General features: G+C 40.1%; 54 protein-coding genes and 1 tRNA gene (2 of these 55 cut by a window edge). 16 read left to right on the top strand and 39 right to left on the bottom strand.

Annotation, left to right across the window (positions count from 1 at the left end):
* Together recA and CWB62_RS01690 are read right to left on the bottom strand one after the other, a co-directional pair.
* A protein-coding gene (recA, locus tag CWB62_RS01685) for a recombinase RecA (protein ID WP_058403019.1) crosses the window boundary here: on the bottom strand, positions 1–108 show its start. The gene continues 936 nt to the left of window position 1, outside the view; only the first 108 of its 1,044 coding nucleotides appear in the window; the start codon lies at positions 106–108; its stop codon lies beyond the left edge, outside the window.
* A 65-nt stretch (positions 109–173) separates the two neighbouring features.
* Positions 174–665, bottom strand: coding sequence for a CinA family protein (locus tag CWB62_RS01690; RefSeq protein ID WP_138528861.1), 492 nt, complete (start codon positions 663–665; stop codon positions 174–176).
* 21 nt (positions 666–686) lie between these two features.
* On the opposite strand from CWB62_RS01690, the gene mutS reads away from it, so the two are divergent.
* On the top strand, positions 687–3,269 hold the full coding sequence (gene mutS / locus CWB62_RS01695; protein ID WP_138528863.1) for a DNA mismatch repair protein MutS: 2,583 nt from the start codon (positions 687–689) through the stop codon (positions 3,267–3,269).
* A gap of 85 nt (positions 3,270–3,354) precedes the next feature.
* Here the strand turns inward: mutS and rpoS are convergent, their stop codons facing one another.
* The 11 genes from rpoS to CWB62_RS01750 form a co-directional block, all read right to left on the bottom strand.
* The gene (gene rpoS, locus CWB62_RS01700; protein ID WP_058403022.1) at positions 3,355–4,329 is read right to left on the bottom strand and encodes an RNA polymerase sigma factor RpoS; all 975 of its coding nucleotides are present in this window, start codon (positions 4,327–4,329) and stop codon (positions 3,355–3,357) included.
* Between the two features lie 35 nt (positions 4,330–4,364).
* On the bottom strand, positions 4,365–5,189 hold the full coding sequence (locus CWB62_RS01705; protein ID WP_138528865.1) for a peptidoglycan DD-metalloendopeptidase family protein: 825 nt from the start codon (positions 5,187–5,189) through the stop codon (positions 4,365–4,367).
* A 41-nt stretch (positions 5,190–5,230) separates the two neighbouring features.
* Positions 5,231–5,809 carry a YqaA family protein gene (locus tag CWB62_RS01710; protein WP_058403024.1) on the bottom strand — a complete coding sequence of 193 codons (579 nt, stop codon included), beginning with the start codon at positions 5,807–5,809 and terminating at the stop codon, positions 5,231–5,233.
* Between the two features lie 9 nt (positions 5,810–5,818).
* Positions 5,819–6,457 (bottom strand): protein-L-isoaspartate(D-aspartate) O-methyltransferase, encoded by a 639-nt coding sequence (locus tag CWB62_RS01715; RefSeq protein ID WP_058403025.1) that lies wholly within the window; start codon positions 6,455–6,457, stop codon positions 5,819–5,821.
* The gene (surE, locus tag CWB62_RS01720) at positions 6,447–7,211 is read right to left on the bottom strand and encodes a 5'/3'-nucleotidase SurE (RefSeq protein WP_138528867.1); all 765 of its coding nucleotides are present in this window, start codon (positions 7,209–7,211) and stop codon (positions 6,447–6,449) included. The genes CWB62_RS01715 and surE overlap by 11 nt, the downstream gene beginning before the upstream one ends.
* Positions 7,192–8,244: a tRNA pseudouridine(13) synthase TruD gene (gene truD / locus CWB62_RS01725; RefSeq protein ID WP_138528869.1), complete on the bottom strand. Its 1,053-nt coding sequence runs from the start codon at positions 8,242–8,244 to the stop codon at positions 7,192–7,194. Before truD ends, surE begins: the two co-directional genes overlap by 20 nt.
* Positions 8,241–8,738, bottom strand: a complete 498-nt coding sequence (gene ispF / locus CWB62_RS01730; protein WP_138528871.1) for a 2-C-methyl-D-erythritol 2,4-cyclodiphosphate synthase — start codon at positions 8,736–8,738, stop codon at positions 8,241–8,243. Before ispF ends, truD begins: the two co-directional genes overlap by 4 nt.
* A complete protein-coding gene (ispD, locus tag CWB62_RS01735) occupies positions 8,735–9,436 on the bottom strand; it encodes a 2-C-methyl-D-erythritol 4-phosphate cytidylyltransferase (RefSeq protein WP_058403029.1) in 702 nt (233 codons plus the stop codon). Before ispD ends, ispF begins: the two co-directional genes overlap by 4 nt.
* Positions 9,426–9,713 (bottom strand): cell division protein FtsB, encoded by a 288-nt coding sequence (gene ftsB, locus CWB62_RS01740; protein WP_006791955.1) that lies wholly within the window; start codon positions 9,711–9,713, stop codon positions 9,426–9,428. The genes ispD and ftsB overlap by 11 nt, the downstream gene beginning before the upstream one ends.
* An 80-nt stretch (positions 9,714–9,793) precedes the next feature.
* On the bottom strand, positions 9,794–10,426 hold the full coding sequence (locus CWB62_RS01745) for a hypothetical protein (RefSeq protein ID WP_138528873.1): 633 nt from the start codon (positions 10,424–10,426) through the stop codon (positions 9,794–9,796).
* Positions 10,427–10,500: 74 nt separating this feature from the next.
* Positions 10,501–10,980 carry a DUF2947 domain-containing protein gene (locus tag CWB62_RS01750; protein WP_058550875.1) on the bottom strand — a complete coding sequence of 160 codons (480 nt, stop codon included), beginning with the start codon at positions 10,978–10,980 and terminating at the stop codon, positions 10,501–10,503.
* Positions 10,981–11,040: 60 nt separating this feature from the next.
* Between CWB62_RS01750 and CWB62_RS01755 the strand changes: the two genes are divergently transcribed.
* Genes CWB62_RS01755 through CWB62_RS01765 form a run of 3 tightly spaced genes read left to right on the top strand, consistent with a single transcriptional unit; the run spans position 11,041 to position 13,370 of the window.
* On the top strand, positions 11,041–11,280 hold the full coding sequence (locus CWB62_RS01755; RefSeq protein ID WP_138528875.1) for a DUF1653 domain-containing protein: 240 nt from the start codon (positions 11,041–11,043) through the stop codon (positions 11,278–11,280).
* Positions 11,281–11,332: 52 nt separating this feature from the next.
* Positions 11,333–12,181, top strand: a complete 849-nt coding sequence (locus CWB62_RS01760) for an AAA family ATPase (protein ID WP_138528877.1) — start codon at positions 11,333–11,335, stop codon at positions 12,179–12,181.
* A 1-nt stretch (position 12,182) separates the two neighbouring features.
* A complete protein-coding gene (locus tag CWB62_RS01765) occupies positions 12,183–13,370 on the top strand; it encodes a vWA domain-containing protein (protein WP_138528879.1) in 1,188 nt (395 codons plus the stop codon).
* Between the two features lie 217 nt (positions 13,371–13,587).
* On the opposite strand, the gene CWB62_RS01770 is transcribed toward CWB62_RS01765, so the two are convergent.
* The 6 genes from CWB62_RS01770 to tkt all read right to left on the bottom strand — a co-directional run bounded on the left by CWB62_RS01770 (position 13,588) and on the right by tkt (position 19,816).
* The gene (locus CWB62_RS01770) at positions 13,588–14,514 is read right to left on the bottom strand and encodes a hypothetical protein (RefSeq protein WP_138528881.1); all 927 of its coding nucleotides are present in this window, start codon (positions 14,512–14,514) and stop codon (positions 13,588–13,590) included.
* A gap of 358 nt (positions 14,515–14,872) precedes the next feature.
* A complete protein-coding gene (locus CWB62_RS01775; protein WP_249310717.1) occupies positions 14,873–15,346 on the bottom strand; it encodes a GNAT family N-acetyltransferase in 474 nt (157 codons plus the stop codon).
* Between the two features lie 77 nt (positions 15,347–15,423).
* Positions 15,424–16,659, bottom strand: coding sequence for an NRAMP family divalent metal transporter (locus tag CWB62_RS01780; RefSeq protein WP_138528883.1), 1,236 nt, complete (start codon positions 16,657–16,659; stop codon positions 15,424–15,426).
* A gap of 139 nt (positions 16,660–16,798) precedes the next feature.
* Positions 16,799–17,155, bottom strand: a complete 357-nt coding sequence (hpf, locus tag CWB62_RS01785) for a ribosome hibernation-promoting factor, HPF/YfiA family (protein WP_058403037.1) — start codon at positions 17,153–17,155, stop codon at positions 16,799–16,801.
* Between the two features lie 171 nt (positions 17,156–17,326).
* On the bottom strand, positions 17,327–17,641 hold the full coding sequence (gene ppnP / locus CWB62_RS01790) for a pyrimidine/purine nucleoside phosphorylase (RefSeq protein ID WP_058403038.1): 315 nt from the start codon (positions 17,639–17,641) through the stop codon (positions 17,327–17,329).
* Positions 17,642–17,824: 183 nt separating this feature from the next.
* Complete coding sequence (gene tkt / locus CWB62_RS01795) at positions 17,825–19,816, bottom strand: transketolase (RefSeq protein WP_138528885.1); 1,992 nt, start codon at positions 19,814–19,816, stop codon at positions 17,825–17,827.
* A 305-nt stretch (positions 19,817–20,121) separates the two neighbouring features.
* Here tkt and metK point away from each other — a divergent pair, with 305 nt between their 5' ends.
* The 5 genes from metK (at position 20,122) to serA (ending at position 24,552) form a co-directional block, all read left to right on the top strand.
* Positions 20,122–21,273, top strand: a complete 1,152-nt coding sequence (gene metK / locus CWB62_RS01800) for a methionine adenosyltransferase (protein WP_058403040.1) — start codon at positions 20,122–20,124, stop codon at positions 21,271–21,273.
* Between the two features lie 167 nt (positions 21,274–21,440).
* Positions 21,441–21,989 (top strand): hypothetical protein, encoded by a 549-nt coding sequence (locus CWB62_RS01805; RefSeq protein ID WP_138528887.1) that lies wholly within the window; start codon positions 21,441–21,443, stop codon positions 21,987–21,989.
* Positions 21,990–22,009: 20 nt separating this feature from the next.
* Entirely contained in the window at positions 22,010–22,606 is a 597-nt protein-coding gene (locus CWB62_RS01810; protein ID WP_138528889.1) for a 5-formyltetrahydrofolate cyclo-ligase, read from the top strand.
* Positions 22,607–22,659: 53 nt separating this feature from the next.
* Complete coding sequence (rpiA, locus tag CWB62_RS01815; protein WP_058403043.1) at positions 22,660–23,313, top strand: ribose-5-phosphate isomerase RpiA; 654 nt, start codon at positions 22,660–22,662, stop codon at positions 23,311–23,313.
* Between the two features lie 9 nt (positions 23,314–23,322).
* Complete coding sequence (gene serA, locus CWB62_RS01820; RefSeq protein WP_058403044.1) at positions 23,323–24,552, top strand: phosphoglycerate dehydrogenase; 1,230 nt, start codon at positions 23,323–23,325, stop codon at positions 24,550–24,552.
* A gap of 76 nt (positions 24,553–24,628) precedes the next feature.
* Here the strand turns inward: serA and CWB62_RS01825 are convergent, their stop codons facing one another.
* Both CWB62_RS01825 and radA read right to left on the bottom strand, forming a co-directional pair.
* Positions 24,629–25,561: an aq_1923 C-terminal domain gene (locus tag CWB62_RS01825; RefSeq protein ID WP_138528891.1), complete on the bottom strand. Its 933-nt coding sequence runs from the start codon at positions 25,559–25,561 to the stop codon at positions 24,629–24,631.
* 75 nt (positions 25,562–25,636) lie between these two features.
* Positions 25,637–27,022 carry a DNA repair protein RadA gene (gene radA / locus CWB62_RS01830; RefSeq protein WP_058403046.1) on the bottom strand — a complete coding sequence of 462 codons (1,386 nt, stop codon included), beginning with the start codon at positions 27,020–27,022 and terminating at the stop codon, positions 25,637–25,639.
* A 358-nt stretch (positions 27,023–27,380) separates the two neighbouring features.
* On the opposite strand from radA, the gene CWB62_RS01835 reads away from it, so the two are divergent.
* On the top strand, positions 27,381–29,858 hold the full coding sequence (locus CWB62_RS01835; RefSeq protein ID WP_138528893.1) for a PilZ domain-containing protein: 2,478 nt from the start codon (positions 27,381–27,383) through the stop codon (positions 29,856–29,858).
* Between the two features lie 18 nt (positions 29,859–29,876).
* On the opposite strand, the gene serB is transcribed toward CWB62_RS01835, so the two are convergent.
* Entirely contained in the window at positions 29,877–30,896 is a 1,020-nt protein-coding gene (gene serB / locus CWB62_RS01840; RefSeq protein WP_138528895.1) for a phosphoserine phosphatase SerB, read from the bottom strand.
* A 142-nt stretch (positions 30,897–31,038) separates the two neighbouring features.
* Between serB and CWB62_RS01845 the strand changes: the two genes are divergently transcribed.
* Positions 31,039–31,659, top strand: coding sequence for an AhpA/YtjB family protein (locus tag CWB62_RS01845; protein ID WP_058403049.1), 621 nt, complete (start codon positions 31,039–31,041; stop codon positions 31,657–31,659).
* Here the strand turns inward: CWB62_RS01845 and CWB62_RS01850 are convergent.
* From CWB62_RS01850 to prfC, 4 genes are all read right to left on the bottom strand, one after another.
* Positions 31,626–32,393, bottom strand: a complete 768-nt coding sequence (locus CWB62_RS01850; protein WP_138528897.1) for a TatD family hydrolase — start codon at positions 32,391–32,393, stop codon at positions 31,626–31,628. The genes CWB62_RS01845 and CWB62_RS01850 overlap by 34 nt on opposite strands.
* Positions 32,394–32,405: 12 nt before the next feature.
* Positions 32,406–33,044, bottom strand: a complete 639-nt coding sequence (pdxH, locus tag CWB62_RS01855; RefSeq protein ID WP_138528899.1) for a pyridoxamine 5'-phosphate oxidase — start codon at positions 33,042–33,044, stop codon at positions 32,406–32,408.
* 399 nt (positions 33,045–33,443) lie between these two features.
* Positions 33,444–35,186 (bottom strand): arginine--tRNA ligase, encoded by a 1,743-nt coding sequence (argS, locus tag CWB62_RS01860; RefSeq protein WP_138531051.1) that lies wholly within the window; start codon positions 35,184–35,186, stop codon positions 33,444–33,446.
* A gap of 62 nt (positions 35,187–35,248) precedes the next feature.
* Positions 35,249–36,838, bottom strand: coding sequence for a peptide chain release factor 3 (gene prfC / locus CWB62_RS01865; protein ID WP_058403052.1), 1,590 nt, complete (start codon positions 36,836–36,838; stop codon positions 35,249–35,251).
* A gap of 424 nt (positions 36,839–37,262) precedes the next feature.
* Between prfC and CWB62_RS01870 the strand changes: the two genes are divergently transcribed.
* Positions 37,263–39,923: an ATP-binding protein gene (locus CWB62_RS01870; protein ID WP_138531049.1), complete on the top strand. Its 2,661-nt coding sequence runs from the start codon at positions 37,263–37,265 to the stop codon at positions 39,921–39,923.
* A 26-nt stretch (positions 39,924–39,949) separates the two neighbouring features.
* Here the strand turns inward: CWB62_RS01870 and rimI are convergent, their stop codons facing one another.
* From rimI to guaB, 5 genes are all read right to left on the bottom strand, one after another.
* Entirely contained in the window at positions 39,950–40,417 is a 468-nt protein-coding gene (gene rimI / locus CWB62_RS01875) for a ribosomal protein S18-alanine N-acetyltransferase (RefSeq protein WP_058403054.1), read from the bottom strand.
* Positions 40,404–40,721 carry a hypothetical protein gene (locus CWB62_RS01880; RefSeq protein WP_058403055.1) on the bottom strand — a complete coding sequence of 106 codons (318 nt, stop codon included), beginning with the start codon at positions 40,719–40,721 and terminating at the stop codon, positions 40,404–40,406. The genes rimI and CWB62_RS01880 overlap by 14 nt, the downstream gene beginning before the upstream one ends.
* 65 nt (positions 40,722–40,786) lie before the next feature.
* Positions 40,787–40,863, bottom strand: a tRNA-Trp gene (locus CWB62_RS01885).
* A 154-nt stretch (positions 40,864–41,017) separates the two neighbouring features.
* Positions 41,018–42,595 carry a glutamine-hydrolyzing GMP synthase gene (gene guaA, locus CWB62_RS01890; protein WP_058403056.1) on the bottom strand — a complete coding sequence of 526 codons (1,578 nt, stop codon included), beginning with the start codon at positions 42,593–42,595 and terminating at the stop codon, positions 41,018–41,020.
* Positions 42,596–42,862: 267 nt separating this feature from the next.
* A complete protein-coding gene (gene guaB / locus CWB62_RS01895) occupies positions 42,863–44,332 on the bottom strand; it encodes an IMP dehydrogenase (protein WP_058550849.1) in 1,470 nt (489 codons plus the stop codon).
* A gap of 135 nt (positions 44,333–44,467) precedes the next feature.
* Between guaB and xseA the strand changes: the two genes are divergently transcribed.
* Positions 44,468–45,799, top strand: coding sequence for an exodeoxyribonuclease VII large subunit (gene xseA / locus CWB62_RS01900; RefSeq protein WP_058403057.1), 1,332 nt, complete (start codon positions 44,468–44,470; stop codon positions 45,797–45,799).
* Positions 45,800–45,812: 13 nt separating this feature from the next.
* On the opposite strand, the gene CWB62_RS01905 is transcribed toward xseA, so the two are convergent.
* The 3 genes from CWB62_RS01905 to CWB62_RS01915 all read right to left on the bottom strand — a co-directional run bounded on the left by CWB62_RS01905 (position 45,813) and on the right by CWB62_RS01915 (position 48,422).
* Positions 45,813–46,499: a hypothetical protein gene (locus CWB62_RS01905; protein ID WP_138527734.1), complete on the bottom strand. Its 687-nt coding sequence runs from the start codon at positions 46,497–46,499 to the stop codon at positions 45,813–45,815.
* Between the two features lie 33 nt (positions 46,500–46,532).
* Complete coding sequence (cysE, locus tag CWB62_RS01910) at positions 46,533–47,351, bottom strand: serine O-acetyltransferase (protein WP_138527736.1); 819 nt, start codon at positions 47,349–47,351, stop codon at positions 46,533–46,535.
* 141 nt (positions 47,352–47,492) lie between these two features.
* Positions 47,493–48,422, bottom strand: coding sequence for a sensor domain-containing diguanylate cyclase (locus CWB62_RS01915; RefSeq protein WP_138527738.1), 930 nt, complete (start codon positions 48,420–48,422; stop codon positions 47,493–47,495).
* 302 nt (positions 48,423–48,724) lie between these two features.
* On the opposite strand from CWB62_RS01915, the gene CWB62_RS01920 reads away from it, so the two are divergent.
* Both CWB62_RS01920 and CWB62_RS01925 read left to right on the top strand, forming a co-directional pair.
* On the top strand, positions 48,725–49,132 hold the full coding sequence (locus CWB62_RS01920) for a hypothetical protein (RefSeq protein ID WP_138527740.1): 408 nt from the start codon (positions 48,725–48,727) through the stop codon (positions 49,130–49,132).
* A 1-nt stretch (position 49,133) separates the two neighbouring features.
* A complete protein-coding gene (locus tag CWB62_RS01925; RefSeq protein WP_138527742.1) occupies positions 49,134–49,454 on the top strand; it encodes a helix-turn-helix transcriptional regulator in 321 nt (106 codons plus the stop codon).
* Positions 49,455–49,626: 172 nt separating this feature from the next.
* On the opposite strand, the gene CWB62_RS01930 is transcribed toward CWB62_RS01925, so the two are convergent.
* Entirely contained in the window at positions 49,627–52,506 is a 2,880-nt protein-coding gene (locus CWB62_RS01930) for a M16 family metallopeptidase (RefSeq protein ID WP_138527744.1), read from the bottom strand.
* A 257-nt stretch (positions 52,507–52,763) separates the two neighbouring features.
* Here CWB62_RS01930 and CWB62_RS01935 point away from each other — a divergent pair, with 257 nt between their 5' ends.
* Complete coding sequence (locus tag CWB62_RS01935) at positions 52,764–53,720, top strand: methylenetetrahydrofolate reductase (protein WP_138527746.1); 957 nt, start codon at positions 52,764–52,766, stop codon at positions 53,718–53,720.
* Positions 53,721–53,809: 89 nt separating this feature from the next.
* Here CWB62_RS01935 and CWB62_RS01940 read toward each other — a convergent pair whose 3' ends face one another.
* The 4 genes from CWB62_RS01940 to CWB62_RS01955 form a co-directional block, all read right to left on the bottom strand.
* The gene (locus CWB62_RS01940; protein ID WP_138527748.1) at positions 53,810–55,543 is read right to left on the bottom strand and encodes a response regulator; all 1,734 of its coding nucleotides are present in this window, start codon (positions 55,541–55,543) and stop codon (positions 53,810–53,812) included.
* A 103-nt stretch (positions 55,544–55,646) separates the two neighbouring features.
* The gene (locus CWB62_RS01945) at positions 55,647–56,084 is read right to left on the bottom strand and encodes a heme NO-binding domain-containing protein (RefSeq protein ID WP_249310662.1); all 438 of its coding nucleotides are present in this window, start codon (positions 56,082–56,084) and stop codon (positions 55,647–55,649) included.
* A gap of 242 nt (positions 56,085–56,326) precedes the next feature.
* Positions 56,327–57,574 (bottom strand): DEAD/DEAH box helicase, encoded by a 1,248-nt coding sequence (locus tag CWB62_RS01950; protein ID WP_058403064.1) that lies wholly within the window; start codon positions 57,572–57,574, stop codon positions 56,327–56,329.
* Positions 57,575–57,667: 93 nt separating this feature from the next.
* Positions 57,668–57,671, bottom strand: partial view of a DUF3581 domain-containing protein gene (locus tag CWB62_RS01955; protein WP_058403065.1) — the end only. 698 nt of this gene lie beyond the right edge of the window; only the last 4 of its 702 coding nucleotides appear in the window; its start codon lies off the right edge, out of view — the gene reads right to left on this strand; its stop codon occupies positions 57,668–57,670.

The following is a 57,671-nucleotide window of genomic DNA, read 5'->3' on the forward strand; positions in this document are numbered from 1 at the left end:
AATATTTAGGGCTTTGTTGTCACCCAACTTCATGATTGATCCTTTACCAAATTGACGCTCAATTTGTGATAGGGCTGCATCTAACGCTTTTTGTTTATTATCGTTCATTTTGTTCTCCAAATCCGGCTAATGCGAACAAGTATACTGTATGAAATCACAGTATCAAGCAAAATTTATAACTTTATCTTTTCAATCGCAATTTTTAATGAAAATTCAATAGCTTGAGCTCTTACACTTGCCCTGTCGCCACTAAATATATGCTTAAATGTAAATTGTTTATCTGCAATTTGTAGGCAAAACCATACAAAACCTACAGGTTTATCTTGTGTTGCTCCACCCGGCCCAGCTATACCCGATATAGCAATAGCAACGTCAGCATTAGCGATATTTTTTGCACCCAGCGCCATTTCTTTTACTGTTTTCTCGCTCACAGCACCATATTGCTCTAACGTATTCGTCGCTACATTGAGTAATTCGTGCTTCGCTTCATTACTATATGTGACAAATGCGCGCCCTAAATATCCAGAGCTACCGGGGGTATCTGTGAGGGCATAACTGACCCCTCCCCCCGTACATGATTCAGCAGTAGTGATCCATAAGCATTTATCCGTTAAAATAGCACCTAATTGCGCAGCAAGTGTTTTAATCTCTTGATGTAATTCCATATTCAGCCTTTGGGTAAATACATGTCGTTTGATCTTTTTGCACCACACACTATAAAACAACAAACCCCTATGATGCAGCAGTATCTAAAAATAAAATCAGAGCATCGCGATATTTTATTGTTTTACCGTATGGGTGATTTTTATGAGCTTTTCTTTGACGACGCAAAACGTGCAGCGCAATTACTCGATATTTCGCAAACCCAGCGCGGCAAAGCCGGTGGCGACCCAATTCCTATGGCAGGTGTGCCTTATCATGCCGTAGAAAACTACCTAGCTCGTTTAGTACAAATGGGCGAATCTGTTGCTATTTGTGAACAAGTTGGCGACCCCGCAACCAGTAAAGGTCCTGTTGAGCGAAAAGTAGTGCGTATTGTAACACCGGGCACCATTTCGGATGAAGCGCTGCTACAAGAGCGACAAGACAATCTACTGACCAGTGTTTGGCAAAATAAAAAGGGCCAATACGGAATCGCTTACCTTGATATAAATTCTGGTCGTTTTAACATTGTAGAGGTAAGTACCGATGAGGCATTTTGTTCAACTCTACAGCGTTTGTCACCAGCAGAACTTTTATATAGCGAAAGCTTTGAAAACACCCATTTGATTGAGCATATCAAAGGCGCTCGTCGCCGCCCTGAATGGGAGTTCGACTTAGATACGGCCCAGCACTTATTATGCGATCAATTTGGTACAAAAGATTTAGTCGGCTTTGGTGTAGATAAAGCACATACTGCACTCGTAGCCGCCGGCTGTTTAATGCAATACGTAAAAGATACACAACGAATTGCTTTACCTCACATTCGCGCCATTACGCTTGAACATAACGAGCATGCTGTTATTTTAGATGCCGCAACCCGTAAAAACTTAGAGCTTACTGTTAACCTATCTGGCGGGTTTGAAAATACGCTTGCCCAAGTACTTGATAAAACCGCTACAGCAATGGGATCGCGCTTATTAAAACGCCGAATCCATACGCCAGTTCGTAATAAAAATGAGCTTAATTCTCGCTTAAATGCCATTAGCGCAATTTTAGACGTACAGCTTTGCGGCGAATTACATGAATCATTAAAAGATATTGGTGATATAGAGCGTGTAATAGCGCGTTTAGCACTATGCACTGCACGCCCAAGAGATTTAACACGCTTGCGCAGTGCACTACAGGCACTTGCACCACTACATAACTTATTAAATGATGCGAGCGACCCGCGCATAGCGAGTATTATCAAACACTCGCCAGAACTACCTGAATTACAAGCATTACTAGAGCGTGCTGTTATTGATAATCCACCAGTACTTATTCGTGATGGGGGCGTAATTGCACCTGGTTATAATAGTGAATTAGATGAGTGGCGTAACCTGAGTAAAGGTGCCGCAGATGTACTTGAGCAGCTTGAACAACGCGAGCGTGAACGCACAGGTATTAGCACATTAAAAATTGGCTATAACCGAGTGCACGGTTTTTTTATAGAAGTAAGCCGTGCTAATTCTCATTTAGTACCAGCTGATTACATTCGTCGCCAGACGCTTAAAAATAATGAGCGCTATATTATTCCTGAGCTTAAAGAGCATGAAGACAAAGTACTTGGCAGCCAATCAAAAGCACTCGCGCTTGAAAAACAACTATACGAAGAGTTATTTGAATTTATAGCCCCTCACATTGAACAGCTGCAAATAATGGCCGCATCGCTTGCTGACTTAGATGTGCTAAACAACTTAGCAGAGCGCGCCTTTGCGCTTAATTATGCTAAACCAGAGTTATGCGACAACGACAACATTAGCATTAAACAAGGCCGTCACCCCGTTGTAGAGCAAGTAATGAAAGAACCCTTCATTGCAAATCCTGTAGAGCTTAATAGCCAGCGCAAAATGTTGATTATTACAGGTCCAAATATGGGTGGTAAATCAACCTATATGCGCCAAACAGCGCTTATTGTACTCATGGCACACATTGGCAGTTATGTGCCTGCAGATAGCGCGAAAATAGGTAATATAGACCGTATATTTACGCGTATTGGTGCAAGTGATGATTTAGCCTCTGGCCGCTCAACCTTCATGGTTGAAATGACCGAAACCGCCACTATTTTAAATAATGCGACAGCGCAGTCGTTAGTGTTAATGGATGAAATTGGGCGAGGAACAAGCACCTACGACGGGCTTTCGCTTGCGTATGCCACGGCCGATCATTTAGCATCAAAAATTTCAGCTAAAACACTATTTGCAACACACTACTTTGAACTTACAGAGCTTGCAGAGCAAACTCAAGGCCTTGTAAACGTTCACCTAGATGCAATAGAGCATAATGACACAATCGCATTTATGCATACCGTGCTAGACGGTGCAGCAAGCAAAAGCTTTGGTCTACAAGTCGCCGCTCTTGCAGGCGTACCTAAAGCTGTAATTGCGCAAGCTAAACAAAAACTTAAGCTACTCGAAAACCATCAAAGTGTAACGGCGCCTAATACAGAACAACAAACATTTTCATTTAATAACGAAGCGATTATTGAGCCTTCACAAGTGGAAGAACAGTTAAAGTCAATTGATCCAGATAACTTAACACCCAGACAAGCTCACGAATTGCTTTATAAATTAAAAACATTGCTTTAAGTTTGCCTTGTAAAAAACATAAAAAAGCCGAAGATTAATTTCTTCGGCTTTTTTATTCCAGCCCAGTAAGGCCTTACATTTACTATTAAGAAAATTGGTTAAATAAGCTATCAGTGCTTAACCCTTCTTGTTGCAAAATATCTTTTAAACGACGTAGTGCTTCGACTTGTATTTGTCTTACTCGCTCTCGTGTTAGGCCTATTTCCCGGCCTACATCTTCAAGTGTAGATGGCTCGTAGCCGAGTAACCCAAACCTGCGAGCGAGCACTTCACGTTGCTTGAGGTTTAACTCTCCTAACCAATCAACAATGTGCTTATTAATTTCGTTGTCTTGTACTTCACCTTCTGGACCATTGCCTTTTTCGTCAGGTAAAATATCTAGCAGAACGCTATCGTTTTCGCCACCAATAGGCATATCAACCGAGGCTATTTTTTCGTTTAAACGTAGCATTTTGGTTACGTCTTCAACTGGCTTATCTAAGCACTCAGCTATTTCTTCAGCAGTTGGTTCATGGTCGAGCTTTTGGGTTAGCTCTCGTGCTGTACGTAAGTAAACATTAAGCTCTTTCACTACATGGATAGGCAAACGAATGGTGCGTGTTTGGTTCATAATGGCACGTTCAATTGTTTGACGTATCCACCATGTTGCATAAGTTGAAAATCTAAAGCCGCGCTCAGGGTCAAACTTTTCAACAGCGCGAATTAACCCTAAGTTACCTTCTTCAATTAAATCGAGTAGTGCAAGTCCACGGTTATTGTATCTACGGGCAATTTTAACAACTAAACGTAAATTGCTTTCAATCATGCGTTTACGAGAGGCTTCGCAGCCTTTTAAAGATTTGCGAGCAAAAAATACTTCTTCTTCTGCGCTTAATAATGGAGAGAAACCTATTTCACCTAAGTAAAGTTGTGTGGCATCAAGGTTTTTAGTAACTTCTTCTTTTGCAAATATGTCTTCGTCATCTACTTTTTCAAGTAACGGTGTTGCTTCTTCAACGGTGTTTTCATCAAACTTGTCGTCATTGCTAATATTTTTTTCAATTTTTGCTGCATTAGCCATAAGCCTTCTCCAGAGCAATTATCAATACCTAAAATCTAAGGAAGGTATTTAGCAGGGTTGACAGCTTTCCCCCGGTAACGAATTTCAAAGCGAAGCGCGGTAACCGAAGACTCTGAATTTCCAATTTCTGCTATTTTTTGTCCTGCCTTAACTTTTTGCTTTTCTTTTACAAGTAATTTCGAGTTATGTGCATAAGCACTTAGATAATCATCATTATGTTTCAAAATGATTAAATTACCGTACCCTCGAAGCGCGTTACCCGCATACACCACCGTTCCTTGTGCAGCGGCTAAAACTGAAGCCCCCATTTTATTAGTAATTTGTAAGCCTTTATAGCCGTTTTCCTTATTAGAAAAGCGTTTGGTAATTTTGCCCTTTGCTGGCCAAAACCACGCTAATTTACCGCTCGATAACTGCTTTTGGTTACTAACTTTATTACTGGCTTGTTTTTGAACATACTCTCGTTTTTTTGGCTGATCAAGTCCTTTCTTTAATTTTTTGTTATTATTTTGTGTGTTTTTTCTAGACTTTTTACTCAAATTCGTATATTTTTTTGAGCCTTTTGTTTTTTTGCTCGTGGATATCAGGGATATTGACTGGCCGGGGTATATAACATAAGGGCTTGAAATTAAATTATTTTCAGCAATTTCTCTAAAATCCTTCCCTGCGCTAAACGCGATAGAATAAAGCGTATCGCCTTTTTGTACTGTGTATTTGCCACCCGCAATGTTAATTAAATGATTTGAGAAATTAACATTATTATTTAAACTACTAACAGGAGCCGGAACGTGGCGAGATGAACAACCAAAGAGAAAAACACTAATGAACAAAGCAACATAAAGTATAAATTGTTTATTCATCGTACTTTTCTCCATGTTTAAATAACGCTATTTTATGTAGCTTAACGCAATAAAAAGTACGCAACAGCAATTAATACCACTAATGCCCAGCCAAGCACTTCAATATATTGACGTAATTTTTTCTCCATTTGCGCTCCACCCCATTTCATAAGCGCTGCAACCAGAAAAAATCGGGCGCCGCGCCCAATTGCTGAAGCGATTAAAAAGGGGAAAAATGCCATCTGTAAAACGCCAGCACCAATTGTAAATACTTTATAAGGTATGGGTGAAAAGCCAGCTAAAAATACCACCCAAACGCCATACTCTTTAAACCAATTTAACGCTACATCAAACTTTTCTTGCCAATGCATTTGTGCAATTAGCGGCTCTACAACAGGTTCAAAAAGCCAAAACCCAAGTAAATAACCAATTACACCGCCCAAGACAGAAGCAATGGTAGTAAAGCTTGCAAAACGCCACGCCTTGCTAGGTTGTGCCAGCGACATTGGCGCTAACATTACATCTGGTGGGATTGGAAAAAAAACAGACTCAGCAAAACTCATTCCTGCTAAATAACGCTCCGCATGACGGTGCTTTGCCCATACAAGGGCCATATCGTACAACTTAGTAAACAACTTCAAAGTGAATTCCTATTCAATATCACCAGGTACCAAAGGTACAAATCTTACTGGTGCAATAACATGTTCTGTAAAGCTTTCGCCCTTTCGAATAACCATTGTTAACTTTTGCTCAACTTCACCAATCGGCGCTAATAATACACCGCCATCGGCTAATTGACTTAACAAGTCTTGAGGTAAGGTAGCAGCCGCAGCCGTAACAATAATACCGTTAAATGGTGCTTGAGATTGCCAACCTTGCCAGCCATCTCCATGTTTCATTGTTACATTGTATAAATCAAGCTGCTGCAAGCGACGTTTTGCTTGCCATTGCAGTGCTTTAATACGCTCTACCGAGTAAACCTTAGTAAAGGTTTTAGCAAGCACCGCTGTTTGATAGCCAGAGCCCGTGCCAATTTCTAATACTTTATCGCGCACACCCGCAAGTCTTAGTAGCTCAGTCATACGGGCAACAATATAGGGCTGTGAAATAGTTTGTCCTTGACCTATAGGTAGTGCAGTATTTTCATAAGCTTTATGTTGCAACACATCATCAATAAATAAATGACGCGGTATATTTGCAATAGCATCAAGTACACCTTGATCCTCAACGCCTTCACGTTTAAGTAAATCTGATAATACTTTCGCGCTGCGTGTGTAATTAGCGAGCACGGTTTATTTCCAAATCAGATAACCAGTTTCCAAGGGCATTTATGCTGTCGTGCGCTGTCATATCTACACTTAAAGGTGTTACAGATGCAAAGCCATTATTAATTGCATAAAAGTCTGTTCCTTCGCCTGCATCACTCTCTGTGCCAAGCGAGCCATACCAATAGATACTTCGTCCCCATGGATCGGTTTGCTTGGTCATGGTTTCGGCTTTATGCCGAGCACCTAAACGCGTAACCTGCACACCTTTTAACTCGCTTAGCGGAACATCGGGCACGTTAATATTAATGATTTGATCTTTTGGTAATGGGTGCGATGCAAGCTCTTTAATAATATTGACGGTGACGGCTGCAGCTGTTTCGAAGTGCTCGCCATGGTGTGAGCAAAGTGAAACCGCAATTGCAGGCAACCCTAAATGACGCCCCTCAGTAGCAGCGGCAACGGTGCCAGAGTAAAGCGTATCGTCACCTAAGTTAGCACCATGGTTAATACCTGCCACTACTAAGTCTGGTTTTTCTGAAACCAATTGATTAACACCTAAATGCACACAATCAGTAGGTGTACCATTGACCGATATAAATCCGTTTTCTAGCGGTGTTGCCCGCAATGGGTTCATTAATGTTAGCGAGTTACTCGCACCACTGCAATTACGGTCTGGAGCCACCAAAGTGACGTCTGCAATTTGCGTAAGTGCGTTATATAAAACCGCTATGCCTTTAGCATTAACGCCATCATCATTACTTAACAGTATTTTCATTTATGCCATCATCCTTTTCTTTTCGCTCTTTGGGACTTGCATCTTTATAGTCCACCAGCTCACGTAATAACGCGGTGGCAAAACACCCTTTGGGTAAACCAAAACTGAGCTTAAGAGTCGTGTCATCTAGCGTTTCTACAGATAAACTATCAGGAATTAAACGCAACATTCTGCGCTCATTTTTAAGCCCTAACTCACCTAAGCCATCGCACCATGCTTGATACGGTTTAAGCCATATTTTTTCTTGCTCAGTTAACCCTTTATCACTTTTACCAGCCATTGGTGCCGACATAACTATATCGCCAGAAGCTAAACGTTCTATGTTTTCGTCATTAATCGCATCTTCAAAAAACGCATTGCTACCACTGAGCATAAACACTTCGCGATGCATCGTTTTAGCCAGGCCATGCTCTTTTACACGTAAACTTACAAGCTGATTAAAAATATGTGAACGCGCAGCTGAAATAATAATACCGCGTAACTTCTTATCGCGAATACGCTCGCCAGCAAACATTTTTTCGGCCATCACTAAATTATGACCATCACGACCAAAACGCTGCTCGCCAAAATAATTAGGTACACCCGCGCGAACCGCGTTTATGCGACATAATATATCAAGCGGCTCGGTTACATTACGAAGGGTAATGGTAAATTTATTGCCTTTGTGGCAACCCGTTCGTAGCTTTCGCTCATGGCGCTGCTGAGATACTACAAAAATACTCTCGCTGTTCAGCTCTGTAAAATCTATGTGCTTTTTAATTGGCACTTTTACACTAAACCATTGGCTACACACACCATGGCGATCTTTCATGCCTGCATAACTTACTTCACGGGGCGATACCCCGGCCTTTTGAGCGATAACTTTAGCCACGTATTGTGTATTTTCGCCCTTTTTAACCACCTGCAAGCATACATGCTCACCACTACCAGTAAACTCAATACCCAGCTCTTCATCCACCATAAAGTCTTCAGCAATGGTTTTAAAATCAGCTTTAGAAAGTGGCGCACCGTATAAATAATTTAAGTCGCTCATGCGTTTGTTGTACTCGTAGGTTCTTTACTCATAATAACCACTGCATGACTAGAAATACCCTCTTTGCGCCCTTCAAAACCGAGCTTTTCGGTTGTGGTAGCTTTAACATTTATTTGGCTAAGATCGCAGTTTAAATCGCTGGCTAAATTTACGCGCATAGCCTGTATGTGCGGTAGCATTTTTGGTGCTTGTGCCACAATAGTTACATCGCCATTACCTAAAACATAACCTTGGTCTTTAGCTAATTTAACAACATGACGAAGCAAAATACGGCTGTCTATATTTTCATATTCGCTCGCTGTATCAGGAAAGTGCTTACCAATATCCCCCATAGCAAGTGAACCTAAAATAGCATCACATAATGCATGAATAGCTACATCGCCATCAGAATGTGCTAAAAAGCCTTGCGGGTAATCAATTTTTTCACCACAAATAGTTAACGGGCCTTCGCCGCCAAATTTATGAACGTCAAAACCATGGCCAATTCGTATCATACTGCGCTCTCGTTTTGTTGTTTATTTAATAAAAACCCCGCCAAAGCTAAGTCTTCTGGCGTGGTTATTTTAATATTATCGCTACGACCCGCTATCAGTTTTACTGGTTTGTTTACCCACTCAATAGCACTGGCTTCGTCAGTAATAGTTGCGCCATTTTGTAACGCATTTTGTAGCGCATCTTTAAGATCATTGTACTTAAAAAATTGAGGCGTGAGCGCTTGCCATAAGTCATCTCTTGGTACGGTTTGCTTTGAGTGTGTACCGCCACGTTTAATGGTATCTTTTACTTTACTGGCTAAAATCCCGCCTTCATTTGCACTAAGGCACTCATTAATCAGGCGCTCTATATCTGTTATATCTACCAGCGGGCGCGCTGCATCGTGCACTAATACCCAATCTGGTGGGTTAGGTGCTAAAAATAACAAACTATTTAGCACTGAGTCAGCTCGCTCTTTTCCACCAGTAGCTCGGACAATACGAGCATCTGTTAGTGGTAAGTCGTCAAAGTATGGATCTGTATCACTGAGGGCAACAACAATAGCTTGTAGTTGTGGTAATTGAGATAGTTTAGTTAGGGTGTGTTCTAAAATTGTTTTACCCGCTAACTGTATATATTGTTTAGGTGCATTGTGCTGCATTCTGCTGCCTACACCCGCTGCGGGTACAATCGCGACGATAGTTTGTTTATTTCTCATATTGGTTACCCGGTAAAACACGAATAAATGTTTCGTCCGGTTTAATCATTCCTAATTCGTTACGAGCACGTTCTTCAATGCCTTCAAGGCCAAGTTTTAAATCTTCTATATCGGCTTTAAGCACTTTATTACGTTTTATTAGCTTTTCGTTCGTGTCTTGGTGGGTTGCCACCGCGCCTTTTAAGCGCGAGTAGTCTTGCACACCATTTTGACCAAACCATAACCTGTATTGAACAAACAGTGCTAAGCACAGTAAGCAAACTTGAAAAACACGCATTTAACACTCCTTATTTAATAATTTAAAAATTTTAGCTTAACTAAGCTAATGGGCGTTTTATATTGCGCCAATTAGCTTAGTTAAGCTAATGGGCGTTTTATATTGCGCCAATTAATATTCCCTGCCAGTAGCATTTCACGTAATGATAATACACGCGGAATACTGCGCTTTGAAAACTGCCATTGGTGGCCACAACATGCTGCTGCTAAACTTATTTTACTCGGTTTAATTAATTGCGCATTTTGTTCTTCAAGGCTCTCGCCTAAAAAATCAAACCACCCTAGTTCGTTGCAATGCAACTTATTTTCAGACACCTGATCAATGCTGTCTATTCTAAGGTGCAACTTGTCATATTGGTTTACCACAACAGGAACAATCAGCCCCACTTTGGCATGTGCATGAAAAAAAAGTTCATTAGCTTGTTTATTTACATCGGGTGGTGTTGCTTTTTGTTTTTCAAGCCACGAGCCATTTTGTGCATCAAGCGTAAAAGGTGAATGCCCGTTTACTACAAGCGATGCAGCTCGTTCAATGTAATAAGGCAAACTTTTTAACTGCCTACGCAGCTTATCGGCATTAGGCTCAGCAACTAACCGCTGAACTTCTCGCTGATAAAATGCATTGCACAACTGCGCATAGAGCGCTTTTTGCGCATCAGTTTGCCAAATTTCAACTTGCTGCTGTTCACCAAGTGACTGATTTTTCGCGACCAATTGTTCTACTCAAAAACATTCAGATAACTGTTTTATAACACAGTACTGAATAGTTTTTAAGCATGCATAATAAATTAAGCGCTTGGCTTTTCACCTAACTTAGCTTTACCCGACTCTAAAAATTGCACAACACTGTTGCGTTTTTTACCAATCAGTAAACTGCCATCGGCTAAAAACATAAAATTTTGCCAATTACGTTTAAATACATCAAACGACGTCTCAATAATATTGTCGCGTGCCATACAAAAATACACCGTGGTATTTGCTTCCCATCCTAAAAATTCTAAAATTTCTTGAGGTGGTAAAGCATCGCCATTTTCCCAAGCAGCTTCCCAGTTAACTTCACCACTAAAGCTTTTATCTTGGCCGCACCACATACTGTCATCAAAAAAATCGGGGTGGTCAAACTCACGGCTTACCATTGTGCTCCAAAGCACCGCTGCGCGCTCGTCACTCATTGGTTTTATTTTAACTGCGTCATCGCTTGATACCGGAATATCTTTATGGCGAAAAACCCACGCCTTTTTGTAATCATCTAACGAAATATAGTTCATAATATTGGCAAATTAGTTAGCATTCAAAGTGCAAACGTAAATTATACAAGAGATCAAAACATGACTACAGCAATAAAACCACTTTCACTCAAATCAGGTTTATATCAACACTACAAAGGCCCACAGTACAAAGTTTTATATCAAGCAACCCATAGCGAAACAGACGAGCAACTAGTTATTTACCAGGCCTTGTACGGTGAATTTGGTATTTGGGCACGGCCACTTAGTATGTTTTTAGAAACCGTTGAAAAAGAGGGTAAAACTATACCTCGTTTTGCCTACCTTGGACCTGCAGATTAACTGTGGCATTATAAGCCCATTCAATACTGCTCAGACCAGACAAGGGTAACCCGTGCAATTTAATTCTACTGACAATTACATCGCAAGCAGCTCACTAAAACAGGCTGTAAACGCCGCCATTATGCTCGAAAAACCATTATTAATTAAAGGTGAACCAGGCACGGGTAAAACCATGCTGGCCGAAGAGCTTGCAAAAAGTTTAGATACCGAGCTTATTCAGTGGCACATTAAATCGACCACCAAAGCGCAGCAAGGTTTGTACGAATACGATGCCGTATCGCGCCTGCGCGACAGCCAACTCGGTGACGAACGCGTACACAACATTGGCAACTACATTGTTAAAGGTAAACTGTGGCAAGCGTTTAACTATGCCGAGCTTAACGGTAAACGCCCTGTACTTTTAATTGATGAAATAGATAAAGCCGACATTGAGTTTCCAAACGATTTACTACTCGAACTCGATAAAATGGAGTTTCATGTTTACGAAACCAACGAGCGCATTGTAGCCAAAGAGCGCCCTATTGTGATCATCACTTCAAACAATGAAAAAGAATTGCCCGATGCCTTTTTACGCCGCTGCTTTTTTCATTATATTGATTTTCCAAGTAGTGACGAAATGCAGCAAATTATTGACGTACACTACCCCAATGTTAAACAAGATTTAGTGCGCCAAGCGCTAGAGGTATTTTTTAACTTACGTGAAGCCAACGGCCTTAAAAAGAAGCCCTCCACCAGCGAATTACTCGATTGGTTAAAGCTTTTAATGGCAGAAGACATAGACGCAAAAACCCTACACGACAAAACCCAAAAAGGCGGTTTAATGCCAATGTTTGGCGCGCTACTTAAAAACGAGCAAGACATAAGCCTAATCGAAAAACTCGCGTTTATGAGTCGTCGCTAATATGCTGGTACAGTTTTTTTTCACGCTGCGCAAATACCGCCTGCCGGTGAGCCTGCGCGAGCTACTCGATTTAATTAACGCCTTAAAAAAAGGCGTTATATTTGCCGACGTAGACGCCTTTTACCATTTAGCGCGCACTATAATGGTAAAAGACGAAACCCATTTTGATAGGTTCGATAAAGCCTTTAGCGACTACTTTAGCGGTATTGCCGACTTAGACCTACTCGAGAGCTTAAAGCAGCAACACAATTTACCTGAAGATTGGTTGCGTAAAGAGTTTGAAAAGCACCTAAGCGATGAAGAAAAAGCCCAACTAAAAGCCATGGGCGGGCTCGACGAGCTAATGAAAACCCTAAAAGAGCGTTTAGAAGAACAGCAAAAACGCCACGCTGGTGGCAATAAATGGGTCGGCACTGGCGGCACATCGCCTTTTGGTGCCTACGGCTATAACCCAGAAGGCGTGCGTATAGGGCAAGACGGTAACCGCAATCGTCAAGCAGTAAAAGTGTGGGATAAACGCGAATACCGCAATTTAGACTCAGATCGCGAAATTGGCTCTCGTACTATTAAACTCGCCCTTAAAAAACTACGTAAATTTGCCCGTACTGGCGCAAGCGACACCCTAGATTTAAACGAGACCATTCGCGCGACAGCAAAGCAAGGCGGCATGCTAGATGTAAAAATGGCACCCGAACGTCACAATGCCGTAAAAGTATTGATGCTATTTGATATTGGCGGCTCAATGGATGACTACATTCATACCTGCGAAGAGCTATTTAGCGCCGCCCACGGTGAATTTAAACACCTAGAGTTTTACTACTTTCATAACTGTTTATACGAACACGTATGGCAAGACAATGCGCGGCGCCATTCAAACGTTATTGACACCATGACGCTGATTAATAAATTTACCAGCGACTATAAAGTGATATTCGTGGGTGATGCCACTATGGGCCCATACGAAATAGCTTATGCGGGCGGCTCGGTAGAACATTACAATGAAGAGCCCGGCAGTGCATGGTTGCAACGTATAACAAATCACTTTGATAAAGTCGCGTGGCTCAACCCACAACCCGTTGAACACTGGCCGTACTATCAATCAATTGGCTTTATAAAAGAGCTGATGGATAACAGAATGTACCCGCTGAGTTTGGATGGAATAAGTAAAGCGATAAAAGAGCTGAGTTGATACTAAGTATTAGAGTCGTATGAGGTTAAAATAACCTCCAGAACGTCAAAATAATGCTTTGAATTTTCTAAATTATTAATCCAAACATTGTTCTTACCTTAAAGGTAGACTTGTTAAGCCTGTTCGATTTCAGACTACTTATTGCATATTCAGCACCTTACGGAGATTAATGCAGCATGGCCTTAAAAAGCCACACTACTTAACTAAAAGCTATTCCTTATAAGGTTACTCGATAGATCTCATTCCTACCTTTTACACTTGATACGACGACCTCTTTAACTTCAGCATTTAATTGGCCACTATTATTACAGCCGACAAATTCAAAAGTGTAATTTATATCTATATAGGCTGTACCTATATCTGGATAAATTCCAAACGTCTTATAAAAATCAACTTTCCTTGTATCAAAATAAAAATCCCCATCTTTAGATAGAACTGGGGACTCTATATTGTCAAACCATTTTTTTGTATTAAAACCGACGCCCATTAGTTTGTTAGTATAAGTTTCTCTAGAAAAAAACCGCCCTCCGTATTGAGCTGATCGGCTAGAATAATCCATATTATCATAATCATTTATTACATAAATAGATCGATTTCTTCTTAGTTGACTCCCAAAAGCCTCCAGAGCAACCTTATCCCTTTTTGTAATACCTCTATGGTCTCTATATTTGCCTGCTCTCATCCACCCAATCGGAAGCTCTGGTGAGAACCAATGATCATACGTATTAAAAACTATATTGTCGGGTACCGCACTTAATTCTACAATATTTTTCCCTGTTACGGAGCCGCCTTTGTAAAAAACCATTAGGCCCGTTTTTTCGTCATACCCCGAAAAAGCTGCAGGTTGTGATATTTTAAATTGCTTACCATCTACATTGGATTTCATTTTTTTTCGTTTTTCTTGCCAATCATTCCATACTGACTCTTTAATAGCTTTCCTTTCCTCTGGAGATTGGGTCGCACTGTTTCCAACATATTTAGTTATAGCGTCATAAGATTGAGAGCAATATCCAACTGTACCAGAGTATATATCGTTAGCAGAAGGCTCTTCAGATGCTAGTAAAATAGACTCTAAACCGGTACTTTTACAACCGCCAAAAAAAAGAGTTGATGTAATAAGTGCCAGTAAATAGTTTTTTTTCATTATAATTATTCCTTTATAAAATATTTAAGTCGTTAAGAGGTCTAAAAATCGTGCAATTATATCTTTCTATACAGTGTTGTAGAAAAATATAAAACCCATCCACGGCGCAAAAACCTGCTTCTTTAGAATTAAAAACCACTTAACAATCAATATTATATAGAGAACAACCTACAATTCAATTATTAATACAGATAACCTCACCAATATCTAATGGGTGAACTCCATTGATATTGTGCGCGATAATGAATTAAAGTTATATATTTCGAGAGATAGCCATAATACTTTTAGTCACCATACTCAGAGAAAAATAAAAGAGGCGTTTGACTTACAAATCTAGATCAATTAATCGAGTTAAAATCTAATCAAAAGATAATTGATTTTCTAAAACTTGATGAATATGGGAAAAAGCCTTCAAGGATACTACAGAACATAGCTCGCATTCTTTAAAACCAAATTGAGTATAGAGCTTTTGTGCGGGCAAAAATGCCTTTGCTGTTCCAGTTTCTAAGCTTAACTTTTTGTAACCTCGCAGTGTTGCTTGCTCAATAATGTGCGTAAGTAGCTTAGCGGCTATACCTTGGCGTAAATAGTTGCTTGAGGTACGCATTGATTTAATTTCGCCATGTGTAGCATTGAGCGCTTTTAATGCGCCAACACCCGCCAAATTATTATCAATCCATAAGCTATAAAAGATTATATTGGGCTGAGTGAGTTTAGTTACATCCAGTACATGTACGCTCTCAGCAGGTGAGTGTTTTAGCATATCGTTATGATGCGCTTGTAGTAACTTTATAACGTGTGGGTTTGAAAGCTCACCTGTTCTAATATCCATTTATGCCTCATTTAAATTTTAGGCTTTAGGGCTTTAACTAATGCACTTAAGTAAAGCCCTTAAGTAAATAGCGAAATTTAAGCTGCTAGTTTCCACACAACAAAGGCAGCAGCAAAACCAACTAAATACACTAGCCCTAACCACGTTAAGCTGCGTAATAGCACGCTGTGTTTAATGGCGGGCTCTGAACGCACTAGGCTAAAGTTAAGCCATGCAAAAACGGGGGTGGTTACAAAAGCAAGCGTCATGGCAAAGGTAAGCATGGGGCCAAGGGCTGATTTAAAAAATAAAATAACGGCCATACCTGCAAGTGCTTGCAGTACAAGCCAACTATTTAAACTGTGTTTTGATTGCTTAAAACCAAGTAATTTGTGTGACTCGTTAAGTGTGCGTGCGTAGCCGTCAAGTACAGTAAGTGTGGTGCCAAACATACATAAAAAAGCAATGGCTGATACAAGCGGCCTTGCCCACTCGCCTATTGTGAGTGCGTACATATCGATAAGTTGTTTAGCAAAGGCAACGCCGCCAAGTTCTATATTGCTGCTTTGCCCGTATTGCACCAGCACGCCTAAGCTAAAAAACACTAATGCTAAGCACGCTGTTAACCAATACCCTACGTTAAAATCAAACAAGCCTTGGCTTTTAGTGACTGTTTGCTGGGCTTGTTTTTCTTTTAGCCAAAGCGAGCTAAGCGCTGATATTTCTATTGGTGCAGGCATCCAGCCCATTAACGCGACCATAAAGCTCAGCATAGCCAGCTCGTACGGTGATGGGCCAACATAATCAGCTGGCGCCATTGGGCCATTACTAAACGCAATAACCAGTGCAATAACTGTAGCTAACGTTAATAGCCCCATTATGCCTTTAGCAACGCTATCGAGCGCTTTAAAGTGCCCTAATAATAATATAGCTAAGCATACACCGAGCAATATCCAACATAGCAGCGTTACTTCTATCACTATTGGCAACGCATAATGCAGTAAACTTGCTGTGAGCAGTAATACACCAGCGGTATTTACTATGGCGGCAAGTATGTTTAGGCCTATAAAGCTATAAAAATAAACGGGCCCTTTGTTTTTATAGCCTTCTACTAAGCTATTCTTAGTGGTTAAGGTGTATTCCATACCAAAACGAAAAAAAGGATATTTTAATACGTTTACCGCCAATATAAGCCAAAAAAGTTGCCAACCAAATAATGCGCCTGCTTGAGTTGATGCAACTAAGTGTGAGCCTCCAATTGCGGCGGTGGCCATTAAAATACCCGGGCCAAGGGCGCCTATGCGAGATTTCCATATTGCTTGTGTTTGTTGCATTAATTTCTCAAATTGTGTGTGTTATGCGCTCTTTTTACTAATTTATTCAATTAATAATCTGCAAGAGCGAATAACTTACCTAAATTACAGGCAATAAAAAAGAGCCTAAAGGCTCTTTTTTATGTAACATTTTGACCGTTTATTTAAGATCCATCTCTTGGATGATCTCATGTGCTATTTCTGGTGTTGTACTAACAGGCTTTTCGTGTAAGTTTGCTTTTATTTGGCCTTTTCGATGTTTTAGTGCTGCATCGAGTTTTTTAGCTGCGCTTGCAATAGCTGGGTACATTACTTCGTTTTCCCCTTTTACTGATATTCGCGCACCTTCGTAGTTAGTGCTAATTTCTGCTTGGATTTTATGATGCTCTTTAGACAAAATCATATCGAGAGAAATAAGTGATGGAAAATGGCTCTCAATTTTAGAAAATTTTTCGTTGATGTGCTCTCTAATAGAGTCAGTAACTTCAACATGGTGACCAGAAAGATTAATTTTCATAGGGTATCCTTTTATTTGTTACCTCATAAATAGTATTGGGGGCTATTTAGATTAACACAAGGAAAAAAGAGAGATTTTTGAGGTTTATTTACTCGTTTATCTGATTTAAATCATAGGTTGCGCAAACTTTATGCAAAGCCCATAAGGTATGGGCTTTCAGACGTCTAGCGTTTAGTCTGTGTAAGAACAGCAGTAATCGGCAAAGTCTGTTACTTTTACTTTAAAGCTTACGTTAGCATCTACATTAAACGATTCGCCCGCGTTAAATGTTTTCCACTCACTCTCGCCTGGTAATAAAATATCCCACTGACCACCTAACAACTCCATGAGTTCTTTTTTACTAGTATCAAATACAAATTCACCCGGCTGCATAAAGCCTAGTGTTTTAGTTGTTCCATCGCTAAACACAACCGTACGGCTCGATACTTTACCGTCAAAATACACGTTTGCTTTTTTAACTACACTTACATTTTCAAACTGAGACATTTTAGCTCCTGCTATTAATTTAAGATTTTTGTTTATAAATTTTATCGCACTACCTTGCCTGATAGCTCACTTTCTTGCAAGAAAAGCGATACGGGGTAAGGTGAAGTTGTTTCATACAAGGCATAAAAAAACCCGCAAACATATGCGGGTTCTTAAATTGCTTAACTTACTTAATCAAAACGATTAAAAAAGTGCGTTTGCTTTACTTACAATGTTTTCTACTGTGAAGCCAAAGTGTTCAAATAGCTCGTTAGCTGGTGCAGACTCACCAAAAGTAGTCATACCCACTACTGCGCCATTTAGGCCTACGTATTTGTACCAGTAATCTGCAATACCCGCTTCTACCGCTACGCGGCGTGAAACAGAGGCTGGTAATACGCTTTCTTTGTACTCAGGCGATTGATCTTCAAACGCATCAGTACATGGCATAGATACAACACGTACCTTTTTACCTTGGCTGCGTAATTCAGTAGCTGAATCTTGTGCCAATTGCACCTCAGAGCCTGTTGCAATAATAATTAGCTCAGGGTTGCCATCACAGCTTAGAATGTAACCACCCTTTTTAACATCGCTTAATTGTTGTGCGTCACGCGCTTGTTGCTCTAAGCCTTGGCGTGTAAATATTAACGATGTAGGACCATCTTTACGTTCAATAGCTTGTTGCCATGCAATTGCCGACTCAACTTGGTCACACGGGCGCCAGTTATACAAGTTAGGCGTTAAACGCATGCTGGCAATTTGCTCTACTGGTTGGTGAGTTGGACCATCTTCACCTAGGCCGATTGAATCGTGCGTGTATACAAAAATGCTTGGTTGCTTCATTAATGCAGCCATACGCACTGCGTTGCGTGCGTACTCCATAAACATTAAGAACGTTGCACCATATGGAATAAACCCTTTATGAAGCGCAATACCGTTCATAATTGCCGACATACCAAACTCACGTACACCATAGTAAACGTAGTTTCCGCTTGCATCGTCAGCAGTTAGGCCTTTAGAGCCATCCCAAATTGTTAAGTTTGAACCTGCTAAATCGGCAGAGCCACCCATAAATTCTGGTAATAATGGACCAAATGCATTTAATGCATTTTGTGACGCTTTACGTGACGCCGGGTTTGCTGGGTTTGCTTGTAACTCTTCAATATACGCTTGAGACTTTTCAGCCCAATCCGCAGGTAAATCTGAATTTGTACGGCGTTTGTATTCAGCGGCAAGCTCTGGGTGTGCTTTTGCATAGGCTGCAAACTTTTCGTCCCAGCTTGATTCAAGCTCTTGGCCTTTAGCTTTTCCATCCCACTGTGCGTAAATGTCTTCAGGGATTTCAAAGGCATCGCCCGTCCAACCTAAAAACTCACGAGACGCTTTAATTTCGTCATCGCCAAGTGGTGCACCGTGACAGTCGTGGCTACCTGATTTATTAGGCGAACCGTAACCAATAATTGTTTTACAACAAATTAGCGTTGGTTTATCAGTAACGCTTTTTGCTTCTGCTATCGCAGCACTTACCGCATCGCTGTCGTGACCATCAACGCCGCTTATTACGTGCCAACCATACGCTTTAAAACGTGCTGGTGTGTCATCGCTAAACCAACCTTCAACTTCACCATCAATAGAAATACCGTTGTCGTCCCAAAAAGCAACTAACTTACCTAGGCCTAATGTGCCGGCAAGTGAACAGGCTTCATGCGAAATACCTTCCATTAAACAACCGTCGCCCATAAATGCGTAGGTATGGTGATCGACAATATCGTGCCCTTCACGGTTAAATTGTGCCGCAAGCGCTTTTTCAGCAATTGCCATACCTACCGCATTTGTGATCCCTTGACCTAATGGGCCCGTAGTAGTCTCGATACCTGGCGCATAACCATATTCTGGGTGACCTGGTGTTTTAGAGTGCATTTGACGGAAGTTTTTAATTTCGTCCAGCGGTAAATCATAACCACTTAAGTGCAATAAAGAATAGATAAGCATTGAACCGTGGCCGTTTGAAAGAATAAATCGATCTCGGTCTGCCCACTCTGGATTTGATGGATTATGTTTTAGATAATCGCGCCATAATACTTCTGCGATATCAGCCATGCCCATAGGGGCTCCAGGGTGACCAGATTTGGCCTTTTGTACTGCGTCCATTGACAAGACGCGAATAGCATTTGCAAGTTCTTTGCGAGATGGCATGAATTCTCCTACCTTATATATGTATTTGCGCGGGTATTTATGTGTTCGTTTATGTACTCAAATTATATGAGCACTGTTATAGCGACCATTCTTACTTATTGTGGGGGCTGTGTGCAATTAAAAACCCTATAAAAATGAGGTATTATGAATATTTTTTAAGACCATAATGTCATAACTAATTTTATTTAGACGTCTAGGCGTAAAAACACTATGCAAGGTGTTTTGTTTTAGATAAAATACGCCCCTTAATTTTTTAGCGCTAATACCGACGTTTGTGAAGCGCAATATTTGTGAGCAGAAATACAATGGCAAAACATTTATTTACTTCTGAATCTGTTTCTGAAGGTCATCCGGATAAAATCGCCGACCAAATCTCTGATGCGGTTCTTGATGCAATCCTAGAGCAAGACTCTCATGCCCGCGTTGCGTGCGAAACATACGTGAAAACTGGTATGGTTATGGTTGGTGGTGAAATCACGACTAGCGCATGGGTTGATATAGAAGAGATTACACGTAAAACAGTACGTGAAATTGGCTACACGCATTCAGACATGGGTTTTGATGCAGACTCGTGTGCAATTTTAAACACCATTGGTAAACAGTCTCCAGACATTAACCAAGGTGTTGATCGCACTAGCCCAGAAGAACAAGGCGCTGGTGACCAAGGTTTAATGTTTGGTTATGCATGTAACGAAACCGAAGTGTTAATGCCTGCACCTATCACGTATTCTCACCGTTTAGTTCAACGTCAAGCGCAAGTACGTAAAAGCGGCGAGCTTAACTGGTTACGTCCAGATGCAAAATCTCAAGTTACTTTTGCATACGAAAATGGCAAGCCAGTTGGTATTGACGCAGTTGTTCTGTCAACTCAGCACAGCGAAGATATCTCACAAAATGACTTAGTTGAAGCAGTGATGGAAACAATCATCAAGCCAGTACTTCCTGCTGAACTAATCACAAGCGCAACTAAATTTTTCATTAACCCAACAGGTCGCTTTGTAATTGGTGGACCAATGGGTGATTGTGGTTTAACTGGTCGTAAAATCATCGTTGATACATACGGCGGCATGGCCCGTCATGGTGGTGGTGCTTTCTCTGGTAAAGATCCATCAAAAGTTGACCGCTCAGCTGCATACGCTGCACGTTACGTGGCTAAAAACGTAGTAGCTGCTGGCCTTGCTGATAAGTGTGAATTACAAGTGTCTTACGCTATTGGTGTTGCAGAGCCTACTTCAATCAGTGTTGAAACGTTTGGAACTGGTAAGTTAGAAGAAGCACGTTTAATCGAACTAATTCGCGAGCACTTTGACTTACGCCCATACGGCTTAATTCAAATGCTTGATTTAGAGCGCCCTATCTACCTTCCTACTGCAGCTTACGGCCATTTTGGCCGTGACGAATTCCCGTGGGAACGCACAGATAAAGCTGAAGCACTTCGCGCAGCTTCAGGTCTTTAAGAGCAAAGCAATAAAAAAACGGTCCTTTTAAGGGCCGTTTTTTATAGCTTCTTATTTTGTTTAACACTGCTAATTTATGGTTATACAAATAACTATTAATTGGTCCTCGAACTTTTTTATACTTTAGGTATATACTCATTAAATTATAAAGCTTTAGGGATATTTAAATGACCGATAATTTTCGCGTTATGTTTGCTGGACTCGCTGATAACGTTGACACAAAAACAGCGTGTACAAACCTAGCGGCAAAACTAAAGATCTCAGAAGAAAAAGTAGCCTTATTTTTTAATGGTAAGCCTTTATTTGCGCCTAGCGATAAAAACAAAGCGTTAAAACAAGCTAAGCTACTTGTGGGTTTGGGCATTAAAAGTAAACTTCAAGCGGTATCAACAAGTACAGAAAAAGCCACTCAAACGGTAAGTGATAGCCAGCGAGATGAACGCATTTTTGATGCGTTAGACTACATAACTAGCAGCTTAATTAGGTTAGAAGAAAAACTCGAAGACTTAGAACAGCGCCTACCCGAAAACCAAACAAAAAACCCTGAAGTAGATGAAGACGAATGGCAAGATGAAGAGCTATTGCTTGAAGATGAGCTAATAACTCAGCCTAAAAAACGCAGTAATGCATTGCTTTATTCGTTAATTGCTACGGTTGTTACGTTGCTTATTATACTTGCGGTGTACTTGGCATTTCCTGATCTGGTTTCTTTTTAACTAAGTAGTAAGTTTAAAAAATGAGCGAATCACGCGCCCAAATAAGAAAATCTATTCGCGAATTACGTAATAATCTGTCTAGTGAACAGCAAAATTTAGCATCTCAATCATTAAGTATGAATTTTATTCAATACTTAAAATCAAAAAAAACAGCTGAAAGTCAGCATATCGCCATTTATTTAAGTAATGACGGAGAACTTGGTACCTCCTTGTTAATTAAAGAATTATGGAACTTAAATCACGTTATTTACCTACCAGTAATACACCCATTTAATGGCGCCACCTTATTGTTTCAGCGCTATGAGAAAAACTCACCCATGAGGGCAAATCGCTATGGTATCTTTGAACCTAAGCTAAATTGCAGTCAAATATGCCCTTTACCCAAGCTTGACTACTTACTTATGCCGTTAGTTGCATTCGATAACCAAGGTAATCGCTTAGGAATGGGGGGTGGGTTTTACGATAGAACGTTGGCTCGTTTACATGATGAAAACTGGCAAAAACCGCAACTTATAGGCCTTGCACATGAGTGCCAAAAAGTTGATTTATTACCAGTAGAATCATGGGACGTACCACTTAAAACTATAATAACACCGAGCAAAAATTACTGCTGGTGATGTGATTATTCACATGCTTACAGCACACGTTTGACATACAAGAGCACAAAATAATGACACAAGATGAATTAAAAAAAGCAGCCGCATGGGCTGCACTCGAGTTTGTAAAAGAAAACACCATAGTAGGTGTAGGCACAGGCTCAACCGTTAATCACTTTATTGATGCCCTTGGCACCGTTAAAGATACCTTGGTAGGCGCTGTATCAAGCTCTGAAGCCTCAACTGCACGTTTAAAAGAACTCGGCATTGAAGTATTTGAGCTAAACGAGGTAGATACACTCGATGTTTACGTCGATGGCGCGGATGAAATTAACGCCCTAAACGAAATGATCAAAGGCGGTGGTGCAGCACTTACCCGTGAAAAAATTGTGGCTGCAGTTGCTAAGCAGTTTGTGTGTATTGTTGACGACACAAAACTAGTAGACACATTGGGTGACTTCCCACTTCCAGTTGAAGTTATTCCAATGGCGCGCAGTTACGTAGCACGTGAATTATTGAAATTAGGCGGCGATCCAGTCTATCGCCAAGGTGTAGTTACCGATAACGGTAACGTTATTTTAGACGTATATAATTTAAACATTACCAATGCTAAACAACTTGAAACAGATATAAATCAAATTGTTGGCGTAGTTACCAATGGCCTATTTGCGATGCGTGGTGCTGATAAAGTAATTATCGGCACTAAAAATGGGCCTCAAATTAAATAGGATGAGGTTATGAGTAAGGTATCGTTAGCAAAAGACAAAATTAAAATTCTCTTGCTTGAAGGTGTGCACCAAAGCGCAGTTGAAACGCTAAAACGAAATGGTTACAGCAATATAGACTACGTTAAAACATCGCTGCCTGAAGACGAGCTAAAAGAGCGTATAAAAGACGCGCACTTTGTAGGTCTGCGTTCTCGTACTCATATTAATGAAGCTGTTTTAAATGCAGCGGAAAAGCTAATTGCTATAGGCTGTTTTTGTATTGGTACTAACCAAGTTGACTTAAATAGTGCTCGCCAGCGTGGTATTGCAGTATTTAACGCCCCATTTTCTAATACTCGCTCTGTTGCAGAGCTAGTACTTGGCGAAATTTTGCTTTTACTACGCGGGATCCCTGAGCGCAATGCTGCTGCCCACCGTGGTGAGTGGTTAAAAACAGCAACAGGCTCGTTTGAAGCTCGTGGTAAAACCTTGGGTATTATTGGCTATGGCCATATTGGTACGCAACTCGGTATCATGGCTGAAAACATTGGTATGAACGTCGAGTTTTACGACATTGAAGATAAGCTAACACTCGGTAATGCAAAACAAGTGCATAACTTGACTCAGCTACTTCAGCGATCTGACGTAATTAGTTTGCATGTGCCAGAAACACCGCAAACTAAAAACTTAATTGGTTCAGCTGAACTTGCAGTAATGAAACAAGGCGCTATTTTAATTAACGCCTCGCGCGGCACGGTAGTTGATATTGACGCCCTTGCAGAAGCACTTACTGAGAAAAAGCTAAGCGGTGCAGCAATCGATGTTTTCCCTGTTGAACCTAAATCTAACGATGAAGAATTTATCTCGCCACTACGTGATTTTGATAACGTTATTTTAACCCCGCATATTGGTGGTTCAACACAAGAAGCCCAAGAAAATATTGGTATTGAAGTGGCAGGTAAATTAGCTAAATATTCAGATAACGGCTCAACAATTACGGCTGTTAACTTCCCTGAGGTATCTCTGCCAGAGCTTGCTAACCGCAGCCGCTTATTACACGTTCATCACAACCGCCCTGGTGTACTTACGCAAATTAACCAAGCGTTTGCGCAGCACGGTATCAATATAGCGGCTCAGTACTTACAAACTGATGAAGCAATTGGCTACGTGGTTATTGACGTTGATACCGACCACTCTGAAGTAGCACTAAAAGAGCTAAGTGCGGTTGAGGGAACAATTAGAGCGCGTATTCTTCACTAAACATTATCTATAATAAAAGCCGCATTTGATTAAACAAGTGCGGCTTTTTAAATTATGATTTAACAACTTATCGTGATTAGTCGCCCTTAACTTCTAAATTTATAAACTTAACCAGTTCTTCTGGCTTACCAGCTAGCATCATTAACTGCTGGTTAACTTCCATCATAGTTTGGCCTTCAGGTAGCTTTGCTGAAACAGTTAACGAATTTAAACCGCTGGCAAAGCTTGTTAACGCACTAGCAATTTCTTCCGTAATAGGCGCTTGCTCTAACTGCTGGGCTAGCATTGTTTGCATTTGCTCAATAGTCATACCTTGCTTTGAAAGCTCACTTTCAAATAACTCTTTAAGTTTCCCTTGGTTATTTATGACAAAGCTTGCGTTACGTGGTTCAAGTTTGCTCATTGCTTGCATCATACGTGTTTGTTGTTGCAGCTGCTGCTCATAAGTTAGAGGGGTATCGCCCGCTTGCTTTTGCTCTTTGCTCATAGCAAGCGACGTATCCATAAGCGGTTTAGAATTAGCTAATCCTATATCCATATTAAAACTAATCACATCTTTAGCATTGAGCTTAACAACCATATCGCTCTCACCCGACTCTTCATTATAATCTAAAGATGAATGCAGGTTGTAACTTGCTGACGCTAATATTGCGTTTGTGTCAGCTGGCAGTGTGGCAATAAAGTCTTTACTCAGTGTCAGATTTTTTACATCAAGCGATGTATGCGGTGAAATTTTATCAGTTTCGTAGCCTTTAACTTCAATACTTTGAACGTTGGCAACACTCTCGCCCTCAGGGCTTATTACTTCCATGTTTGTAATTTCAACACTTTTTGAAATAACACTTGCTGATAAGCCAGCATATTTAAATGTTGCACCCGTTTGCTCACTCACCATGGCCAGCTGCTTGTCTACTTCAGCACGAACCTCTTGGGTTGCAACATAGTTAGCATAGCTAACGCCGCCAACACCTGCGGCAATAATCGCTGCTGCTATTATTAATTTTTTCATGTTATTTCCTTATTTTATTTTTTATAAAAATTGTACTTGCTTAAGAGTAACATTGCATAGCAACCGCTGTAAGCGTTAATTAATTAGGCTCAATAACTCATGTACCGTTTTTACTGGAGTTATTTTAGCGCCTAAGCCTTCCATTGATTTATGGTAATTACGAAACGGGATAAATATTTCTGTAAAGCCATGCTGCGCAGCTTCTTTGACTCGAGGTACACCGCTGTCTATTGGGCGGACATCGCCATTTAAGCTAAGCTCGCCCATAATACACGTTGTGCGTGGTACAACAAATTCATTCAAGCTACTAAGCAGTGCGGTAACGAGCGCTAAATCTATGCAAGTTTCTGACTCATCAATTTTTAAACCACCTACAATATTAAAAAAGGTGTCATGAAATATTTTAGTTTTTGTATGCTTGCGTAAAATACCGGTAAGCATTTTTATTCGGTTCATATTTAAACCCACACAGACGCGCTGTGGAAATTCAGCTTCGGTTTCTGTTGTTAAGCATTGTATTTCTAGTAATAAATTACGATTACCTTTACGGATACAGGTAATAGACGAACCCGGAGAGTCAGTTGTCGACCCCGACAAAAATATCTCGCTTGGGTTGTCTACACTTAACATTCCGCGTTCACACATTTTAAAAATACCGACCGTATCAATATCACCAAAACGGTTTTTATTGGCACGTAAGGTACGAATTTGTCCATCATTAGTGTCTATGTGTAATAGCGCGTCAACAATGTGTACTAAGGTTTGCGGGCCTGCTATTTCATTGTTTTTATTCACATGAGCAATAATAAACATAGTCACGTCATTTTGCTTACAATACTGGGTAAGCGCTTGAGCTGCGCTTTTAACTTGTGAAGGTGAGCCCGGACTACCATTTGCTGTATCGGTAACAACAGCCTGAATAGAGTCAATAACTGCAAACTTAATTTTATTTTTATCGAGCTCTTCAATAATGGTTTCAACGCTAGTTTCTGAGAGTAAATAAAGCTCGTCGGCGTCATAGTCTAGCTTTAAGCGGTTAACGCGATTTTTAAACTGCGACAAAGACTCTTCTGCTGTACAGTATAGAGATGGCATACGCTTTGACATTCTTGCGACTAAGTCAGATAAAAGCGTTGTTTTACCCGCACCCGGATCGCCCGAAATAATATTTACCGAGCCCGTAGTAACACCACCACTTAACACACGATCCAGCTCGCCTATATCAGTGAGTTGTTTTTCGGCTTCAACGGTCGCAATATCATTAATTTTTTTAGAACCACCACCAACTCCGCCGGCATAGCCGCCAACACTTGCTCTTGCTGCAGTTTTTTTGCTTTGCCCTGCTGAGGGTTTAAATTCAGCTAATGTGTTCCAAGCACCGCAGCGACATTGTCCCTGCCAACGTTGGTAATTCATGCCACACTCTGTACAAACAAACTCTACTTTTGCCGCTTTAGCCATTAATAACCTTATTTATTAATCATTGAATTTAAAAATACGTATTGTTTTGTTGTTATTTTGCCATTTCACCTATTTACATAGCAACATAGCTTGCCTGTGGAAATTTCTTAAGCCACAATCATTACCTAATTAACTGTTTTGCTTTTATATATCTTAGGGCACAGTTTTTGCTTTAAAATTGAATAAAAGTAACTTGCCAATAAAATGGCGCATAACACATAATAACAAAGACTAAATTGTAGTTACTCAAAAAATCGTACCTATATTAATAACATAGCATGATTTACGTTTATTGAATTTCTAATAAATGGATTTAATAGTATACCTACTTTTCAAAGAGACGGTGATGGTTTTATAAATGGCTGATGACATCATGCTCAAACACGAGTCCCTCGTGAATGAGCTAAAACAATATTTAGGCAACGCTAAGTTTGACCTAATTTTTAAATCAAAAACAGCAGAGCTTACAAAGCCTGAGCAGTTTTTGATTAAAATGGAAATGTCGCGCCTTTCTCAGCCTGTTGCGCGCTTTATCGATCTACGTGGTTTAGTTACAGGGCAAGTAAAACCTTACGAACACAACGGTAAACAGCACTTTATGGATGAAACGGCTATTGAAGTGTTTGAAAATGCTCTAAAACAGCATGGCGAATACACGCTTGCCGTCTATGAAGCGGTTATGAATACGGAAAATAATCACCGTGTAATGCAAAAAGAAGCCGCCGAAAAAGGGAATAAGCAAGAGCAAGAAGATTTACTAAATACCAATGTAATAAAGTTTGCATCTTACGAAAGCCGCGCAGAAGAAAGAATGAATTATTCAATTAAAGTAACAATTGAATATAACGATAACAAAAATATTAAGGCAAGTACCTCTGATATCTCTTTGAGTGGCTGTAAAATTAAGCTTGCAAAGCGAAATATAATTAGAAAAGGCCAACTAATAGCAATGCGTTTGGTGGGCCTAGAGCAAGACTTTGAACTAGGTTTAAAAAATGGTATTCAATATGAAGTGGTTGCCGTTGAGAATATTTCACGTGAATTCAACCATATTCGCTTAAAGCGAACTTATGTTGAGAATAATGAAGCCTTTGATAACTTTTTAGAAAGCTTTATCCACGGAAATAAACGCCGCTACAAAGTTAATTTAGATAACACGCTTGATGCCGTTGTATCTAAGGGGTATGAGCAATATTACATACCTCGAGTTACTTCGTTGTATGTGTTTTTGAGTAAAAAAGATGACCTGTATTATCCTAGCTTAAGCTTAACCACTGAAAACAATATTTTTATTCAGCGTTATTTTACCGATGAAAAAAGTGTACCTTGTTTATATAACATACTTAACCACAAACGTGTGTCGGAACTATTAACACAAACAACCGCAGTAAAAGAAGATTACCTGTATACATTTACTCACGTCTCATCAGGGAAAGTTTATTTTTACTCTGCAACACGAACCGAACTTAATAAAAACCCAAAACTTCGTGATTTATTCTTGGGATTTGGTAGCCAAAAAGAAAGCTGGCAGTGTTTTAAAATTCAAATAATGCCAAGTCATCCTGATGATGCATACATACCGCTTTCACTGCCTAACTCTGCGGGCAGTAATATTGAAAAACTCAATAAGCCGCCCTCCCCACGTGTTGAAGGACTAGTAAAAGACGTAAAATATATTGTGGTGCTAACCAGTATAGGTAACAGTGTTGAGCAAGCTCATTATAAAGCGCGAACTTACGATAAGGCACTTGTTAATCAGCTTAAGCTTTTTGGTCATGCAAAGCATAAAACAGCTCCCTATTTAGACATTGTTGCGCTCGAGTATGTAAATTTACGTTCTCATAAGCGCTATTTATATAAAACCGACGTTAAATTGCATATAAATGATACGGTGCTTAACGGGCATACTCGTGATTTTTCAGTTATGGGACTGCAGCTAGAGTGCGATCAGCCTGTTAACTTTAAAAAAGGCGATATCGTCCTTTTAACATTTCCTGAGTTACAAAAAATAACTAAAAAACATAAATTGGGCGAGCTCAAATATGAAGTTATGGCCATTAGTAAATCACTGACCACCGTTAATTTAAAAGCAAATAGAGTGGCTGATTTACCTCATGCAGGCGTTAGCTTTTTTACGCAGTTAATTGAAAATAACAAAAATAAATTAAAAGTAAGCGAAGAAGCGCCTAAAATAGAAGGGCTTTCAACCGCATTAAGAAACATGGTCACTAAAAGTGTTTGCCAATTCCCGCTGTATTTACATAAAGAAGCGGCACATTTTAAAGTGGGCGCAATTGGCTACGGTCTTTATTCAAACCCGCTGCATGTACTTTTGCAAAACTTTGGCTTACTTAGTAATAAAACAGATGTATCGAGTATATTAACAGACGAGCAAATTTTAAATGTGATCACCCCAAATATAAAAGATCGCAGCAGGCAAGACCCACCGCTTGCGTTTACGCTCGCAATCAATTTTGATCCCCGTAAAGATAAAGCCACCGATGCAATCCAAAGTCAGTGCATACTCGGTGAAGATTACAGCAGTTTTAACGAACAAATTAGCAAAGGGATTAAATCCGAAATTATATTTGTTATGCGTTTATATATTTCACGTACCGGTCGCCCAGATACAGACTACCTCTCTAACGAGCTTAGCTATGTTAGCCAATACGCTCTGCATAAAGCCAAAGAGTTAGAAGAAGCTTTATGGTCTGTAACAGGTGTAGGTGATGTGGTTGATATTACCGAAGAAGCGTTGAGCCATTTTGAGTTCGATCAACAAAAGGTTGACCAAATGGGACGCAGGAAACTGATTTGGTTAAACCGCTCTCGCTAAGCGGTTTAACAGTCACTATTACTTTTTACCTAGCGGAATAGCTAACATATAAAGTAACTGTAATAACGAGCCTTTACAAATAGCGGCTTGCGCTTGTCCAACAACCTTAGGTTTACCATGTACTGCAACACCAAGGCCAGCTTTTGCCATCATAACAAGGTCGTTAGCGCCATCGCCAATCGCCACGGTTTGTGTTGTTTTGAGACCTAACTTAGCCTGCAAGGACTCTAAAATAATTGCCTTTTGCTGTGCATCTACAATAGTACCTAACACTTTACCTGTTAGCTTATCGTCTTCGAATTCAAGCACATTTGCATGTACTTCGTCTAAATCAATAAGCTGCTGAACACGCTCTGCAAATGGTACAAAACCACCAGAGGCAATAGCTAAATACCAATTGTGATGTTTTAATACTTGGCATAAAGCTTTTATGCCTGGCATAAGTGGTAAGGTACTTTTTAACTCATCTATAAGGCTTTTTTCAATACCTTTAAGCTTAGCGACTCGTTGATTTAAGCTTTCACTAAAATCAAGTTTACCCGCCATGGCAAGTGCAGTTACGGATGCTACATCATCATAAACATTTGCTAAGCGCCCTATTTCATCGATGCATTCAATAGTAATCGCTGTTGAATCCATATCCATCACTAGCAAGCCTGGCTCGTATAGGTTAGGCGGGGTATTAATTTGTACTAGTTGACATTCTAGTGTTTCTGAAAACGCTTTAAGCGTTAGTGGGTTGATAGATTGCATTGTATTTTGGGTATAAAAGCACAGTGCTGGTGATAACCCTAAGTCAGGTTGGTATTGGCAAAGCGCAGTAACCGTTTGCCCATGGTGAGCTAAAAACTGAATGAATGTATCTATACTCGTTGCATTAAAATCACCTGCAAACGCAATGCTAAATAACCCGTCTTGTGTATTTGGTACACCGTCAAACAGCGTAAAAACCCCATTTTTATGAGCAAACCATTGGTTAAGCGTTAACATTGATAATGATTGCTGTGAAATAAGCTGTGCCATGCTGATTTGCGACATGGGATCTCCGTGTTTATTTTTATTTACCTGATTTAAAAAAGTTGATGAAAATAGTGCTAAATTCGCCATCAGGGTCAGTTTAAGGTTATAGTAGTAGTTGTAACATCAAATCAAAATTCTGTCAGCAGCATATACGGTGACTATGAAAAATAACCATCTAAAAAATCCAATATCAGCATCACAAAAAAAGCGACTCTTGCGGTTATTGCTAGCTGCGGGCTGTTTTGTATTGCTTAGCTGGGTTGGTGTAAATAGTAGCTTTCAAAGTCATCAATTGTTGTACGATAGCGCCGATAACACGGCAAAAAGTTTAACCCAATTTATGGCATTAAATGTTAAAACGCCACTGATAGAAAAAAACAAACCCGAACTAAATGCGATATGTAACGATATAGCTAAAGACGAATTTGTACTTTCGGCTACCATTTATGATCATCAGGGCATTTTAGTTGCCAGTAGCGATAATTGGCAGTCGCACCACATTTTAGGTCAACTTCCAGAGTCGACTCCAGGAATAAGTAAACTAAAAACCCCTTTTGTAGAGCCTGTTATAAGTGATGATGACCGTCCTATTGGCTTTGTGTCTGTAACGTATCTAACGCGTGCAGCTATATCGAACAGCCACAGTCATTTTCACGATTTAGGTAGGCAAGTTTTATTAATGCTGGTTATTGCGTGTATTTTTACATGGCAATTAGGGCGTGGTTTAAAACGTTGGCAGGTAAACCGCTATATGCAAAAAACCTCTGAGCAAGATTTATAAAGCGCTTTAGCAAGTGCCTTTTTATCACTAATTTGTTTTAAACCACATAGTACGTTGAACACATTTGGAATGTGTAGCGGCGTATTAATTTCACCTTGATGCCCACTCAGTGGCATTGAGGGCGAGTCGGTTTCGAGCACTAAATGTTGTGGCTCAATTTGAGCAATAACATTACGGGTTTTTAATGCGCGCTCGTAAGTTATAATCCCACCTACACCTAGTTTAAAGCCCTGTTGAATATAATAGTGCGCTTGCTGTAGTGACCCCGAAAACGCATGTATCACCCCACCATATTTTGGCTTACAACGTTTAAACGATTGCGCAATTAAATCATGGCTTTGCCTATGGTGGATAATAAGTGGCAAATTTAGCTCATTAGCAATCGTTATTTGCTGCTCAAATAACCACGTTTGCTTTGTAAGGGCTTCAATGCTTCTATCAAGCCCACACTCACCTATTGCCACCAGCTGGTTAATGTTTGCTTTTGCAAAATCAAACAGCTGCGCAAGATGAGACTCTTTATGATCAGCTAAAAAGTAAGGATGAAGCCCTGCGGCTATATGCACGTGTGGGTATTTACTTTTAAACTCAATTAACTGTTTAGATTGCGCCAAACTAATACCTGGCACAATAAAGCGCTCAACGCCCTTTGCCACACACGCTTTTATAAGTGATTCGCGCTCTGCGTCAAACTCAGTAAAATCAAGGTGGCAGTGGGAGTCTATAAATTTCATAGCGTAAACCGCTTAAGGGTTTAAGCGTGTTATTTGCCAGCTATTATCATCCTGGCGCTGGTACATAAAGCGGTCGTGTAGACGGTGAGCGCCGCCTTGCCAAAACTCAATTTTAGTAGGCACTACACAGTACCCCCCCCAAAAGTCTGGCAATGGGATTTCACCTTTGGCAAACTTGCTTTTCATATTCGCAAAGGTTTCCATAAGTACTTTTCGCGACGACACGGGCCTGCTTTGTGCTGAAGCCCATGCGGCTAATTGGCTTTCTTTAGGGCGCGATAAAAAGTATTTTGCCACGGCAGATGTAGGCAGCGGTTTAGCCTCGCCGTACACAATTACTTGGCGCTCCATGTGGTGCCACGGAAAATGCAACGATATTTTATTATTACTTTTTAGCTCTTGTGCTTTACGAGAGCCCGTATTAGTAAAAAACACAAACCCATTATCATCAAGGTGTTTTAACAGCACAATACGCTGCGAAGGCTGCCCTGTTTCATCAACCGTTGCCACAACCATGGCCGTTGGGTCTGGAATATTACTACCCACTGCATGCTCAAGCCACGTTTCAAATTGTTTAAATGGGTCATCTTGCAACGTATCTTCGCTTAGCGCGTCTTGTAGGTATTCACGGCGGATATCTTCGAGTTTCATAAACAAATCCTTCTCTGTTTATTAAAGCGTATGTGGGTAAGTAAGGTCAGGCAATTAATCGTTATAAGAACAAAAATAAAAGTGTTTTGTTTAATGTTAGTTTAGTGTTGGGTTTCGTTTCACTCTACCCAACCTACGGTGCTATCAGCTATCAGCTATCAGCTATCAGCTATCAGCTACAAAATTGATTAACTTACAAGAGCTCGTCAAGTAAAGCCTAAAATCACCTGCAAGTGTAGAAGTGCTGATAAAGTGAACTTCACACAGCAGACGTTCACCTAAGTAGTTTAGCCTAAGACAAGGCATCCAACCCTACTTATCCCTATGAGCATACGGTTTGTATGTAATTAGGGTAAGTCGGGGTGGATAACGCAGTATTAGGTTAAAATACGACGGTGATTACATTTGCTCCATAACTTCAATGCCTAACAAATCCAATCCTATTTTTAACGTATCTGCCACCAAATTACACAACACTAAACGGCTGTCACGAACGCTTGGCTCTACGCCTTCTTTAAGTACTGGGCAAGCTTCGTAGAATGTCATGTATAAGCTGGCTAGCTCGTATAAGTAACCACATAATACGTGCGGAGTGGCCTCAGAGATCATTAAATCAAGCACTTCTTCAAGCTGAAGTAGTTTAAGTGCGAGTGCTTTTTCTTGCGGCTCAGCGATGGCTACATCAGCATTTAGCGAAGCGGCATCGACACCTGATTTACGGAAAATACTACGTACGCGAGTATAAGCATATTGTAAGTAAGGTGCTGTAGCGCCTTCAAAGCTTAACATGCTGTCCCAGTTAAATATGTAATCACTGGTACGGTGCTTAGAAAGATCAGCATATTTAACTGCGCCAATACCTACTTTACGCGCAATTTCGCTGCGATCATGATCCGATAAACCGGATTCACGCTCAGCTAGTTTTGTTGCTGCACGGCTGATTGACTCTTCAAGTAAATCAGCAAGTTTAACAGTGCCACCTGTACGGGTTTTAAAGGGTTTACCATCGGCGCCCATCATGGTGCCAAACGGGCAAAACTCGTAGCTTGTTTCATCGCGTAAAAGGCCTGCTTTACGTGCTGTAAGCTCTACTTGGTTAAAGTGAAGGCTCTGGCGTGCATCAACAAATATTAAAATACGTTCAGCACCCAATTTATTTGAGCGGTAATCACATGCGGCTAAATCGGTGGTTGCATATAAAAAGCCACCGCCTGATTTTTGCACGATAAACGCAGATGGCTCGCCATCTTTATTTGCAAGCTCATCTAAAAACACCACTTGTGCGCCTTGCGACTCTACAGCAATGTTTTTATCTTTTAATAAGCTAATAATATCGTTAAGCTCGCTGTTGTAGGCACTTTCAGCCATAATATCAGCTTGAGTAAGCGTTACATTTAGACGTTTGTAAACTTCCTCAGAGTGCTTAACTGAGGTTGCTATAAATAATTTCCATAGTTTTTCACAGTGCGCATCACCGCCTTGTAGTTTAACGACGTAATCACGGGCTTTATCGGCAAAGCCTTCTTCATCGTCAAAGCGTTTTTTAGCATCGCGGTAAAACGTTTCTAAATCAGCAAGCGCTACCGACTCTAAATCTACGCCTTGGCTAATTTGATCTTCTAAATGCGCAATCAGCATACCAAATTGTGTGCCCCAATCGCCCATGTGGTTTTGACGAATGACTTTATCGCCTCTAAATTCTAGTGCGCGTACAATGGCATCACCAATAATGGTTGAACGTAAATGGCCTACGTGCATTTCTTTTGCAAGGTTTGGCGATGAGTAATCTACCACAACAGTTTGCGGGTTAGCGTGCTCGTTTACGGCAAGCTTTGCATCTCTGTTAGCCGCTTCTACGCTTTTGGCTAAAAACTCAGGCTTTAAATGAATATTTATAAAACCAGGGCCAGCAATTTCTGTTTTTTCAGCAATGTCGCTTACATCTAGGTTATCAATAATTTTTTTCGCAAGCTCACGTGGGTTGCTTTTCATTTTTTTAGCGGCGCCCATTGCACCATTAATTTGGTAATCACCAAACTGTGGGCGTGTGCTTTGTGTAACCGCTGGGTTTGTATCTTCAGGTAGGCCTGCTGCGGTCATAGCTGCAATGGCTTTTTCTACTAAAATAGTACGAATGTTCATTATATTATTTACCTTTGTAAGCCCGCCTAAGCAGGCTTTCAGTTGACTGTAGTCAGTTGATTTTAGTTTTCGCGCGTATGGTTAAAGGTTACTTCTGGGTAACGCTCTGTTGATAAATTAAGGTTTACACGGCTCGGTGCTATGTAAGTTAGGTTATCGCCACCATCAAGTGCTAAGTTGCTTTCGCACTTACGTTTAAACTCTTCAAACTTTTTAACGTCAGTTGAGCTTACCCAGCGCGCTGTATTGACGTTTACACCTTCGTAAATAGCATCTACGTTGTACTCAGCTTTTAAGCGCGCTACAACTACATCAAACTGTAGTACACCTACCGCGCCTACAATTAAGTCGTTATTAATCAGCGGTCTAAATACTTGTACTGCACCTTCTTCAGAAAGCTGCACTAAACCTTTTAATAGCTGCTTTTGCTTAAGCGGATCGCGCAAACGAATGCGACGAAACAGTTCAGGCGCAAAGTTAGGAATACCGCTAAATTTAAGCTTTTCGCCTTGCGTAAAGGTATCGCCAATTTGAATTGTACCGTGGTTATGTAGGCCTATAATGTCGCCCGCGAATGCATCTGCTGCACGCTCACGATCGCCCGCCATAAACGTTACCGCATCAGAAATACTGACCTGTTTACCAAGGCGTACATGGTTCATTTTCATGCCTTGGCTGTATTTACCCGACACAATACGCATAAAGGCAATACGGTCACGGTGTTTAGGGTCCATGTTGGCCTGAATTTTAAACACAAAACCAGTAAAGTTTTCTTCTGATGCGACGACTTGGCGGTCTTCTGTTTCACGCGGTAATGGCGTAGGCGCCCACTGCGTTAAACCATCAAGCACGTGGTCAACACCAAAGTTACCTAGGGCTGTACCAAAGTACACTGGCGAAAGTTCACCCGCTAAAAATAGTTCAAGATCAAATTCGTTTGAAGCACCAATTACAAGCTCTAACTCTTCACGTAGTTGCTCAGCGAGTTCTTCACCAATAGCAGTATCAAGCTCTGGGTTATCAAGGCCTTTTACTGTACGTACTTCTTGAATAGTATGGCCTTGGCCTGTTTTATATAAAACCGCTTCGTCGTTATGAATATGGTAAACACCTTTAAACTCTTTACCACAACCAATTGGCCACGTAATAGGCGCACAGGCAATGTTTAGCTCTGTTTCTACTTCATCAAGGAGCTCCATTGGGTCACGAATATCACGGTCACACTTATTCATAAAGGTAACAATAGGGGTAGTACGTAGGCGCGTAACTTCCATCAGTTTACGAGTACGTTCTTCTACACCTTTTGCGGCATCAATAACCATTAAGCACGAATCTACCGCAGTCAGCGTACGGTAAGTATCTTCTGAAAAGTCTTCGTGTCCAGGAGTATCAAGTAAATTAACCAGCGCATTGTTATACGGAAATTGCATTACAGAGGTCGTAACCGATATACCACGCTCTTTTTCCATTTCCATCCAATCAGACTTTGCATGCTGATTAGAGCCACGGCCTTTTACAGTGCCGGCTTTTTGAATCGCTTGTCCGAACAATAGTACTTTTTCGGTGATGGTGGTTTTACCCGCATCCGGATGCGAGATGATTGCGAAGGTACGTCGTTTACTTATTTCGCTAAGGAGATTTTGGTCTGCCATTAAAAAGTTCTTATAGTTTAAATACGGATAATGTCACTATGAAGTGTGCAGACGTTTAAAGGCTAAAATAACTAAACCTCGAAACCTCAACACACCAAAACAAAGAGCAAATTAGCGCCTCATTTGCGATCCGTTATGTTAATCGTAATTGAAGACTATTTTCGCTGATCTTGACCCTTTAAACAATCAATGGTTAGTTATTAACTGATCTTTTTTATTAATATTTAAGCTTAAGCCATTTTGTTTGTAAAAAGACACTGCCTAAATACAAACTATCGACTAATTAAGTAATTAAAACCTCTGTTTATTGGAGCGTATATCTCTAATTAAAGTGTATATTTTAACGATGAGCAAATCGTAGGCTTGTTTAATAAACTTGTAACGCATACTATAAAAAGATTGCGTAAAGGATATTAGTTAGTTAATGAAAACCAGTAAGTTAAGCATTAGATTATTATGGTATATAACCCCGCTTGTTATATTGCCCCTGCTATTTTTAGGTGGCTTTACGTTAACTAATGTAACGAACTCAACTCAAAAACAAGCTGATTTGATCATGAGCCGCTTTGTTGAGCAGCAGCAACAAAAAGCGTTTAACTATATAGACTCTTTTCACTCTACGACTAAGTTACTTTCTCGTTCTCCGGTACTTAACGACTTTTTAGCCAATGACGCCCTTTCAGACGGAAATTATACACGTAGGCTTGGCGCTCTAATGGATGTATTTGCCAGTTATAATGAAGCCTACCCTGATATTATTAGCATAAATTTAGTGTCGGCTAGCGGTAAAAGTGACGCCTATCATTCAAATAATTTAACGATAGCGCCTAAAAACTACCCCTTTTTTAATCAGGTTATACAAAGTAATTTAAGCCAACAGCAGTTTATGGTTCAAAAACCCGACGGCACCACTAGCTTATATTTTGTTCAGCGAATCGACAGCGTGGGTTATTACCTAAAGCGTCCTCAACAACTGGGCTTTATTGTTGTAAATGTTGAACCTTCAATTTTAAATACCAGTATTTTAGAAGCGCCCTATAACAACACGCTTAATTTGTTACTGACCAAAGACGGTAAAATATTATTTAGCTCTAACTATAATTTACGTGGCCAATATATTAGCGAATACGAACTTAACAAGGTTCATGATTTAGCTGACATCGGCACACTTTCTACTATTGAGCTGTCGAGTATAGATAAAATAGAACGTATGATTTTTGCCGTACAAATGAGCGGTGGTTACTATTACGTATCAACGATCCCCAAAGCGGTGCTTCACCAGTCGGGCAAGGCAATTAGTTTAATTACAGGTCTGATTGTTATTATTTCAGTGATCTCGTTACCCATTTTAATATTTGTTGTTGTACGTAACTTATTGTTAAACCCAATAGAGCTATTAGGTGCAGCCAGCCACAGAGTCGGTGACGGAGACTTAGCGGTAAGCTTACCTGCTCATACCGATGACGAAGTGGGAATATTGTTTAACGACTTTAATCACATGGTTAATCAAATTAGGCATTATCAGCAACAGCTCGAAGAATACAAACACCATCTAGAAGACAAGGTAGAAAGCCGAACTCAAGCGCTTGAGTCAATGAACAGCCAACTTGAACTCGCTATTACTCAAGCAGAGCAAGCTAACCAACTTAAAAGCCGTTTTTTAGCAAACATGAGCCATGAAATTCGAACCCCTCTCACCGCTATTATGGGCTTTACGGAGCAGTTGCTACATAACGATAAAATAGTAAACGACAAACAAAATTTAAGTACTATTTTACGAAATTCAAAGCACTTACTTGAACTAATTAACAATATTTTGGATTTATCTAAAATTGAGGCTGAAAAGTTAGCTGTCGAGCAAACCTCAGTGAGCGTTGTACAGTTAATTCATGATATTGAATCAATCATAACGCCGTTGGCTCAAGAAAAGCGTTTAGAACTTAATATTATTTTTGACTTACCAATACCGCAAACTATATACACGGATGTAACACGCTTAAAGCAAATTTTAATCAATGTAGCAAACAACGCTGTTAAATTTACAGAGCAAGGGCATGTCACTATTTGTGTACATTATCATGCTAAAAGCAACCTTATTGAATTTGTAATCACCGATACCGGTATTGGTATGTCTGAGCATCAAATTTCTCGTGTATTTAAGCCATTTGAACAAGCAGATGCGACAACCACGCGACGCTTTGGTGGTACAGGATTAGGATTATGCATATCTAAAAACCTTGCACAATTACTTGGCGGCAACATAAAACTAGAAAGCGAAGTCGGCGAAGGAAGTAAATTTTCTATTAGTGCTGCTTGCCACTTAACAGGCAAAACACCAGCGCTTGAGCTCCTTGAAGAGCATTCACAATTAACTCCTGAAAAAGACCCTCTTTTATCATTTGCTACTAACAGCTTTGACGCAAATATTTTGGTAGCCGAAGATAACCCAGATAATCAGTTACTCATTAAGTTGCTTTTGCAAACTTGGGGGCTTGAGCCTGATATAGCAAATAATGGTGCACAAGCCGTAGAAATGGCACTAGTAAACGACTATCAGCTAATTATTATGGATATGCAAATGCCTGTTATGGGTGGGCTTGAAGCCACTAAAATGCTGCGACATGCTGCGTACGACGGTCCTATTATTGCGCTTACCGCAAACGTAATGAATCACGATATTGGCACCTATATTGAGGCTGGCTGCGACAAAGCTCTAGGAAAACCAATAGACAAAGATGCGCTCGAAAACGTACTTGTTAGCTACTTGCATCTTGAAAAAGATAATCAAAATAAGTGGGATGATTTGTTGAAAAGTGAAAAATTTCAGCAAATATCTAATAATTACTTAGCTAATTTACCTGATTATTTGAAGCAAATAAAAACGTTGCATCACACGCAAGATTGGGAAAGCCTAAAAGCAGTAGCACATAGTGTTAAAGGCAGCGCAGGATGTTTTAACTTTGATGCTATTTACAAAAGCGCAGGCGACCTTGAAGAAAACCTAAAAAGTAACGATAAATCACAAAGAGATGAAATTATAAACTCAGTAATAGTGGCAATACAGCAGGCAATTAACTCAAAATAAAACCGTTAGCTGCACGCAACTAAATATCACATAAACCCTAAGCTTAATGCCATACCCATTAAAATGGCATCTTCAAAGCCGTTTTTAGTTGCATCGTCACTTGGGTAATAATTCTTTCGTACCGACATCTCTATAAATCCGGCCTGCTCATAAAGCTTAATTGCGCGTGTATTTGACTCGCGTACTTCTAAAAATAAATTCTCTGCATTTTGCTGTTCACCGTGCTCTATAAATTTACTCAATAGCTGCTTAGCAATCCCCTTACCTTGATGCTCGGGCGTCACGCATATATCCATAAGCGTAAAATCAGGCCCCGCTTTTTCACCAATGTAAAAACCAACGAGTACATCACCATCAAAGGCGGCTAAATTAAAATAACGTCCACCAATACATGAACTCATTGTTTTTAAAGTCCAAGGATGACTGTGGCATGCCTTTTCGATAGCCATCAGCATCTCTACAGCATCGTTATTTACAGGTTTAAAGTTTATCAAGGTGTTCACTTATTAAAGCCCACAAAGCCCGTTTTTGGGTTGCGTTAAGTTGTGAGGATGGTAATTCGAGCTGATCACCCGTTAATTGCATGTGCTCACCTTTAACCACGCTATTTATAGCTACAGGCACTGCTGCACGATGAATATCTGCAAGTAATGAGCTAGAAAGCTCAAGGGATTCAAATAAAACAGGTGTTAATTCATTTTCCACATTACTTATAGGATTTTCAGAGCTGGCAGGTAAAAAATGAGTATTTAGTTCGAGGTTTTCAATACCAAAAACAGCTGCGTACCGTGAATGCATAACGACTCGATGAAATTAGTAAGTAAGATAATATAAGAATTAATAAATACGATGTAAAGAAGAAATGGCAGGGGCGGAGAGATTCGAACTCCCAACCGTCGGTTTTGGAGACCGCTGTTCTACCAATTGGAACTACGCCCCTGCAATGACGACGAATTATAGAGAAGTTTCGCTAAAGGTAAAGAGAAAAATCACACATTTAGTTCAACTGCTTTTTTAATAAGCAAAACGGTGAATTAGCATGCTAATTCACCGTTTTTTATCAGTTTAATTTACCAAACTTAATGCAGGGTAAGTTATTCCCATTCAATAGTTGCAGGTGGCTTACCTGAAATATCGTAAACTACACGTGAAATACCATCTATCTCGTTAATGATACGGTTAGAAACCACACCTAAAAACTCATAGGGTAAATGTGACCAACGCGCAGTCATAAAGTCGATAGTTTCAACACAACGAAGTGAAACAACCCAATCGTATTTACGTGCATCACCCATAACCCCTACCGATTTAACCGGTAAGAACACGGTAAACGCTTGGCTAACTTTATGGTAAAGCTCGGCTTTGTGTAGCTCTTCAATGAAGATAGCATCAGCACGGCGTAATAAATCACAGTACTCTTTTTTAATTTCACCTAGTACACGTACACCTAAACCTGGTCCAGGGAACGGGTGGCGGTAAAGCATGTCGTACGGTAAACCTAGCTCTAAACCAATTTTACGTACTTCATCTTTAAATAACTCACGAAGTGGCTCAACTAGGCCCATTTTCATGTCATCTGGTAATCCGCCCACATTGTGGTGAGATTTAATAACGTGCGCTTTACCAGTCGCTGAAGCTGCTGATTCAATTACGTCAGGGTAAATAGTACCTTGACCTAACCATTTTGCGTTTTTAAGCTTTTTAGCTTGCTCATCAAATACATTAATAAACGTGTGGCCAATAGCCTTACGTTTATCTTCTGGATCTGATTTACCAGCTAAATCATTTAAAAACTGATCTTCAGCATCTACTTTTACAATGTTTAAGCCAAATTTATTGCCAAACATATCCATTACTTGCTGACCTTCGTTTAAACGAAGCAGCCCGTTATCAACAAATACACAGGTTAGTCGCTCACCAATAGCACGATGAATAAGCATAGCCACAACCGATGAATCAACACCACCTGATAAGCCTAAAATAACTTCATCATCGCCAACAGTGTCTTTAATACGCTCAATGGCATCATCAATAATTTTTGCAGGAGTCCACAGTTTTTCACAACCACAAATATCAATTGCAAAGCGCTCTAGTAAACGTTGCCCTTGATGAGTGTGCGTTACTTCTGGGTGAAACTGCACGCCGTAAAAACGTTTTTCTTCATTAGACATAGCAGCATGCGGACACGTTGGTGTTTTAGCTGTTGTGCTAAAGCTTGCAGGTACTTCCATAACTTTATCGCCGTGGCTCATCCATACGTCTAAAACGCCGTTGCCGCCATCGGTAATATGATCTTCAATTGCATCAAACAATGCACAATTGCCGACCTTTTCAACTTGCGCGTAACCAAATTCTTTTTTATCAGAGCTGTGAACGCTGCCACCAAGTTGAGTTGCCATTGTTTGCATACCGTAACAAATGCCTAATACAGGAACGCCTGCATTAAACACATACTCAGGAGCGCGCGGGCTGTTTTCAAGTGTTGTTGATTCTGGGCCACCAGAAAGAATGATACCTTGTGGGTTAAACTCGCGGATTTGCTCTTCAGTCACATCCCATGCCCACAGCTCACAGTAAACACCAATTTCGCGTATACGGCGCGCGATTAATTGCGTGTATTGTGAACCAAAGTCTAAAATGAGAATTCGTGAATCGTGAATATCTTTGCTCATGGAGTATCTCGTAAAGTAGATGCTAATGCTAAATGCCGCTTTGAATACCAATTTTATTAAACATTACTAATTCTTGCAGGCTAAATAACTCACTAACCACGTTAAAAACTTCTTATTTAGAAGAAACTAAAAATCGAAATTTTTGCCTCGTTATTGAGCCATTTATCTGTCGCAATAATTGACCACTTTATTAATGCAATTGGTATTTATATAAACGACTAAAAAGAGGGCTTGCAAAGCAAGCCCAATAAATTATTAATTACGCGCTTAACCTAAGCGGTAATTTGGTGCTTCTTTGGTAATTTGCACATCATGTACGTGCGACTCACCCATACCTGCAGATGTAACACGTACAAACTGAGGTTTTGTATTAAGCTCTTCAATAGTTGCACAACCCGTTAAGCCCATTGCACTACGAAGACCGCCTACCTGCTGGTGAATAATAGTCGCAATTGGCCCTTTATAAGCTACGCGACCTTCAATACCTTCAGGTACCAACTTGTCTGCTTCGTTTGATTTTTGGAAGTAACGATCCGATGAACCTTCTTTTTGGTCCATCGCGCCTAAGCTGCCCATACCACGGTATGATTTGTAGTAACGCCCTTGGTATAGTTCTACTTCACCAGGCGCCTCTTCAGTACCAGCAAGCATTGAGCCCACCATCACACACGATGCACCTGCAACAAGCGCTTTTACGATGTCACCTGAGAAACGAATACCGCCATCAGCAATTACTGGAATGTCGCGACCTTTTAAACCATCAACTGCATCAGAAATAGCCGTAATTTGTGGTACACCACAACCAGTAACAATACGCGTTGTACAAATTGAACCTGGGCCGATACCTACTTTTACTGCATCAACACCTGCATCAGCAAGCGCTATTGCTCCTTCAGCAGTTGCAACATTACCCGCTACAATTTGAAGGTCTGGATAAGCCTGGCGAGTTTGCGATACACGGTCAATTACACCTTGAGAGTGGCCATGAGAAGTGTCAATAAGTAATACATCAACACCCGCTTCAACTAGTGCAGCAATACGCTCATCAGTACCGGCGCCAACACCTACAGCAGCACCTACACGTAAACGACCTAACTCGTCTTTACATGCATGTGGTTTATCTTGCGCTTTTTGGTAATCTTTTACGGTGATCATGCCCTTAAGTTTAAACGCATCATCAACAACTAAAATCTTCTCAATACGATGCTCATGCATTAGGCCTAAAATTTCTTCGCGAGCTGCGCCTTCCTTAACGGTAACAAGCTTTTCTTTTTTAGTCATAACAGTCGAAATTGGCTGTTCAAGTTTTGTTTCAAAACGCATATCGCGACTCGTAACAATACCTACTAAGGTGTTTTCTGGGTCGGTAACTGGAAAGCCTGAAAACCCTTTTTCTTCAGCAAGGTCCATAGCATCTGCAATTGTTAAATCAGCAGTCACTGTTACCGGGTAAGACACAATACCCGCTTCGTAGGTTTTAACTTTACGTACGTTTTTCGCTTGTTCTTCAATAGTCATGTTTTTATGAATAAAACCAAGACCACCTTCTTGCGCAAGGGCAATAGCTAAACGAGCTTCTGTAACAGTATCCATAGATGCTGAAATAAGCGGCAAGTTAAGTTTGATACCACGCGTTAAGCGAGTTGAAATATTTGCCGTGTGTGGCAAAACAGTAGAATGACCAGGTACTAAAAGTACGTCATCAAAGGTAAGAGCTTCTTTAGCAATTCTAAGCATTTTGGCAACTTCTCACATGTGGATCTAAGATAAGGAATTGCGGCCAAATTTTAACAGCGTTGTTGGCATTCGTAAATAATATTTCGCAAATATTTATGATAAACTTGCCTCATAAATAGTTTTAGGTTGTTTTTTATGTTTTCGAAGCCTTCGCAGACGGTTTATACCGTTTCGCGCCTTAATAGAGAGATCAGAACAGTATTAGAGCAAGGCTTTGCTTCATTAGTGCTGACTGGCGAAATTTCTAATTTTATTGCGCCAGCATCTGGGCATTGGTATTTTTCGTTAAAAGATGACAAAGCACAAATTAAAGCCGCTATGTGGCGAGGTAACAACCGAAGCCAAAGTTACCGCCCAGAAAACGGCGCACAAGTAACAGTAAGAGCACGCGTCTCACTTTATGAGCCTCGTGGCGATTACCAGCTTATTGTTGAGCATATGGAACCCGCTGGCGAAGGCCAACTCAAGCAAGAGTTTGACGCGCTAAAAATGCGTCTTGCTGCTGAAGGGCTGTTTAGCTCTGCGCATAAAAAGCCTTTACCGCTAAATATAAACCGTATTGGTGTAATCACCTCTGCAACAGGCGCAGCCATAAAAGATATTTTAACCGTACTTAAACGCCGTGCGCCGCAATTAGAAGTTATCATTTATCCTGCTATGGTGCAGGGCAAAGAAGCTCATGTGCATTTAATTAATCAAATAGAATTAGCTAATGCACGTAATGAAGTAGACGTACTTATTTTAGGACGCGGCGGCGGTTCACTTGAAGATTTATGGTGTTTTAACCACGAACAACTTGCGCGTGCTATTTATCAAAGTGAATTACCCATAGTCAGTGCGGTAGGCCACGAGATAGACACAACCATTAGCGATTACGTTGCCGATGTTCGCGCTGCGACTCCATCAGCGGCTGCTGAGCTTGTAAGCCCTAACACGCAAGAGCTACATAACAAAGTAACGCAACTCATTAACCGTTTAAGCAATGCCTTTAAACACGATATTGCTGATAAGCGCGCGCTTGCTACGCAATTACAGCATCGTCTTAACTTGTGCCATCCGCGCAATCAGCTCAATCAAAAAGCGCAACGATTAGACGAGCTAAGCATTGCTTTACAACAAGCAATGCTGCAGCGTTTGTACCAACAAGAACGTAATCTAAACAGTTTAACATCGCGCTTAATGCGCCAATCACCGGATAAAAAGCTAGCGCAGGCTTCGCATCAACTGTCGCAGTTACAAGCAAGGTTAAAACAGGCTATTCAACAGCAATTACAGCAAGCCAACAATAGCCTAGCATTACAAGCAAGTAAGCTCGACTCAGTAAGCCCCCTTAATGTTCTAGCGCGTGGCTACAGCATCACTAAAACGCCACAGGGGAAAGTAGTTAAATCGGTGGGTCAAATTAAAACAGGCGATGTGTTAATTACAGAGCTTGGCGATGGCATAATAAAATCAACAGCATCATAAAATACGCTTTCAGTTAAAGCTCTGTTGTCATTAATAGAGTTAATTCACTGTCGCTCGAGGTGGAGGTTGTTCTTTTAAACTGTAACCAAAACTCTTGCTTCATTAACTTATCGTTAAGCTCTCGCCAATGGGTATGATCGAATATATCGTTACCCGTTGGCGCTGCTAGTTTAAATTTACAAACCGATGACTTACATTCTGCGCTCACAATATCAGGCATTGAGGTTAAATCTGCGGTAAGTAAAAAATCCTGCAATGCGGTTTCAGTTTGATAAGCCCATTCTTCATTACGTTGTTGTTCATCAAACTGAGCCTGTAAAGCGGCTTCAATATCATTTGGGGCACGCAACTGCTTCACCACATTTTCCATTAACGACTTTTGCTTAGCTAATTGCAGCTTAAGTTGTGTAACTTGTTCTTCTAGGGGGAGCTCATCAATTTCTTGAGGTTCTAAAGCGGTGGAGGTGGTATTTTCATTTTGTTCTAAACTAACGACCTCTTCAGTAACAGCTGGTATCACTTTATTTGGTGTTGCTTCATTGCTTTTAGATTGCTGGGCATGTTTTTTTTGCAAAATAGTATTAATTTGATGTGCCTGTGCTGACTCTAAATCATTTGGGACTAAGTTAAAATAGCCCCAAGTCAAAACTACACCAGCAATAAACCCAACCCCTAAAGTTAACAAGCTATTCTTGTTCATTTTAATTCCCTTAAGTTTTTTTCTACTTACATGTCAAAGCATAGCGCTGGTATGGGATTCGTTTTCAGGCTCTGGTGTCGCTAAAAAGTTTTGGTTCATACTTTGTGCAGGACACGGACAATCCGGTCTGCCAATAATTTTAGCCGGTACGCCGACAGCGGTGGTATGTGGCGGCACCGCGGTTAAAACGACTGATCCTGCGCCAATACGCGCGCCCTCGCCTACCTCAATATTACCCAGCACCTTAGCACCTGCACCAATAAGCACACCGGCTCTAATTTTAGGATGACGGTCGCCCTGCTCGTTACCCGTACCACCAAGCGTAACCGATTGCAGTATCGATACGTTATCTTCAATGACTGCCGTTTCACCAATAACAATACCCGTTGCGTGGTCAAACATTATGCCTTTACCAACCTGACACGCAGGGTGAATATCTACGCCAAACACCTCAGAGGTACGGCTTTGAATAAAACGCGCCAGTTCTTTACGGTTTTGTTGCCACAAGCAGTTAGCTAAACGGTGAGCCTGAATAGCATGAAACCCCTTTAAATTTAAAATAACAGTCAGGTAGGTTTCTGCGGCTGGGTCTCTATCTTTTACAGCTTTAATGTCTTCTGCGACAAAAGACAGCATGCGATCGCATTTTACAAATGATTGATCGAATAATTCACGAATAGTAAATGCAGATACAACAGCATCCGCCAATTTATTAGCAACAATAAAGCTTAACGCCGAACCCAAGCACTCATGATTCAAAATACATGAATACACGTGACTTGCTAAAAGTGGTTCGCGAGTGACGACTTCATTTGCTTCACTTCGAAGCTGTTGCCAAATTTCATGACGCATAATACTGAACTGCCTTAAATTGATATAAAAAGAGCCTTTTGCTAAGTCTAACGGATTTAAAGCTCAAGGTGTTAACGCCTTAGTTATTTGTTCTGGTTATTAGGTATAACAAAGCACATTTAACAACTAAGTATTTAAAATTTAGTCAACCACGGTTAAATCGGCTGCACATATTAAATTTTTACCCGCAGTTTTTGCTTTGTATAATAAGTCATCGGCTTCTTTAACCATATTTTGTATTTTATAACTGTTACAAGGAATAACACTTGCCAGCCCAACACTAACAGTAAGTGTTTTACTTGGTAATGACAGCTCATTACAAATATTAAGCTGCTTTAACTGCTCTACAATAGCATTAATAATTATTGTTGCTTGTTCAGCGTTTGTGTTGCCATAAACAAGTACAAACTCCTCCCCGCCAAAACGTGCGCAAATATCACTGGGTCTTTTTGTATATTGCTTAAGGACTGCCGCAACTTGTTTTAAACACTCATCACCTTGTTGATGACCATAAGTGTCGTTAAGTAGCTTAAAGTCATCTAAATCAATTAATGCCAATGAAAGAGGCATGTTTAAACGCTTACACCTATTCCATTCTTGCTCTAAAAAGCTATCAAAATAACCACGATTAAATATATCAGTCAGCCCATCAATATTGGCCATTTTCTGGACTTCTTCTTCAGCGAGCTTTCGCTCTGTAATATTTTGATGCGTAATTACATAATAAAAATCAGTACTGTACTTAAATGGTACTACGCGCATCATAAACCAGCGTTTTTCATCATCACTATGGCATGGGTATTCTAAGTAAAACGCTTCTTGCTCTGCATTAATGACAGCATTGATTCCCTTCAATGCCCTTTCGCCTATTTCGTCACCATTGTCTGCTGCTTTTTTACAGGTAAATAAATAATTTTCTTTTTCCCAAGCACCGCATGAGCAGTCATTTTCTTCACCAAAGTTTTGCCATCCTTTATTTATAAAAACCATTTCTCCTTCTTTATTAATTACAACAACCTGCTCTGGCATAGTGTCCAAAACTAACTTTAAAAATAATTTATCATCTAGCACGCTTACCTTCAGACTTATAAGAATAATTGTCTGAAAGTATATGTACTTAGCGTTTTTTTGACAAAAATAAATGCGTACTTTTCTTTAAATTTATTATTTACCCAATCAAAGAATAAAAATGATACGACAGCAACACTCATTTTAAACCTGAACGAAAATCAAATAAAACACATTAAAATCAGTAGTTAAACACACATGACATACACAGTGTCATATGCCAAACTGCTCACTGGCATATTCATGACGGCGTAAAAAATAATAATAAACGCTAAATTAGCATCATCAACTCAACAAGGATAACGATGATGAAAAACGACATATTAAATACTAAAAAACTCGGCTATAAATTTTATTTTCAAGATGGCGACAATCAAATAGCCTGTTTTGGAAGTTACTTTACTGGTAAAGAAGAGGTGTATATAAATGATGATTTATTTAGTAAAAAGCGCAATGTAAATTGCACAAGCACCCACTCTTTTGATTTTGAGAACTCACAGTACCAAGTTAAGTTTGACATGCTCAATATACTCACAGGGCGAATGGAGTGCACACTTTATAAAGATACAAAAGTCGTTGCCAAACAAATTCAATGCAGTCTTCCTGACGATCCTAAAAAGGCTTTCTTTTTTATTGCTGGTTGCGCATTAGGCGGTGCAGTGTTTGGCTATGCAACTGCAACCATTGTTGAACTATTTGTAGGGAAGCTTTAACGTGCAATTAAATCCTACAACTGTTAAATCACTCAGAGGCCAGTTAAATTGGACTCAGCAGCAACTTGCTGACGCCTGCGATGTTAGTTTACGAACAATTCAACGGGTAGAGAAAGAAGGTGCAGCATCAAAAGAAACAACAATGGCTTTATGTGCTGTATTGGAAGTACGCCAAGGTGAATTAATTAAACTTGAAGATAACACTAACTCTTGCGATGTTAGTCCAGTTTTACACACGCGTAATATAACCTCAATTTTAGCACTATCGTCAGTAGTCAGCTTTATATTGGGGATGATCACTGTATTTTTTATAATGAGTTGAGGCGCTAAAAAATGTCAGAACGTAAAGAAAAAGAACTACGAGGCCATATCACATTAATAGCCATAATAAGCGCAGTAATAATTTTAGGGTTAGGGATAAAGGTTGGCTCAATGCTATAAAAAAGCCCCAAACGTGGGGCTTTTAATTATCTACAAGTCGTTTTGTTTAAGGTTTATTTAAAAACACTGTCAACTTTCACTACTTCAATATTGTTAGCCGGAATAGCTAATGCGTAATCGGCAATAACTTTATCCTCTGCAACAAGCGCTGCTGGTTTTTCTGTGTTGTAAACCATTGGCGATGTTTGCTCTGACACTAAACGTTTTTTCATGTCTTCACCGTCACCGGTAATAAACACGTACTGCACGTTATCGGTTTGTAGATTATCTTTAATCACCCGATTCACATCAGCAAGCGTTAGCTTTTCAAGTTTACTTGTTACGTATTTTACAAACGATTCAGTGTTATAAAATTCGCTATCAAGTGCATAACCTAGCTGGCGGTTTTGACTTGCTACAAGCTGCGGCACGTAGTTAATTAAAAAGTTACGTGTTGCCTCAAAGTCTTTTTCGGTTAAGCCGTTTTTAATAAGCTTATCCAGCTCAAATAATGCGTTACGCGTTGCAAAGTGCGCGTCGTTGTTAGAGCGAAGTGGGCGCAACCATACTTGGAATATTTGCTCAGAACGCCCTAAATTTGCATCAGGCTTAGTTTGAAACATACCACGTGGGAAGTATTCAATATATGCGTAATCACCGTAATTCATACCGCGCGTTTGACGAATTCGCTCATATAAGTATGAGTTAGAACTACGATGCTCACCAAAGTACGAACGCACAAGCCAAAGGGCAGTCCAATCTTCGCTGCTGCGAATAGTATCAATTGGGAAGCCAAACGACACTGCCGTCGATTGCGCTGATTTTTCTACAATCGTTGCATGATGGCCTTTAAGCTCTGGCGCATCAGGAATACTTAAACGGTTTTGCTCGCCTTTAGGTAAGGTTGCTAAATCGCTCATAATATTTGCTTTAAGCGCTTTTGGCACGGCGCCAATTAAACCTAGTGTTAGTTTAGATTGAGTAAGCTCTGAATTGTAAAATGCTTTTACATCATCAAGCGTTAATGCTTCTAAATCAGAAATATCACCGTAGTTGTAACTTTCGTATGGGTGGCCTTTGTAAAGCGTGCTGTAGAGTACTTCTTTACCTAGCTCTTCATCGTTAGATGCTTTTAATCCCGACTTAATACCGTCGATCATTTCTTTTTTAAGGCGTTTAAAGTCATCGTCTCTAAAGCCTGGGTTAAGTAATTGTTCGCTTACAAGTGCATACCAAGTTTCAGCGTTATCTTTATGAATACGCCCTTGGAACGACAGCATTTCTTTGTCAATCTGGTAACCAAAACTACCTGCAAGTGGATAAAGCGCTTTTTGAATTTCTTTGTAGCTGGTACTTTGCGACCCACCTTGAGCAAGCATTGCGGCGGTAAGCGCAGCTACACCTTTTTTACCTTGAGGATCAGCAGCTGCCCCTGTATTAAATAAAAAGTTTACATCAATCAGCGGCGAGCTATTGGTTTTATCAAGCACTTTAAATACAGGTGCCTCTGGGGCTTGTTCAAGTTTTGCAACTACTGCACTTAAACTCGCCTCTTCTGCAAACCCCGGTGCTTTATCAAGTGCCGACATAGTCACGGTAGTACGCGTGTTATCTACAAAGTATTTATTAGCAACCGCTTTAATATCTTCTGCTGTGATGTTGTCGGCCGACTTATAAAGCTGGTTAATTACTTCAGGATCGCGTTCAAAATGCATGTAACTTGCAAGGGTTGATGCAATTGCTTGCGAAGAATCTAAACCATTAATAAAGCCATATTTAAGGTTAGACTTTAAGTCACTTAATTTTTGTGCATCGACCAACTCTGTTCTGGCTTTTGCATAAGTGCGGTTAATTGCATCACGCGCTTTTGCTAAATCATCAGCGTTTTCTACTTTTACAAATACATGCAGTAAGCCTGGATCTTTGGTTTCTGGATTATAAGTAAACATTTGACTCGCTATTTGTTTATCAACAACGAGCTCTTGATATAAATCTGAGTTACTTGAAAAATAAAGCTGCGAGATTAAATCAAGTGCAGCTCTGTCTTTTTTAGCGGGTTCCCACGCAGCACCCTTATACGATACCAATAGCCAATGCCCCGGCAAGGCTTTATTTTGTTCATGCAAATACTTAGGAGCTTGCTGTTTTGGCTCAGCTTTAATATCGGCAACGTAATTGCCTTTTTCCCAACCACCCCAGTGTTTTTTAACCATTGCCATTGTGGCTTTTGGGTCAACATCACCCACAATAACTAGCGATACATATTCTGGCTTATAAAACTTATCAAAAAACTCTTTACCGTAAGCCATTTGGTCTGGCATGGCTTCTATGTCTTCAAAAAAGCCCATTGTGGTGTGTTTATAAGTGTGTTTTTCAAAAGCCTCTGCACGCACAGCACTTAATAACTTACGAATTGGGCTGGCGTTATTTTTTAAGTACTCACCTTTTACCGTCAATGCTTCGGTTCTAAATTGCTCTTCGGTGTAGGTTAAGTTTTGGAAAATATCAGCTTCAATCTCAAGTACTTTATCAAGGTGCTGCTTTGAAAAGTTTAAATGGTAGTTAGTGTAATCGTTGGTAGTGTATGCACGGTTATCAACCCCTGCATTTTTGAATATGGCGGTGTATTCGTCTTGCGGAAATTTTTTAGAGCCTTTAAATACCATATGTTCAAAAAAATGAGCAAAACCAGTTTTACCCGCTTCTACTTCATTACGCGAGCCAACAGAAACCGGTATTTGCAGCGAAACGACATCAGGGTAATCCGTTTTTACAACCATTACACGTAAGCCATTCTCAAGCTCTTCAATTAGGTAATCTTGTGAAAAAACACGGTCATCAGCTTTTTTTATTTGTTCTTGTTTTGCTGTTTGCGTCGTTTCATTTTTTTGCATTGCACAGCCAGTTAAAGCGAGTGATACCGCAAGGCTTGTTGCTAATAATTTAAATTTCATAATTGTCCTTTAGTAAATTGAGCAAAGTTGTTGTCAAAATATTTACAATTTCACTACTAATTATGCCCCAAAGCCAATGAATATAAGAGCCCTCAGTCGCTTTATTATGTAAACAACTGTGTCATACACTTAATTTAGGAACTCCTTTGTATGAATAACCCTCACGTTGCTTGAAAAACTTTCACTTAAAAAATCTATCTAGACGTCTAAATGGCTGCTATATTTAATCCATCAACCATTGAGCTGGAATGAGGATTATGGCTTTATCACTTCAAGAGAAAATTGAGGACACTAATCAAGGTGTTTATCTTATTGGCACAACGCCACCCAAAATAGGCACTGATAAAGCGCAGTTAAAAACCATTGCAGAAAAACTATTAGGCCGCTTACACGAAATCGAATACGACGGTGTTGTAATTTACGATATTCAAGATGAGAGCAGCCGTACTAATCAGGCTCGTCCGTTTCCATTTAAACAAACGGTTGATCCGCGTGAGTACAGTAAGTTGCTAAAAGACTTATCACGCCTAGATGTAATTACCTACAAAAGCGTAGCGCAACGCGGTGAGGCTGAATTTAAAGAGTGGCTAGATGAAACTAAAAACGAGTTTGATTTAAAAAATGTCGTTTTAGTGGGTAGCCCATCGTCGGAAGGTGATATTAAACTAAGCCTACCTGACGCTTATAAAACATTAGCTGAGCAAAGTGATGACTTCTTTTTAGGAGGCGTAACCATTGCAGAGCGACATGCAAGCAAGCGCAATGAACACGAACGCTTAATAGAAAAAACAACACAAGGTTGCCAATTTTTTATATCGCAAGCGGTTTATAATGCTCAAGCTACTATTGATTTAATAACAAGTTACGCGCGTACCTGCAAGGCACAAGGCGTTACACCAAAACGTATTATACTCACGTTTACACCATGTGGCGGTGAAAAAACCCTAGAGTTTATGCAGTGGTTGGGTATTTCAGTACCAGAGGCGACCAAATGGCGCATGCTTGACGCCGACAACACCTTGAGTGAATCGGTGCGTATTTGCCGCGAAAATCTCGATTCAATTTTAAAAAGCTGTGCACACCTAGACGTGCCACTGGGTTTAAACATTGAAAGCTTAACAAACCGTAAAGAAGAAATTGACGCATCAATTAACCTATACCGTTTATTAAAAGCAACTATGGAGCTCAACCTAGCTGAGAAACAAATAGCGTAAAGTTAAACTAATTTACACCCTTCTTGGCGAGCTAATGCTTGCCTTTTTTGTCTCACTAACTTATTTAGTAAACAACTCAAAAACAAAAATTAAATACACACCCACTTTGCTATTACTTCAAACATACTTTCAACCTTAATGGGCTTTGAAATATAGCCATCCATACCGCAATCTTGCGCCTTTAATAAATCGGTTTCTCTTGTATTAGCAGTCATTGCAATAATGGGTAAATTTTTAAACTTTGCTTGTCTTTTTATTTCTGTGGCTGCCGTATAACCATCCATTCTAGGCATTTGGCAGTCCATTAACACACCATCGTAAGTTTTATGTTTTAGCGCATCTAATGCCTCAAGGCCATCGTTAGCAATATCAACAATTAAGCCATTTTTACGCAGTATTTGTGTTGCTACTTGTTGATTGAGCGGGTTATCTTCAACCAATAAAATATGAATGCCTTGCAGTTTTTGTAGTGTGTTTTGTGTATTTAAGCTCTCTTGTGATTCTGGTTTTTTTAGTGTTTTTATATGCATAATTTGTAAAAGTACGTTATGCAAAGTACTTTTAATTATTGGTTTTATGAGTATTTTATAAGTGTTATTACCAAACCCTAGTAGGCTTTCGTTTAGCGCTTTATTTTCACAAGGCGCTATTACAATTAGCTTTTTTGCATTTAATTTAAGCTTATTGCGCAAAGACTGCGCAGCACTATCATGATTTAAATTTAACGTTCGCCAATCTATAAATATAAAATCGTAATCATGAAGCATACCTAGCCGGTCTAATACTTGGTTGATGTTATTTACAATATCAAATTTCACTTCAAAACCTAAAAGCAGCGTTTGTAATGATGTTAACTGACTATCTGAACTTTCAATAACAAGTGCCCACTTGGCTCTAATATGTGATATATCAAACTCACTTTGCTTAGTCGAATAATTAAGTGGAATAGTAAAACTAAAGCAGCTCCCCTTATTTAACTTGCTATTTACTGCAATATCTCCCTGCATTAGTTCAACCAATGTTTTGCTTATTACCAAACCAAGCCCCGTTCCACCAAACTTTCGGGTTGTCGATACATCAGCCTGAGTAAAAGGTTTAAACAGTGAGTCAACTTGTGCTTGGGTCATCCCAATGCCGTTATCTGAAATAGAAAAAGTGACACTGCAACAGCTATCTACTTTTTGAACTAATTTAACAGCTAGAATAACCTTACCGCGGGTCGAAAATTTAAGCGCGTTATTAAGTAGGTTTAACAGCACTTGGTTAAGCCTTAATGCATCGCCAATAAAGAAATCAGGCAGCAGAGGGTCAATATCAAACACCACTTCAATTTTTCTTTGTGATGCTAACGTACTAATAATATTTACAAGATTTTCTAGGAAGGTATTAAAGTTAAATTCTTTTTGTTCAAGCTCTATTTTACCCGCTTCGACCTTTGAAAAGTCTAAAATATCATTAATTATCCCTAATAAAGACTCTGCCGAATAATAAATTTTTTCAACATAGTCTCTCTGTTTATCCGAAAGTTCAGTATCTAAAACCAAATAAGCCATACCTATTATGGCATTCATCGGGGTGCGAATCTCATGGCTCATGTTTGCTAAAAAGTCTGATTTAGCCTCATTAGCAGCTTCTGCATCTTGTTTAGCAAGTTTAAGATCGTGGGTCCTATTGGCAACTTCTTGCTCCAAGTTTTCAGCCGCACCTTTAAGCACCTCATTGGCTTCGTAAAGCTGTAATGATTTGGCTTCAAGCAGCTTTTCGGCTTCTTTTCGCGCCAAGCGCTCTCGCTCTAACCTCCGCTGTAAAGGGGCTACATCCATATTTAACCTACCAGTGTTAAGTTAAACGTAGCCACTTGATGATCGTCACTGATCTCGCTGCTTATGCTTATATTTTCCTTAAAATGTTCGGCTGCACCTTCTATTAACCCTTCAGCAAGTACAGCAAAGGGTTACTCGAATGGTAAATCATCCGCATTTGGGTATCACTTAATCGTTTGGTTTGAAAGCTAGGTAACTCAACGTCGGTATATAGTTTTTCAACTTCTACATGCACGTGCCTATCTATGGTACCTAAAAAGTCAAATGTGGTAGTGAGCTCTTCAAAAAATTGTGGATAGTAGACTAAAAAACGCTTTAACAGATATTTCCCGTACTCTTTAACAAGTACATCAATCGGAATATTAACAATGCCACTCAGTGAAGTTACTAACTTTAAAAGCTCCTGCTTGTTATAGTTACCGACACTGGTATAAACCCCATTAGAATCCAGCTCGTTTTGCTCAATAATTTGATCGGCAACGGCTGGTGAAAATGTGATCTCGACCATTTCTAAAAATTCAGTAAAAATAATGCCTTTCATCGCTCTAGCAACTTATTAGTCGTAGATTAAGTATAGATTTAAACTGTAGTAATGCACATTTGTAAGAAGAAAAAACACTTACAATGTATTCCTATTTAAAGGGGGTTTTACTTATTTAGCCGCTTTATGTAAAAGTGACTATTAAAATAAGCGCAGCTGATGTGTATAAAATTGCTAAATACTATTTAAAAACTAATTTTTTATCACTAAATGGGGCATTAACAGCCCCATACTATTGGCTATTATTTACGGCGCCTGCTTGGAGCCCTTTTTCCTGTAATACGTTTTTTATCGCGATCTTTACGCGCTTTGTTGGTGTTTTTGCGGTTATCTTTAGGTGGCTTATTTAAATCAGGTTCATAACCTTCAAGCCATTGTGGTGTTAAGCGGGTATCAAGCAGTACTTCAATTTCTTCAAGTAGCCATTGCTCGTCAATACTAACTAATGACATAGCAAGCCCTTGCTCACCTGCACGACCAGTGCGGCCTATGCGGTGTACGTAGTCTTCTGCTATGTATGGCAGCTCAAAGTTTATTACGTATTTAAGCGCAGGAATATCAAGCCCGCGCGCTGCTACATCAGTGGCAACTAATACGCGTGTAGTGCCCTCTTTAAAGTTTTGTAGTGCACGGTCGCGCGCGCCTTGCGATTTATCGCCATGAATAGATTCTGTTTTTAAACCGTCTTTACACATTTCTTTGGCAAGCTTATCGGCCATTTGCTTGGTGCGCGTGAATATAAGTACTTGGCGCCAATTTTTCATGCCAATCATGTGCGATACCAGCTCGCGTTTTCTGTCTTCATCAACAGCGTAAATAACCTGTTCGACTTCAACGGCAGCCGAGTTACGTTTATCTACTTCAATCAACTCAGGGTTTTTAAGTAGCTTTTTACTTAGCTCAAACACGCCGTCATCAAAGGTAGCTGAGAATAATAAGGTTTGGCGATCGCCTGGAATGTGGCGCAAAATACGTTTTATTTCATCAATAAAGCCCATGTCGAGCATGCGGTCGGCTTCATCAAATACCAATGAATCAACACTTGAAAGCACCACACTGCCTTTAACGATATGATCAAGTAAACGCCCTGGCGTTGCAACTATCACTTGCGCCGTTTTAAGTGCTTTAATTTGCGGGCCAATACTTGCACCGCCATACGCTAAAGCGCCCTGAATATTGCTGCCTTGGGCGTATTTTTCAAAACTTGCAAACACTTGCTGAGCAAGCTCACGCGTTGGCGTTAAAATAACCACTCGAGCAATACCTGGCTCATCTTTTTTTGGTGTATTTAAAAGCTTATGAAGAAGCGGTAATACAAAGGCTGCTGTTTTACCTGTGCCTGTTTGCGCGCTGCCCATTACATCGTTGCCCGCTAAAATAGGCGGAATAGTTTTAATCTGAATTGCGGTAGGCGTGGTGTAATTATTTTGCTCAATCGCTGTTAGTAATAACGAATCGAGATTAAGTGATGAAAATGATGTGGCAGACATAGGCTTAGCTTTAAAATAACAAAGAGCGCCATTATACCTGAGCTTTAGCAATAAAAAAGGCGCTATCAATAGCGCCCCATTTAAATGCTAATGTTAA

The sequence above is a fragment of the Pseudoalteromonas sp. S408 genome (assembly GCF_005886645.1).
Classification (GTDB): domain Bacteria; phylum Pseudomonadota; class Gammaproteobacteria; order Enterobacterales; family Alteromonadaceae; genus Pseudoalteromonas.

Excerpts from the sequence above, each read along its gene's own strand:
- CWB62_RS01690 (WP_138528861.1), bottom strand. The coding sequence starts at position 665 with ATGGAATTACATCAAGAGATTAAAACACTTGCTGCGCAATTAGGTGCT.
- mutS (WP_138528863.1), top strand. The coding sequence starts at position 687 with ATGTCGTTTGATCTTTTTGCACCACACACTATAAAACAACAAACCCCT.
- rpoS (WP_058403022.1), bottom strand. The coding sequence starts at position 4,329 with ATGGCTAATGCAGCAAAAATTGAAAAAAATATTAGCAATGACGACAAG.
- CWB62_RS01705 (WP_138528865.1), bottom strand. The coding sequence starts at position 5,189 with ATGAATAAACAATTTATACTTTATGTTGCTTTGTTCATTAGTGTTTTT.
- surE (WP_138528867.1), bottom strand. The coding sequence starts at position 7,211 with ATGAAAATACTGTTAAGTAATGATGATGGCGTTAATGCTAAAGGCATA.
- truD (WP_138528869.1), bottom strand. The coding sequence starts at position 8,244 with ATGAGCGACTTAAATTATTTATACGGTGCGCCACTTTCTAAAGCTGAT.
- ispF (WP_138528871.1), bottom strand. The coding sequence starts at position 8,738 with ATGATACGAATTGGCCATGGTTTTGACGTTCATAAATTTGGCGGCGAA.
- ispD (WP_058403029.1), bottom strand. The coding sequence starts at position 9,436 with ATGAGAAATAAACAAACTATCGTCGCGATTGTACCCGCAGCGGGTGTA.
- ftsB (WP_006791955.1), bottom strand. The coding sequence starts at position 9,713 with ATGCGTGTTTTTCAAGTTTGCTTACTGTGCTTAGCACTGTTTGTTCAA.
- CWB62_RS01750 (WP_058550875.1), bottom strand. The coding sequence starts at position 10,980 with ATGAACTATATTTCGTTAGATGATTACAAAAAGGCGTGGGTTTTTCGC.
- CWB62_RS01755 (WP_138528875.1), top strand. The coding sequence starts at position 11,041 with ATGACTACAGCAATAAAACCACTTTCACTCAAATCAGGTTTATATCAA.
- CWB62_RS01765 (WP_138528879.1), top strand. The coding sequence starts at position 12,183 with ATGCTGGTACAGTTTTTTTTCACGCTGCGCAAATACCGCCTGCCGGTG.
- CWB62_RS01770 (WP_138528881.1), bottom strand. The coding sequence starts at position 14,514 with ATGAAAAAAAACTATTTACTGGCACTTATTACATCAACTCTTTTTTTT.
- CWB62_RS01775 (WP_249310717.1), bottom strand. The coding sequence starts at position 15,346 with ATGGATATTAGAACAGGTGAGCTTTCAAACCCACACGTTATAAAGTTA.
- CWB62_RS01780 (WP_138528883.1), bottom strand. The coding sequence starts at position 16,659 with ATGCAACAAACACAAGCAATATGGAAATCTCGCATAGGCGCCCTTGGC.
- hpf (WP_058403037.1), bottom strand. The coding sequence starts at position 17,155 with ATGAAAATTAATCTTTCTGGTCACCATGTTGAAGTTACTGACTCTATT.
- ppnP (WP_058403038.1), bottom strand. The coding sequence starts at position 17,641 with ATGTCTCAGTTTGAAAATGTAAGTGTAGTTAAAAAAGCAAACGTGTAT.
- tkt (WP_138528885.1), bottom strand. The coding sequence starts at position 19,816 with ATGCCATCTCGCAAAGAACTTGCAAATGCTATTCGCGTCTTGTCAATG.
- metK (WP_058403040.1), top strand. The coding sequence starts at position 20,122 with ATGGCAAAACATTTATTTACTTCTGAATCTGTTTCTGAAGGTCATCCG.
- CWB62_RS01805 (WP_138528887.1), top strand. The coding sequence starts at position 21,441 with ATGACCGATAATTTTCGCGTTATGTTTGCTGGACTCGCTGATAACGTT.
- CWB62_RS01810 (WP_138528889.1), top strand. The coding sequence starts at position 22,010 with ATGAGCGAATCACGCGCCCAAATAAGAAAATCTATTCGCGAATTACGT.
- rpiA (WP_058403043.1), top strand. The coding sequence starts at position 22,660 with ATGACACAAGATGAATTAAAAAAAGCAGCCGCATGGGCTGCACTCGAG.
- serA (WP_058403044.1), top strand. The coding sequence starts at position 23,323 with ATGAGTAAGGTATCGTTAGCAAAAGACAAAATTAAAATTCTCTTGCTT.
- CWB62_RS01825 (WP_138528891.1), bottom strand. The coding sequence starts at position 25,561 with ATGAAAAAATTAATAATAGCAGCAGCGATTATTGCCGCAGGTGTTGGC.
- radA (WP_058403046.1), bottom strand. The coding sequence starts at position 27,022 with ATGGCTAAAGCGGCAAAAGTAGAGTTTGTTTGTACAGAGTGTGGCATG.
- CWB62_RS01835 (WP_138528893.1), top strand. The coding sequence starts at position 27,381 with ATGGCTGATGACATCATGCTCAAACACGAGTCCCTCGTGAATGAGCTA.
- serB (WP_138528895.1), bottom strand. The coding sequence starts at position 30,896 with ATGTCGCAAATCAGCATGGCACAGCTTATTTCACAGCAATCATTATCA.
- CWB62_RS01845 (WP_058403049.1), top strand. The coding sequence starts at position 31,039 with ATGAAAAATAACCATCTAAAAAATCCAATATCAGCATCACAAAAAAAG.
- CWB62_RS01850 (WP_138528897.1), bottom strand. The coding sequence starts at position 32,393 with ATGAAATTTATAGACTCCCACTGCCACCTTGATTTTACTGAGTTTGAC.
- pdxH (WP_138528899.1), bottom strand. The coding sequence starts at position 33,044 with ATGAAACTCGAAGATATCCGCCGTGAATACCTACAAGACGCGCTAAGC.
- argS (WP_138531051.1), bottom strand. The coding sequence starts at position 35,186 with ATGAACATTCGTACTATTTTAGTAGAAAAAGCCATTGCAGCTATGACC.
- prfC (WP_058403052.1), bottom strand. The coding sequence starts at position 36,838 with ATGGCAGACCAAAATCTCCTTAGCGAAATAAGTAAACGACGTACCTTC.
- CWB62_RS01870 (WP_138531049.1), top strand. The coding sequence starts at position 37,263 with ATGAAAACCAGTAAGTTAAGCATTAGATTATTATGGTATATAACCCCG.
- CWB62_RS01880 (WP_058403055.1), bottom strand. The coding sequence starts at position 40,721 with ATGCATTCACGGTACGCAGCTGTTTTTGGTATTGAAAACCTCGAACTA.
- guaA (WP_058403056.1), bottom strand. The coding sequence starts at position 42,595 with ATGAGCAAAGATATTCACGATTCACGAATTCTCATTTTAGACTTTGGT.
- guaB (WP_058550849.1), bottom strand. The coding sequence starts at position 44,332 with ATGCTTAGAATTGCTAAAGAAGCTCTTACCTTTGATGACGTACTTTTA.
- xseA (WP_058403057.1), top strand. The coding sequence starts at position 44,468 with ATGTTTTCGAAGCCTTCGCAGACGGTTTATACCGTTTCGCGCCTTAAT.
- CWB62_RS01905 (WP_138527734.1), bottom strand. The coding sequence starts at position 46,499 with ATGAACAAGAATAGCTTGTTAACTTTAGGGGTTGGGTTTATTGCTGGT.
- cysE (WP_138527736.1), bottom strand. The coding sequence starts at position 47,351 with ATGCGTCATGAAATTTGGCAACAGCTTCGAAGTGAAGCAAATGAAGTC.
- CWB62_RS01920 (WP_138527740.1), top strand. The coding sequence starts at position 48,725 with ATGATGAAAAACGACATATTAAATACTAAAAAACTCGGCTATAAATTT.
- CWB62_RS01930 (WP_138527744.1), bottom strand. The coding sequence starts at position 52,506 with ATGAAATTTAAATTATTAGCAACAAGCCTTGCGGTATCACTCGCTTTA.
- CWB62_RS01935 (WP_138527746.1), top strand. The coding sequence starts at position 52,764 with ATGGCTTTATCACTTCAAGAGAAAATTGAGGACACTAATCAAGGTGTT.
- CWB62_RS01940 (WP_138527748.1), bottom strand. The coding sequence starts at position 55,543 with ATGGATGTAGCCCCTTTACAGCGGAGGTTAGAGCGAGAGCGCTTGGCG.
- CWB62_RS01945 (WP_249310662.1), bottom strand. The coding sequence starts at position 56,084 with ATGAAAGGCATTATTTTTACTGAATTTTTAGAAATGGTCGAGATCACA.
- CWB62_RS01950 (WP_058403064.1), bottom strand. The coding sequence starts at position 57,574 with ATGTCTGCCACATCATTTTCATCACTTAATCTCGATTCGTTATTACTA.